Genomic DNA, 57,671 nt, shown 5'->3' on the forward strand with positions numbered 1-57,671 from the left:
GTGCCACTCCGCTACCGCCGGTGAATGCGCCACGCGAGCATGGACTGTCGTCACCAGGCCGCTCATCTCGGTCAAACGCCGCACGATCCACAGCACCCGAGCCGCAATCGGCTCACCCGAAATTGCCTGATACATCGGCCAGACGTCGGCCATGACAGCCGAGACGACCGCGACGAGTACGTCGTCCTTGTCCCCGAAATACCAGTAGATCGTGTTGGCTGCTACCCCGGCTTCCTTCGCCAGCTTGCTCATCGACGTCGCGTCGAACCCGCCCTCGACGAACAACCTGCGCGCCGCCGCGACGATCTCTTCGCGCTTCTCATCGGCAGCTTGCGGTTTCTTGTTCCGCGCCACGGCGACGTTCACCTCCACGACGATGTTTCTGGATTGGTCACTGGCTCTTGAATGGCATTCAAGAGCCTGCTAGCTTGTTGAATACCATTCAAGATACCTCGTGGAGGTTCTCTATGACGTCTCAGCGCAGTTACGTTCGGTCCGATGTCACCTTCGGATCCGGCGACGCGTCGTGCGCAGCCTGGCTCTACCGTCCGGACGGCGTCGCGAACCCGCCGATCGTCGTGCTCGCGCACGGCTTCGCGGCGTTCCGTGAACTCCGGCTCGACGCGTACGCCGCGCGGTTCGCCCAAGCCGGCTATGCCGCATTCGTCTTCGACTATCGCCATTGGGGTGCCAGCGAGGGTATGCCGCGCCGCATTCTCGACATCGGCAAGCAGCAGGCCGATTGGGCTGCTGCACTCGCCTATGTTCGGAGCCTCGACGGCATCGACACACGGCGAGTGGTGGCGTGGGGGTCGTCGTTCGGCGGTGGCCACGTCCTGAAGCTGGCCGCCCGAGACACCGGCCTGGCCGCTGCGATCATCCAAGTTCCTCACGTGAGCGGACCTGCGTCGGCGTTCTCCCAATCTCCGGCGTTGGTGGCGCGACTGATCCTGGGTGGAATCCGTGACCAAGTCCGGGCATGGACGGGGCGAGCGCCCTACCGCATGGCCGCGGTGGGACGGCCTGGCGACATCGCGATGATGACCTCACCCGGCGCCTACGAGCTGGTCGAACGCATGGGCGACATGCGTGAGGAACTCCTGGCGGAGAACGACGTCGCCGCCCGGATCGCTCTACGCGTCCCGCTCTACTCCCCCGGGCGCTACGCACGCGACGTGAGCGCCCCCGTCCTGGTCCAACTCGCTGCGAAAGACGACGTCACACCGATCGAGAAGGCCCAGGCCGTCGCTCGCCGAATTCCGAACGGTGAAGTCCACACCTACGACATCGGCCACTTCGAGCCGTACCTCGATCCCTACTTCGACACCATCGTCGCCGAGCAAATCGATTTCCTCGACCACCACTTGGGAGACCCACGATGACCACCGACACCGTTCGACGTACAGCCCTCGTCACGGGCGCCTCCGCGGGAATCGGAACCGCATTCGCCCGCCATCTCGCGGCAGAGGGTCACGACCTCGTTCTGGTCGCCCGACGCGCAGACCGGTTGGAGACGCTCGCACACGAACTGCGTCGGCAACACGCGGTACGCGCCGAGATCGTCGCGGCAGACTTGAGCGACCCGTCGACTCCAGCCGCGATCGTCGACCGTGCACACGAACTGGGCATGCCGATCGACATCCTCGTCAACAACGCAGGGCTGTCCTCGAGTACCAAATTCTCCGATACACCCTGGGAGTCGGTCGCTGCCGAGATTCAGCTCATGGTGACTGCGGTGACCGAACTGACTCACCGCGTAATACCCGGAATGAAGACGCGACGGTGGGGCCGCGTCGTGAATCTTTCGTCCCTCGCCGCGGTGTCTCCGCCGGGAGAAGGCCTGCTCTACACCGGAATAAAGACCTACGTCCTGAACATGTCCCAATCGCTCGACATGGAGCTGAAGCCCCACGGCATTCACGTCACCGCATTGTGCCCGGGCTTCACTTACAGCGAATTTCACGACGTCATGGGCACCCGCGACGCCGCAGACCGCCTACCGGGATTCATGTGGCAGCACCCCGAAGCCGTGGTCCGCGAGGGATGGGCAGCAGTCACCGCAGGAAAGCCCGTGTGCATACCCGGCGTGGTCAACAAGGTCTCCGCGGCAGCCATGCGGCCCATCCCTGGCCGTATCGGCTACTTCCTCGGACGGACACTCAACCCGTTCAAGTAAAGGTTCTTCGTCAGAAACCAGCCTGAGCCCGCCTCCGCACACGGTTCTCCCCCAGTTTCACAGCGACGACCCCGGCGAGGATCAGCACACCACCGCCGATTTGAACCGCCCGTGGAACTTCACCCAGCAGTAGCCATGCGAACACCAATGCCGACACCACCTCGGTCAGTCCGACGAACGACGCCAGTCGCGAGCCGAGCCGCCGGCCGGCAGCGATTCCACATACGTACGCCACTGCGGCCGTCACGACGCCCAGCACCAGAATCGAGACCCACCACGGCACACTCGCGCTCGCGAGCACCACCGAACGCGTCGTCGCGGTGAACGGCACGATGCCGACCAGCCCCGCGAAAAGGAGAATCGTTCCGCCGCACAGTAACCCGCCGGCCGCGAGCGTCAACGGCGGCAACCCGTTCGACTCGTCTGCTGACACGATCCAGTACACGGCCGCACCGGCCATGGCACCCAAGGCCCACAGAACACCGACCGGATTCAGCGAGGTACCCGAGACGAGGTCGAGCACCAGCACCAAGCCGACAGCTGCGAGTGCAGCGCCGCCGACGGTCTGCAGAGTGGGACGTTGCTTGTGCCGCAACCACATCCACAGAACGACGACGACAGGCGAGGTGAACTCGATCAACAGGGCTACCCCGACCGGCATGTACCCCACCGCGTTGAAGTAGGCCAGCTGACAACCGGCGACGGCGATGGCCCCGTACGCGACGAGTACACCGATGTTGCGTGACAACACGTTCCATCGTCCACGCAGTGCAAGCAGGCCTGGAACGAGCAGAACGGCGGCGGCGATCAGAATTCGCGCTGTCACGGCTGCGCCTGCGCTCCACCCCGCGTCGAGCAGACCCTTGGCCAACGGGCCCGACAATCCGAACGATGCCGACGACACGAGCGCCAGTCCCAGACCGGACGCGAGACGAGATGGGCGTCGGACCGCGATGTCATCAGTCAAGGAGGTCATGAGTCATGACGGTAGAAGGTGAAGATGTAAGGTGTCAATATGGTTTTCGCTCATGACACGGAGAGCGCGTTGGTGTCAGCGGTCGCCCTGGCCAACTCGGCCGAGGATCCCGACACACTCGAGACTCGAGCCGACCTGCGCGAGTTCTACCGGAGCCACGAATACACGGGCCGATTCGACGGCGACGAGCTCGAGCTGGCTGCAGTGCGCAACCTGCGACCACTGCTCAGGCAGTTGCTGACGAGCGACCGTGACTCTGCGGTCGACGTCGTCAATCACATCCTCGCCGACGCGAATGCTCTCCCGCGTCTCGTGCGACATGGCGACACCGACTGGCATCTGCACGCGGTCGGCGACGACCGTCCCTTCGCGGAACGCATCGCCGTCGAGTCCGCTATGGCGATGATCGACGTCATCCGGTCGAACGAGATGTCGAGACTGCAGATCTGCGCCGCCGACTGCGACGGGATCGTCCTCGACCTCTCGCGGAACCGATCGCGCAAGTTCTGCAGCACGGCATGTGGCAACCGCACCGCAGTAGCGGCATATCGGAGTCGACAGAGCGAACGGGAACCGTCGGCCGAGGAATGAAGGAAGCGACGTATCTCGTCCTTCCACTGTCAATCTATAGCGCACCCGGGGCCTTGCGGCAAGACCCCGTCCGTCCCTCATACTCGTGGATCCAACGCTTCGACCAGCGAAAACGAGAACACATGAGTGGGAAACCGCAGACTGCCGACAGTGCCTTCGACCTTCCCGCGCACCTGCGCCACAAGAACGACCCGACTCTGATCGCCCACGACGAGGCCTTCTTCGCATCCGTCGCCGCGAGTCTCGAGCGCTCCATCACGGACTTGCTCGCTCGGCTCGACGCCACAAGGAAAGCGCCCGTCGAGATAGGTCGAGAAGCGCTCGAACGCGACATGGAGGTGCATCGGCTGAACGCTCGTATCCGGACGATGCGTCGGTACGGCCTCGATCTCTGCCTGGGCCACATCGTGAAAGCGGGGAGCGGCCGGACGGTCTACATCGGGCGACTCGGCCTGGTGGACTCGAACGGCGACCAGTTGCTGATCGACTGGCGCTCCCCCGCCGCCGAACCGTTCTTCGGCGCGACGCATGCACAGCCGATGGGCCTCGAACGACGTCGACGCTATCGCTGGACCCGGGGCCGGATCAGCGACTACTGGGACGAGGTCTTCACCGCCGACGGATACGACGGTCCGCGCAAGGCAGCGCTCGACGATCAATCGGCGTTCATCGCGAGTCTCGGCGGTTCGCGGTCGCCGAAGATGCGCGACGTCCTGGGCACGATCCAGGCCGATCAGGACGCGATCGTTCGGGCCGGGTCGTCCGGAGCGCTCGTCGTCGACGGTGGGCCGGGGACGGGCAAGACCGTCGTCGCGCTGCACCGTACGGCTTATCTGCTCTACGCCGATCCACGTCTCGGGCGGGGCCACGGCGGCGTGTTGTTCGTCGGACCGCACAAGCACTATCTCGCATACGTGTCCGATGTCCTACCCAGTCTCGGCGAGGAAGGCGTCACCACCTGTACGCTCGCGGACCTCGTGTCCGAGGGCGAGAGAGCCGTCCCTGAGACGGATGCCGAGGTGGCCAGGCTGAAATCCTCCGTCGAACTCGTCCGTGCGATCGACAAGGCGGTTGCGTTCTACGAACAGTCGCCGAAGACGGGCATGACCGTCGAGACCGAGTGGGCGAACATCCGATTGACCCCGGACGACTGGAAGGAGGCATTCGATGTTCCCGACCCCGGTACCCCGCACAACGAGGCACGCGAGATCATCTGGGACGCACTGATCGCCATTCTGATGGACAAGTACGCAGGCGACGAGCCGATATCGTCGGTGCGGAAGTCGTTGCAGGAGAACGACGATCTGCGTACCGCGCTCGACAACGCGTGGACTCTGATCGAGGCGGCCGACCTGGTCGGCGATCTGTGGTCGGTGCCGGCCTATCTGCGTCACTGCGCGCCCTGGCTGTCGGCGACCGACGTTCGCACGCTGTACCGCGTCGATGCGCACAAGTGGACGACCGCCGATCTTCCGTTGCTCGACGCTGCGCGTGCACGTTTGGGTGACCCGGAAACCGCACGGAGACAACGCCGTCGGTCCGCGGCTGCCGCAGCCGAGCGTTGTCGGATGGACAGGGTGGTCGACGAACTTCTTCAACTCGACGACGAGGACGGTTTGATGGCCCAGCTGCGTCAGGACGGCATTCGCGACGCGCTCGTCGACGGCGCCGCGGTTCCCGACGTCGACCCCGACCGCCTGGCCGGGCCGTTTGCTCACGTCGTCGTCGACGAGGCGCAGGAACTGACCGACGCCGAATGGCAGATGTTGTTGTTGCGCTGCCCTTCTCACAGTTTCACGATCGTCGGAGACCGGGCGCAGGCACGTCACGGGTTCGTCGAGACATGGCAGGAACGATTGGAGAGAACAGGACTGAGGCGCGTCCAGATGGCGTCGTTGAGCATGAACTACCGGACGCCGGAAGAAGTCATGACCGTGGCCGAGCCCGTCATCAAGGCGGCGCTTCCCGACGCCAACGTTCCGAAGTCCATCCGTCGCAGCGGAATTCCCGTCGTCCATGCGCCGGTTGTCCAGCTCGACCAGATCGTCGACGCATGGACCGACAGCAATCCCGACGGAATCGGGTGTGTCATCGGACGCCCAGCTTTTCGCGCCAGGGACAGGATTTCGTCGCTGTCGCCGGAACTGGCGAAAGGACTCGAGTTCGATCTGGTGGTGGTCGTCGATCCGGAGTCGTTCGGATCCGGTATCGAAGGTGCCGTCGATCGGTACGTCGCGATGACCCGTGCGACGCAGAAGCTCGTCGTGCTGACTACGAGTGGTGCCGAACGATGTTGACGACGTTGCCGTCGGGGGCGCGGACGAGGAATCGCCGCATTCCCCACGCTTCGGTCGTCAGCGGGTGGACGATGTCGTAGCCGAGGCGTTCGGCTTCCTCGTACGCGGCATCGACGTCGTCGACCATCACCGACATGACGGAGTCCGCTGGTGAGGTTGCGTCACCGGTGACCACCTGCACGCTCGACTTCCCGTCGGGCGTCGTGAAGCGGGCCACCCAGCCGAGATCGAACTCCTTGTTCTCGGACCGAGGAATTCGCCGTAGAAGCTCTTGGACTGCTCGATGTTCCCGACTGCAAGATTCGGGACGATCTTACGCACTCGCATCGGCTCTCCTCGTGACGACCAGTGACGACCAGGCCAGCGTAGTGACGGCTCGAGGAACATGGGTACGGTTTCGCGTCGCGGAGCCGGTCCTATTCCGGCAGGTGCAGTACGTACACTTCGTCCATGGCACTCGACCACGGTGATCCCGGTGACGCACCCTCGACTCCTCCCCCGCTGACCGAGACCGAAACGGTGCGACGGCCCACCGCGGCCGAAGAAGCCCGAACCGTTGCCGCGTCGACCAACATCGCGACCCTCGCGAGCCTGACGGCAGACGGCGACCCATGGGCGTCGTACATCACCTACGGGCTCGTGGACGGCTCCCCTGTCCTGTGTGTGTCACGGATGGCCGAGCACGGGCGCAACCTTCTGCACGATGCGCGGGCGAGCCTGGCCATCGTTGCTCCCGAGTCCGCGAGCGATCCCCTGTCCGTCTCTCGGGTGACGTTGGCGGGCGTCGTCGAGTCGCCACGTGACGACGAACTGGACGCGGCCCGCGAAGCCCACCTCGCGGCGGTACCCGCAGCGAAGTACTACATCGACTACAGCGACTTCACGCTCTGGATTCTGCGTGTCCACCGGGCGCGGTGGGTCGGCGGGTACGGCCGCATGGATTCGGCGACCGCCGAGGACTACGCGGCCGCAGCCGCGGATCCCGTTTCGCCGCACGCCGCGTCGGCGATCACGCATTTGAACGACGACCACGCGGATTCACTGCTCGCCATGGCGCAACGTCTCGGCGGTTACCCCGACGCGACCGCGGCAACCTGCACGTCGGCCGACCGCTACGGTCTCGATCTCAGCGTGCGGACGCCGCGCGGCAATGCGACGACGCGCGTCGGATATGCACACCCCATCGATGCGATCGACGAGCTTCGTTCGGCGACAGTCGAATTGGCTCGACGCGCGCGAGGATGAACGCATTCACCACTTGTCGATGTGCAGAACGGAGTCGATCGGTTCCCGGGGCGCGGGCTTGAACGTCTCGCCGGTGAAGTACGCCGTCGGCATCAACGCTGCCTGGTGGAAGCCTTGCGGAATGCCGAGAAGGTCGGCCACCTCGGCTTCACGCGACAGATGCAGTGTGGTCCACGCCGTTCCCAGACCTCGCGCACGCGCAGCGAGCGAGTAGCTCCAGACGGCGGGCAGTAGCGATCCCCACAGTCCCGCCTGATTGCCTGCGGGCAACTCGACAGCTCCGCGGATGCACGGAATGACCAGGACCGGAACCTCGCCCATGTGCTCCCCCAGCCACGCGACACTGTCTCCGACCCGCCGCTGGACCGGAGCTCGGTCGGGGTCGTCGGAGAACAGCTTCGCTGCAGAACCGCGGGAGTCGAGGTACTTCTCGACTTCCTCGCGATAGATTTCGCCCAGCTGAGCGCGCAGCGATCTGTCGGTCACCACCATCCATTGCCAGCCTTGACGGTTCGAACCCGACGGAGCCTGCAGGGCGATCTCGAGACATTCGCGAATGAGTTCGACGGGAACCTCTTTGGACAGGTCCAGCCGTTTACGCACGGTCCTCGTGGTAGTCAGCAGCTCGTCGGGTGTCAGGTCGAGAACAGGAAACGACGTCATTCCTCGAGTGTGTCACCGACGGGTCGACGACTCAAAGACGTGGCCTCCGACCCGTGCGCGGATAGTTGTAGTGGGGTGTAACTATCCGCGCACGGGCGCGTCAGCGCACTACCGCCGTAGTTCGTGGGTGAGGGTGTCGAGTTCGTCGCCGCCTGCCATTTCACGGGTCAGATCATCGAGGCTGATCTCGTCGTAGGTGCAGTCGAGTTTCTGGCGTCCTCGGTTGAGCAGGACGAAGTGGTCACCGACCATGTAGGCGTGGTGCGGGTTGTGGGTGATGAACACGACCCCGAACCCTTGTTCCTTCGCCGCGGAAATGTACCGCAACACCATCCCGGACTGCTTCACACCCAACGCGGCGGTCGGCTCGTCCAGAATCAACACCCGCGCACCGAAGAAAATCGCCCGCGCGATCGCCACACACTGACGCTGACCACCCGACAACGATCCGATCGGGGCGTCGACGTCGGGCAGATCGATACCCATCTTGTGCAGCTCTTCGATCGTCGTCGCCCGCATCGCCGCCGCATCCAGGGTTTTGAACGGACCCTTCCGCAATTCCTGGCCGAGGAAGAAGTTCCGCCACACCGGCATCAACGACACCACAGCCAAATCCTGATACACCGTCGCGATGCCCTTCGACAGAGCATCTTTCGGAGAATCGAACTTGGTGTCGACACCATCGACCAACAACTCGCCCTCGGTCTGCTGGTGCAGACCGGCCATGATCTTGATCAACGTGGACTTACCCGCACCGTTGTCACCGAGCACACCGGTGACCTCACCGGCACCCACGCGCAGATTGATGTCCTTCAAAGCAATGATGTTGCCGTAGGACTTACCGACACCCTTGAGTTCGATCAACGGGGTCTTCCCACCCGACGGCGGAGTGCTGGTAGGAGTTTCAGCATGTGTGGTCATGACCGGTCACCTTTTCGCTGCATAATTACGGAAGCTGTTGTTGGCGATGACGGCGAACAGCAGCATCGCACCGAGGAAGAACTTGAACCAGTCCGGATTCCAGCCGGCATAAACGATGCCCTGGTTGGCCATACCGAAGATGAACGCACCGATCATCGCACCGACGGTGGTGCCGAAACCACCGGTCAACAAGCAGCCACCGATGACCGCGGCAATGATGTACAAGAACTCGTTACCCACACCCTGGCCGGACTGGACGGTGTTGAACGCGAACAACAGGTGCATACCGACGAACCAGGCACAGAACCCGACGAACATGAACAACCCGATCTTCACCTTCGTCACCGGCACACCGATCGCGCGGGCGGAATCCTGATTGCCGCCGACGGCGAAGATCCAGTTGCCGATGCGGGTCTTCATCAACACATACGTCGAGATCGCGGTGAACAGCAGCCACCACACCACCGTGATCCGAATCGACACACCGCCGATGGTGAACGAGGACGCGAACACCTTCTTCGCCGAATCGAAGCCGGCCATGTCCGAAATCGACGGGGTCGCGACCTGACCGGTGACCATCTTGGTCACCGCAAGATTGATACCGGTGAGCATCAGAAAACTAGCGAGGGTGATCAGGAACGACGGGATCTTCGTCTTCATCACCAGATAACCGTTGAAGAAACCGACGGCGAGGGCGAGTACCAGCGCGAGGGCCGAGCCGAGCCACACGTTCAGGTGCAGGTTGTAGGCGATCATCGAGGCCATGATCGAGGAGAACGTCACCGCGACACCGGTCGAGAGATCGAACTCGCCACCGATCATCAACAACGACACACCGATCGCCATGATCCCGATCGTCGACGACGCATACAACACCGTCGCCAACGCCTCAGGAGACCGGAACGGCGGCGCAACGATACAGAAGAACACGAAAATAGCGATCGCACCGAACAGGGCACCGATCTCCGGACGAACCAGCAACCGCTGCAACGGCTTCTGCTTCTTCACCCGCTCATCGGTGACCACAGTGTGCTTCGACAGATCCAAATCGGCCTGTGTACTCATAAGATTTCCCTTTCGCGCTGGACGAAAGGTGGCCCGGCCGGCGACAGCCGGGCCACCGACGGTCCTAGCGAGTTCCGTTCTTGGCGTACTCGGCAATTGCGTCGATGTTGGAGGAGTCGATGAACGCAGGACCGGTCAGGACCGGGGTGCCGCCACCGATGGTGTTGCCGTTGTTCAGGTACAGCCACAGCGAGTCGACTGCGAGGTAGCCCTGCAGGTACGGCTGCTGGTCGATCGCCCACTCGACGTCGCCTGCCTTGATGGCGTCGACCAGAGCGGAGTTGGTGTCGAAGGTGACAATCGTCGCGTCGCTGCCGGCGTTGGCCTTGGACTGCACCGCGGTAAGTGCGATCGGTGCGCCCAGAGCCACGATGTGATCGATGCTCGGATCCTGCTGCAGCTTGGCCGTGATGGTCGCCTCGACGGACGGCATGTCCTTGCTGTTCACGTTGAGGATTTCGGTGGTGCCACCGGTGAAGCCCTGCGTCACACCGGCGCAACGGGATTCGAGGGCAACCTGTCCCTGCTCCTGGATGATGCACAGCGTCTTACGTGCACCGTCGGCAGTCAGACGTTCTCCGGCGGCACGGCCTGCGATGGTCTCGTCCTGGCCGAAGTACTGCTGGACGCCCTGGTCCTTCCACGAGTCGTAGCCCGAATTGAATGCGACGACGGGAATGCCTGCGGCGGTTGCGGCTTCGACGGCAGGCGCCATGGCGTCGGGCTTCGCGAGGGTGACAGCGATCCCGTCCACGTCCGAGTCGATCGCGCTCTGAACGAGGTTGGCCTGGTTGGGAGCCTCGGGGTCTGCGGAATAGCGGAGCTCGATGTTGTCCTTCGCCGCTGCAGCCTCGGCGCCCTTCCGGATCAGGTCCCAGAACGTGTCACCGGGAACCTCGTGGGTGATCATGGCAATCGTCGCGCGAGGGGTGTCGGCCGTTCCGGCGTTGGATCCGCCGCCGGAGCTTTCCGGCGCACCGCCGGTGCTCGAGCAACCCGCCACGACGACGGTGGCACACAGCGCCAGCCCGATGGCGGCGCCCGAAGAGCGCAGCCTGCGGAGCGAACCCGGACGGCCAGTGCCGCGACTCGTGTGAAGTGTCATCAATTCTCTTTCTCGACGCCGGACCTAATGGCCCGGTGGTGAATCAATCGATGGTGCGATCAATATGTAAGCCACATCACAGCCGAATGTCAAGCATTTGTCCTGACATTAAAAACTCTCGCGTTCCGACGCCCGTCTCGCCGCGGTGCCGTTCAGCCTCCGAACAGCAAGAACAAACCTCCGAACGTGAAGAAGACCATCAGAACCATCAGCGCAAGTTGGCCGGTCAGACGGTGGTCTTTCGGCAATATCCTGAGCGACGCATCGTGTGCCCCGGAGACCCCGACGATGTGTCCCGCAAGCACGCACAGGACCTTGACCGTCGAGACGACGCCAGGGTGTTCCGACAGGACGTACGACACTTCCCAACCCTGCTGACCGACGAAGTTCCATCCCCGATGGAAGGGGTCCGCAAGGAGCAGTACGGTCGCCTGCCCCTTCTCGACGAGGTAGGTCAAGTAGTGAGCGAGTACGTAGCCGAACACGATCGGAACCAGCGAATGAACCAGCAGCCCCGGCAGTGTCGCGCGCTGCGCGGAGGTCACGCCTCCCGTCGCCCGGCTGCACAGCCAGAACGAGACACCGACGAACGAAACCAGCGCCAGCAATCCCCCGGTCCGCCACAGCATTGCCTCGGTGCTCGTCGACGACATGTCGTCGACGAGGTTGCGCCACGCGGGGAGTTGCGACGCGCTGTCGAACGCCGTCGACCCGAGCAATACTGCGACGACTGCAACCGAACCCGGAAGGACCGGCAGAGACGGCAAGCCGTTCAACGGATTTCGTAGAATCAGTGCCCTGTCCGCCGGGCTACGCGCCAGAATCGCGAGCCTGGAGATCGTATCGCTGTACTTCTCGAAGGGATCTGCGTTCTCGAACCACACACGTCCGAACACGACGCCGCCGACGATCATGACGAACACGTATGCGAGACACCAGGTTCGGATCGCGCCGAGTGATCCGGGGTCCGCGGACGCCAGCTCGAGCCAGACGAACGCGAACAGTCCGGCAGCGGAAGGCCAGGCGCCCCACCGTTTCGGGTAGGGCACCAGCATGCGGTCCGGCGACCGTCCGATCGCTCGGCATGCCAGGGTGTGCACCGTCCGCACCGGCGAGACCATTCGCCACACCGGTCCGAGTAACGCCGACACGACGGGAACGCCCACCCAAAGCAGCACGTAGAAGACTCCCGGCAGCGCGTTGGACGCGTCGTCCGGGCCGGTGATCGCGATCCAGACGACGAAGACCGTGAATGCCAGCGCTACGAGTCGGATCGCCGCCCGAGTAGTGGTCGCGTCGGCGACTCGGGTGACTCCCGCCGGAATCGTCGCCCACCGACGCGACGGATTCAATCGTGGTGTGCGCCAAGCGAAGATCAACACCGCGAACGAGATCGACAACGCCCACGCGCCGCCGATCAGAACGAAAGTGACCGGAAGCGGTAGGTCGGTGGATCCGCCGAGGCCGTGAGCGAGGATCACGGCCTGACGACGAGTGTGGCGATCGTCCGGTCTGCGTCGTGTAGTTCGAGAGCGACCTGTCCCGGAACGTCGACGGTGAACTCGAAGAGCTGTCCCTTCGTCGGCGCTATGTCGAACGAGTGCTCGGGCACCGAGTGGACGTGTAGTTCGTCCTCGGCGTCGCTGTCGACGCGCACCGTGACCTTCTCGCCCACCGACCCGTCGACGCGTTCGTTCGTGGGCGTGACCGAACCGTCCGCGATCACGACGTCGATGGTCAGCGAATCGGGTTCGGCCGTGACCGCAGACGTGGCGGCGGACGCCGACGTCGAGGTGACGGCCCCGTCATCGTCGTTCGACTGGCCGGACGAGCATCCGACCGCCAGACACAGCATCGCGGCGCCCGATATCGCGGCGCAGCGGACGTACTTCATGAACTCTCCTCGTCGTGGTGATCGTGCCCGGCGGGTCCTTCGCCTCGTGGCGTGCCCTCTGCTTGTTCGTTGCGTTCGGCGCGGCGGTCCTTGGCGACGACGTACAGGACCACCGCGACGATGACGAACGCCGGAATCAGGGCTGGTAGAGCGAGCACCACCGAATGGTCGGCCAGGTAGACGACGTTGTCCGGTGGTGTCGTCGCGAAAGCGGTCATGTTCGGCTCGGTGTCTTCGCGGTCCGTGCGTTACGAAGTGAGTTGCGTGGGGTGACCTCGCTGATGCGGACCGTGCCCCACGCCAGCGCCCACACGAGCGCCAGCGTGCAGACAAGAACCACCAGCGATGCCGCGCCGAACAGCCACGACGGGTGATCGAAGTTGCGTTCACGCTGCAGCAGTGTGATCTCCGAGACCAGATCGCGTGTGAACTCGGCGTCCGCGGACACTTCCGGCGCGCCGATGCCCGGGTCCGCGGCCATGAACACCGGTGCGGCGGTGAGCAATCGGCCGTCGTGGACGCGGAGCACCGTCTTCCACGTTCCGTCGACGGGCACAGGCTTGGTCGACCGATACGTCCCAGGGCCGGTCTGCTCGAGCTTGTCGACGACCAGGCCCCGCAACGTGTCACCCGCGCCCTGCCACGCCAGGATCGCCAACCATTCGGGATCGTCGCTGACGAGGTCGGGCGGGTCGATCGTGACGTCCGCGGTGACCATGCGGTAGCCGTCGACCGGCGGCGCGTCGGTGAGGCGGACCGTCGCGGTGGCGTCGGTGGGGACGTCGAACATCAGACCATTCGCAGTCGTGCCGGCGAGCGCCAGAATCATCGCCAGCACGATGCTGCGACGGACCGCCGCGCGGGGTAACCCGTCGCCGCTCAGCGCCTGGGCGAACAGTCCGGCGCAGAGTCCGGTCGTGATGCCCACCGGGACCGTCATCAGCAGCGTGTCCGCCCACATGCTCGACGTCCACGGAAAGATGTAGACGGCGTCGACCCACAGCGACTCGCCCCAGATGCCGATCGTTCCGACGCCGAGGCCTGCGACGGCTCCGAACAGCAGACGACGCCTGACCAACGGAGTCAACGCGATCAGTTCGACGACGATCGCAGCACCCAGATACAACGCGAACACGTTGTGCGGTTGGCCGAACACCGGCCCGACGAGCAGGGCCGTGATCTCGCGAACGACGGCCGCGAACGCCACGGCGAAGAGCGCGGCACCGGGGCCGACCATGAGACGAGCGGCAACCAGCGCGAACGCACCCGCTCCCGCGATCAGCATCGGCTGGAAGATCAACTGGAACTGTTCGACTCCGAAGTCGAACTCGATCTGGAACACCGACAGACCGATCACCAGGCCGCCGAACGCGGAGCTCCGCAGAAGCCAGGTGACGACAGGACTTTTGTGCCAGCGGGGATCCGGGCCGTCGGCGTCGGACCCCATCGCGATACGGCCCTCGTGTTCGAGAAGGATCACGCCGACGAGCGACAGCCCCGCACCGCCGATCAACATCAGGTGCGTCGGACCCCACAACGTGACGTCCTGGCCGAAGATGCGGTGCCAGATGTCGTCGAGCGGGAAGCCGATCAGTGCATACAACCCTGCCCCGGCGATGAGGACACCACCGGTCGGCACGTACCAGGTTCGCGTCAGCTTGATCGCCGCACGGCCGGGCTTCTCGTCGAGCGGGAGGATCATCGCCAGTGCGCCGGCGATGAAGAGGAAGAACAGCCCGACGAGGATGAAGTAGTGCGCTGGGTTCGCGAGGGGTCCCTCGTCGCGCCCTTTCCCGATGTGCAGGCTGACATCCCAGATGAAGCCCAGGAACGCCGTCAGGATCGTCGATACGAACATCACCAACGGCAGCGCGGCCCAGCCCGGCAGGTTGGCCTTGCTGCCGGCGAAATCGGCAAGGCGTCCCAGCCAGGTGATCCGCCGAGTACGGTGCAAGAAGGCGAGATAGAGCAATCCCAACGAGATCACTCCGGCTGCCGCGCTCATGCCGAAGACCTGGTCGAGCGCCGCACCTCCACCTTGCCCGCCGCTACCTTGAGCGACGACGGTCGTCGGCGCCGCGTTGAGGTTACTCGCGGTAACACTTATCTCGAACATGGTCAGAGTATGTACCGCCTCTGCTCGAAAAACCAGAGTTTCGTCGTATTGCTCGACGCCACCCGCCGGTCGTATGTCCGGTGGTCACCGCACGTGTCGTTCTGAAGCGATCCAGTAGCTTCGACGCAACCATCGACGACCGCGCCGAAGACGCCGCCCCAGGTCAGTGGCCCTGCGGCATGTCGTCAGCAGCTAAAATGCCTGCCGCATGGGAACCTTGCCGCGACGACGAATCCGATGGCGACTACCGTTGCGTGAGACATCGCAATCTCTAGGGAGCAGGTAATGAGCATCCAACCGGTCGAATCGAAGCGTCATCATGTCGTCGTCATCGGTTCCGGATTCGGAGGACTATTCGGCGTCAAGGCACTCAAGAAGGCCGACGTCGACATCACGCTGGTCGCCAAGACCACCCACCACCTGTTCCAGCCGCTTCTCTACCAGGTGGCGACGGGCATCCTCTCCGTCGGCGAGATCGCGCCGACCACCCGAGTGATTCTGCGTAACCAGAAGAACGCCGAAGTTCTGATGGGTGAGGTTCTCGACATCGACCTCACGGCGAAGACGGTCACGTCGAAGCTGCTCGAGCGTGAGACGGTGACGCACTTCGACAGCCTTATCGTCGCGGCGGGCGCCCAGCAGTCCTATTTCGGAAACGACCACTTCGCCGAGTTCGCACCCGGCATGAAGACCATCGACGACGCGCTCGAGCTGCGCGGAAGGATCCTCGGCGCGTTCGAACAGGCCGAGCTGTCGAACGACCAGGAAGAGCGCGACCGTTTGATGACCTTCGTGGTCGTCGGCGCAGGCCCCACCGGCGTCGAGCTGGCAGGTCAGATCGCCGAGCTCGCGGACCGCACCCTCGACGGTGCCTTCCGCAACATCGATCCGCGCGACGCACGCGTCATCCTCCTCGATGCCGCTCCTGCCGTGCTGCCCCCGATGGGCGAGAAGCTCGGCAAGAAGGCAGCGGACAAGCTCGAGAAGCTCGGCGTCGAGATCCAGCTGAACGCGATGGTCACCGACGTCGACAACGACGGTCTGACCGTCAAGGAAAAGGACGGCACGACGCGTCGCATCGAGGCGCAGTGCAAGGTGTGGTCCGCGGGAGTTCAGGGCAGCCCCCTCGGCAAGCAGCTCGCAGATCAGTCCGAGTCGGAGACGGACCGTGCCGGTCGCGTCATCGTCGAGCCCGACCTGACTGTCAAGGGTCATCCGAACGTCTTCGTCGTCGGCGACCTCATGTCGGTTCCCGGCGTTCCCGGTATGGCTCAGGGCGCCATCCAGGGTGCGACGTATGCAGCCAAGCAGATCAAGGCATCGTTGAAGGGCGCCGACGCGACGCAGCGCGAGCCGTTCAAGTACTTCGACAAGGGATCCATGGCCACGGTCTCGCGCTTCAACGCGGTCGCCAAGGTCGGCAAGCTCGAATTCGGTGGCTTCATCGCCTGGCTGATGTGGTTGGCTCTGCACCTGTACTACCTGGTGGGATACCGCAGCCGCATCACGACCGTCATCTCGTGGTTCGTGACGTTCCTCGGCCGCGGTCGCGCGCAGATGGCGTCGACCGAGCAGCAGGTGTTCGCGCGACTTGCCATCGAGCAACTCAACTCGCTGGAGCCGTCACCTCCGGCGGTCGACGGTGACGGCAACCGTCGTGAGGAGAAAGCGGCCGGCTAGCCCGCCCGACGCTGCACCGAACTCGGCGTCACTCGTGCCCGTGATGGGCATGGGTGGCGCCGAGTTCGTGCAACATGGAGTGCACGATGTCGTCGTCGAGCCGGTACGACATCTTCTTCCCGTCGCGCTGAACCGCCACCCACCCCTCGTTCCGGAGAAGTCGGAGTGCGTGGGACACCGACGTCGCCGACATGCCGAGCGCCGCAGACAGATCCGACACGCAGATCCCCGGCGCGCGGTGCATGCACAGCAGAATGCGCAGCCTCGTCAGGTCGCCCAGAAGGTCGAAACGCTGAACCCAGTCTCCGATGTCGTCGACGGCATCGAGTGCGGCTCTGGCCTGCGCTACGTGTTCCGGATCGAAGGCTTCGGTCGAGTCGGTCGATGCCGGATCGGCAGTGGACGGGTCGGTCATGGCACCAACGTTAGTGCGTCGAGCGCGGGACCGGTGCTCGTCGTCAAACTCCCTCCCGCGGCCAACGGCATACGGACGGCGGAACTGCCGACGGCCCCGGCCGGTCGATCGTCCGGATACACGAGTATGCTGGACAACGACCGCGGCGCGGACAACACGTCGTGTCCGACCGTGCCGACGCCCAATTCGACGCGGTGACGGAGATGAGCGTGTCCGTCCACATCGGTGTGCATCGTTCCGATCCACCGACCGAGGTTCTCGCCGACACGCCCGATCTGGACGCGCTCGCGATACTCGATTCGCGACGACGCAGCGAACTCGATCCGCGTGCGAGTGTGATGTATCGCGTTGCCCGCGACGACCATCGGCTCGGGATCGAAGACGAGGACGCCTCCCTCGTCCACGCTCACGAGCCATTCCGCATTCGACTCGACGACCGACCGGCCGGGAAGCGCGACCGACGCGGCCACGCTGTGCAGCGACAGCGTGGCACCGGCCCCGACGACGATCCTGATGCACAGAGTGTCGCCGCCGAGAGGCGTTGCGGCAGTACCGATCATGTGGACGGTGTCCGGACCCGTCAGACGCGCGGCCAACCCACCGACTGCGTCGATCCTCGGACTTCGATCGGCGGACGCGACGATGGTGAGCTCAGTGCGCATCGGCCGCGGCCGACTCCCGCAGCTGCGTTCTGATCCATTCGAGCACCAGCGACGCCGACGGATCCTCGGTCAGCGAGACGAGAGCGGTAGGGCGGCCTTCCCGAACGCGGACGGCGTCGTTCTCCATCACGGTCAGGTCGGCGCCGACGAACGGGGCCAGGTCGGTCTTGTTGATCACCAACAGATCCGAGTAGGTGACGCCAGGTCCGCCCTTGCGCGGAACTTTGTCGCCGCCTGCGACGTCGACGACGAAAATCTGCACGTCGATCAGTCCCGAGGAGAACGTGGCGGTCAGATTGTCTCCACCCGACTCGACCAGGATCAGGTCCAGCGGCGGGTTGCCCTCCACCAAGTCGTCGATGGCATCGAGGTTGGCGGTGATGTCGTCGCGGATCGCGGTGTGGGGGCACCCACCGGTCTGCACGGCCGTGATGCGCTCGTCGGGCAGCACGGCATGACGCCGCAGGAAGTCGGCGTCCTCCGTCGTGTAGATGTCGTTGGTCAACACCGCGAGCGACAGCTCGTCACGTAGTTCCCGGCACAGCGCCGCCACCAGAGCGGTCTTGCCGGATCCGACGGGTCCGCCGATTCCGACGCGCAGCGCCTCCCCGGGAATGCGGGTCCGGCGCGGTCGGTCGTGGCTGTGGTCGTGCGGTTCGCCGTCGATCAGATGCGGAGGCATGGGTTTTCCGCCTTTCTTGTGGTGTGCCGATCGGTCAGGACACGAACAGAGGTCGTTCGCGAAGGGCATGGGACTCGGACAGGACGTCGAGCAGTGGATCGGACAGGTCGACCAACTCAGGATGCGTCGACACGACGACATCGGTGACCTCGTCACACGTGCGTGCCAGTCGCAGCGTGCAGGCGGCCACGTCCGATGGATCGAGGGCGAGCAGCCGCTGTGCCGCAATCGCCGACCCGGTCATCGTCGTGTAGATCTGAACCGCCGCGATGTCGCGATACGACAGGCCGGCGACTCGGCCGACGAGTCCGGCCACGACCGGTAGGTGCGGTCGGCGGGCCACGCCGTTCCAATCATGTTCGGGCCACGTCGTTTTCGCGAGCCTGAGCAGACCTCTCCCCTGCGCCCGTGACGCACCACGCGCTGCAGGCGACGGAATGCGCGCGTCCGTCTCGGCGTCCGCGGTCGTCGGGTCGAGCAGCCCGGCGCAGACCGAAGCGGCGATCGACGCACCCACGGCACCGCTTGTACGGAGACGACGGTTCAGGAATGCCTCGACCGTCGGCAGGTCGCGGACCACACCCTGTTCGACGGCTTCCTCGACGCCGCCGGAGTGCACGTGGCCCCCGGTGGGCAGGCGCGAATCGGCCAGGGTGAGAAGCGTCGAAACCTGAGCTGTCACTGCACTCAAAACAGGAAATACCTTTGCGCCATGGGCAACTCGGTGGCCGGCTGCTCGGTCCAGACCTCACCGTCGATACGCACGGTGAACGTGTCGGGATCGACCTCGATCCGCGGTTGCGCGTCGTTGTGCGGCATGTCGGCCTTTCCGACAGCGCGCACGTTACCGACCGGGACGAGCCTGCGGTCGCAGTTCAACCGGTCCGCCAAACCGTCCTCGATGGCCTGCGGGGCGACGAAGTGCACCGACGTCGCGGCCGCTGCCTTCGCGGAGGCACCGAACATCGGACGCGGCAGTTCGGGCTGAGGGGTCGGGATGGATGCGTTGGCGTCACCCATCTGGGCCCACGCGATCATGCCGCCCTTGATCACCAGGTGGGGCCGGACACCGAAGAACGCCGGATCCCACAACACGAGGTCGGCCAGCTTGCCCGGTTCGACCGAGCCGACCTCGTGATCCAGCCCATGAGCCACCGCAGGACAGATGGTGTACTTCGCGATGTAGCGCATGACGCGGGCGTTGTCGGCGCGGACATCGCCCGACAGGTAGCCGCGACGCTTCTTCATGACGTGCGCCGTCTGCCACGTCCGCAGTACGACCTCACCGATACGACCCATCGCCTGCGCGTCGCTGCCGATCATCGAGATGGCGCCCATGTCGTGCAACAGATCCTCGGCAGCAATCGTCGACGGCCGAATCCGGCTCTCCGCGAACGCGAGATCCTCCGGAATGGACGGGCTGAGGTGATGGCACACCATCAGCATGTCGAGATGCTCGTCGAGGGTGTTGACGGTGTGCGGCCGCGTCGGATTCGTGGAACTGGGCAGCACGTACCCCTCGGACGCGACGGTGATGATGTCCGGCGCGTGCCCTCCGCCTGCGCCCTCGGTGTGATAGGCGTGGATGCCGCGACCCTTGATCGCGGCGAGCGTCGTCTCGACGAACCCTGCTTCGTTCAGAGTGTCCGAGTGCAGCGCCGCCTGGACCCCTGCCTCCTCGCACACCGACAGGCACGCATCGATCGCCGCGGGCGTCGATCCCCAGTCCTCGTGCAGTTTGAACCCCGAAGCGCCTGCGCGCAGTTGCTCCCACATCGCATCGCGGCTGACCGTGTTGCCCTTGCCGAGCAACACGATGTTCATCGGCCAGTCGTCGAGCGACTCGAGCATGCGCGACAGGTGCCACGCGCCCGGCGTCACGGTCGTCGCCTTGCTGCCCTCCGCAGGCCCCGTGCCACCCCCGATGACCGTGGTGATGCCGCCTGCGAGTGCCTCGTCCATGATCTGCGGGCAGATGAAGTGGACATGGCAGTCGATTCCGCCTGCGGTGAGAATCTTGCCGTTGCCCGCGATGATCTCCGTCGACGGCCCGATCACGAGATCGGGATGCACCCCGGACATCGTGTCCGGGTTACCCGCCTTGCCGAGCGCCACGATTCGGCCGTCGCGAATTCCGACATCGGCCTTGACGATGCCCCAATGGTCGACGACGACCACTCCGGTGATGACGGTGTCGGGTGCGCCGTCGGCACGCGACGCGCGGGACTGTCCCATCGATTCGCGAATGACCTTGCCGCCACCGAACACGGCCTCTTCTCCGGCCAGACCGGGTCCGCCACTGCGATCCTCGGTGATCTCGATCAGAAGATCCGTGTCCGCCAACCGGATTCGGTCACCCGTCGTCGGTCCGAACAGTTGCGCATAGCGGGCTCGACTCAGGTGCGCCATCAGGCATCCAACTTTCCGGGAGGGTTCATGCTCAGCCCGTGCACTTCTCGTCCGCCGGCGAGGGGGACCAACTGCACCGTCATCGCGATGCCGGGTTCGAACCGCACTGCCGTGCCTGCGGGAATGTCGAGTCGCCGCCCGTACGCGGCGGCGCGGTCGTAGTCCAGTGCCTCGTTCGATTGCGGGAAGTGCACGTGGCTTCCGACCTGGACGGGTCTGTCCCCGGTGTTGACGACGTCGATCGTCACCACGTCGGCGCCTTCGTTGATCTCGATCGTTCCGTCCTCGGTGATGATCTCCCCCGGAACGACATGGCCGTCACCACGCTTCGGCGAGATCGGCTCGTGCACGGTGATGAGCTTCGTTCCGTCCGGGAACGTCGCTTCCACCTGCACTTCCGGAAGCAGTTCCGGTACACCGCCGATGACGTCGTCTGCCGTGAGAACCTCACGACCCGACACCATCAGTTCGGCCACCGAGCGACCGTCACGCGCCCCCTCGAGCAGATGATCGGTGATCAGAGCGATCGCCTCGGGATGGTTGAGCTTGCGCCCGCGAGCCTGGCGTTTTCGAGCCAGCTCGGCTGCATAGCTGAGCAGTAGGCGATCCTGCTCGTGCGGAGTCAGCCGCATCGAATCTCCATCCCTCTCACGCGAACACCGTCGGGCGTCCACGCTAGTACCGACGCAGACCCACTCGGCGCGCGGGCGATGCTGAACGCCAGGGTGTTTCGCGGTGGAAACCCAGGTTTTACACGCTCGAAACAGGACCGGCCGGAGCGCCGGCGGTACCGTCGGACCGATCGAGAAGGCTGCGGAGCGACGCCCGCGTGATCGACGACGACACGTCCGACAACTCCCGTTCGGTCACCGCCCCGGAATCGAGGCCGCGAACGAGCACTCCCGCGAGTGCCTGTGCGGTCGCGGGCTCGTCCATGATGCCGCTGTCCTGTCGACTCAGATAGGCCGCCACCCGTGACGCAGCGGTCGGCATCGCGTCACGGAAGAATCCGAGCGTCGCCGCCCACCGCGTCACGAGGTGCCCCGGGTGCATGTCCCACCCCTGGTAGAACCCACGCTCGAGCGAACGGGTGACCAGACCGAAGTGCCTGCGCAACGCCGCCTCGATGTCGGCCTGCGAGCCGGTCGGGACCACCTGAGTGGATCCGTCGCACACCCAGACGCCGGTCTGCGCCGCCGCCGCGAGCATCACGTTCTTGGCGTGATCGGCCACCGGATGCGCCAGCGACTGCTGAGCGGACGTGATTCCGCACGCGGCGCTGTAGTCGTAGGTTCCGTAGTGCAGAGACGTGCATCTGCCGTCTGTCAGGCGCAGTGCCCGCGCGACGGTCGCCGTACCGTCGGGACCCACGACGGCCTGGGGACTCTCGATCTGCAACTCGAAGCGCAGCGCGTGATCCGTCAGCCCGTGCGCACGTTCGAGCTCCTCGCACAGTGCGACCACCGCGGTGACTTGTTCGGCCACACGCAGTTTCGGAACCGTGAAGACGAAGCCGTTCGGGACACCGCCCGCACCATCGAGAACCAGTTCGAGTGTGCGAACGGCACGTCGCCGTTCGTGGGCGGCAAGTCCTTTGGGCCGGATGCCCACCCACGAAGGACCCGTCGGATCCGCCGCCAGCGCGGAAAGAACCTGCCCTGCGTGACGTGCATCGCGGTCCTCGTCCTCGTCCGAACGCCAGCCGTAACCGTCCTCGAAATCGAGCCGAAGATCCTGGATCGGCGACGTGTGCAGGACATCGCGGACCGTCGTCAGAACCCCTGCGGCGTCGAGGGATTCGACGACGTCGGCGTGCGCGTCGACGAGACGGGCTGCCTGACTACCCCACTGCTGCGGGATGCCGACGTCGGCGACCGACGCGGGTACGTACACGGTGTGGATCGGCTGACCGCCGATACGGTCACCGGGATAGTCACGGGCGAGTTGCTCGTCGACGGGGCGGAGAATCGACTCGATGCGGCCGAGGGCTGCACCGTCCAGCCTGGTGTCGAAATATTCGGCGTCTCTCGTCACGCGCCCTAGTGTCCCAGAACTGCCGTGTCCACGATGTTCGCGAGACGGACCTTCCCCTGCGCGACGGCCTTTCCTGCCTCGTCGACGATGTCGACCCGCCACAGTTGTTGCGTACGACCGCGATGCACCGGTACTGCCTCGGCGGACAGCGTGCCCGAACGTGACGCACGCAGGAAGTCGGTGTTGTTGTTCACGCCGACGACGTGGCCACGATCCCCCAGCCATACGCTCGCGCCGATGCTGGCCAGCGACTCGACCACGGAACAGAGAACTCCACCGTGCATGATTCCTGCAGGCTGATGCAGGCTCGGCGTGACGTCCCAGCGCGCACGCACGCGGTCGGCGGTGACCTCGGTGTACTCCAACCCGATCGCACCGTCGAAGCCACGCGAACTCACTTCGGTGATCGCAGCTACATCGCCGCTCGCCATCACGGCCGCGTCGACGGTGGGTCCTGGCTCGCTCATCGAATCTCCTCAAGCTGGTCCTGGTGTCACGACGGTTCGAACACCGACGAATCCAGAACTACACGAGGACATCTGCACATGGATCGGCGGGCCTCACATCGAGAGATGTAAGGCCCGCCGTGGCAAGGACCGGGAGTCACTGCAGCCCTCAGGACTCCGGCGCGGTCCGTTCGTCTGAGATCTAGAATAGGCAAGCCTTACCTGATTGGCAAGGGCTTCCGGCGTCCTTCTTCAGGAGGCTCGCGAGCGCAGTCGCGCCGCTGTCGACAGGCGTGACCGAACCGGCGCGCCGGCCGCTACGAACGCGTCGAGCAATGCTTGACCACGACGCGCCCCGTCGGACACCCGGGCGCCGGCCAGAACCGGAACGTAGGTCGACGCACCCAGCACGGCGTCGCCGACAAGACTCCAGAATGTCCGCGCATCCAACGGCGCACGTGCTCCGATCGAGCGCAGTACTGCATGCAGCGAGGTGATGCATCGGTGGGCCGTCCAGACGAGAAGGGCTTCCTCGCACGGAAGGGTCACCGCACCCGGCTGGCCTTCGAGGTGGTCTCCGGGCAGGACGCGGAGCATCGGCGACGACACTCCCGCCCAATCGATTCCGCCGTCGCTGTCCATGTGAATCCACAGGTTGTCGATGCCGGGGTCCCAGGCACGACCCTCGAGCACGATCAGCGCCGCCACGCGCCCGACGACCGCATGAATGAGCGCGGTCGCGACCTGCGCGGCCGCAGCTTCGGGTAGCCGAAGGTCTTCCAACGACCTCGCGAGCATCTGATCGGTTCGGCCGTCCTCGAGCCCCACGCCTAGCTGCCACCAGCGCCGCTTGGCCTCCTGCGCCATGGATGCGATCGCGTACATGCGGGGGTAATCGGGGTTCAGCGCTCGAAGTTCGATACACGAGCGTGACAGCGCACCACCGTCGTCGATGCGGGTGATCGATCGATGCACCTCGGCCCATGCGGCGGACGTCGTAGTCGCAACTGACACCGAAACACTCCCTCTGTTGTTCCCTCGGCCCACGGCCGCTGTGCATAGGCTAGCCTAACCAATGCCACACGGTAGCGGTCCATCAGGCCATGTCTCCTGCATCACTGGAATGCGTTGGCTAGCCTTACCTGGACGCACGCTGAAGCAGAGGGTTCCGTAACCTAACTGCGTGGACCTTCGAACACAGTGAGGAATCAGGAACGACAGTGACTACGGCCCCCCTGCTCGGTCCGGGAGCACCTCACCCGACGCCCGACGACGACTTCGCCACCGAGGACATCCCCCGCGGACCTGCGCCGTGGGGTCCCAGAATCGCTGCGACCGTCGTCGATCTCGCGATCGTGCTGCTTCCACTGGGCATCGGGTGGTCCATCGTCGACTCGCTTCGGGACGACAACGGCGGCGGTGAAGCCGACAGGTTCGTGTTCGGCGCGATTTCGGTTGCCGTCGCCATCGGACTTCTGGTGTGGAATCAGGGGTTTCGTGAGGGTCGCGAAGGCCAGAGCACAGGAATGCGGTGGACCGACCTCGTCGTGCGCGACGCCGACACCCTGGATCCGATCGGTCCGAAGCGGTCACTGCTGCGCGCGGCAGGAGTCGGCCGGGGACGCACCGAGGTAGTACGCCAGAAGACCGCGCTGGACGAACAATTCGAGCCCATCCCCCGTGACAACTCGGTGGCGGGAATACGCAAGCGACGAATTCTCGGACTGATCGTGCTCGTCGTGGCGCTGGCCGCCGCCATACTCGCCAGCATCGCGATCGGGGCAAGGCCACTCACATTCGCCGAGATCGGCCACGCGCTGCTGAATTCCACCGGCACGGACACCGACATCATCGTTCGTACGCTACGAGTTCCACGTACGGTGCTCGCTCTCGTCGTGGGAATCGCGCTCGGTATCGCAGGTGCCTTGATTCAGGGGCACACCCGAAACCCATTGGCGGACGCGGGACTTCTCGGACTGAACGCCGGAGCCGCGTTCCTCGTCGTCCTCGCGATCTACCTGTTCCGCTTCAACTCTCCGAGTCAGTACCTGTGGTTCGCCTTCGCGGGCTCCGCCATCGCAAGTGTCGTGGTGTTCGGGCTGTCGTCGATAGGAAACGGAAAAGCCAGCCCGTTGAACTTGGCGCTCGCAGGCGCGGGGGTTGCGTTCTTCCTGTCGGCCATGACGAACGCCATCGTGCTGCTCGACCAGACAAGTCTCGACGGCTATCGCTTCTGGTCCGTCGGGTCCGTTGCAGGCCGCGGGCTCGACATCTTCTGGACGGTCCTCCCCTTCCTCGTCATCGGCGTCCTCATCGCGTTGGCCAGCACTCCTGGACTGAACGTGATGAGCCTCGGTGACGACGTCGCTCGGTCGCTCGGCACGAACATCGCCCTGACGCGCACCGTCGGAATCGTCGCGATCACTCTGCTCACCGGTGCCGCCACAGCCGCGTGCGGCCCCATCGCGTTCATCGGTCTCGTCGTACCGCACGTCGCGCGTGTGGTCACCGGCCCCGACTATCGATGGCTCGTGCCCTACGCGGGATTGATGGGCGGGGTGATGCTCATGATCGCCGACGTCATCGGCCGCGTCGTCGTCAGGCCCGGCGAGCTGCAGGTCGGCATCGTGCTCGCACTGTTCGGCGCGCCGTTCTTCATCGCTCTCGTCCGTCGTCGGAAGTTGGCAAGCCTGTGACCGCTCACCTCGAAACGCCGCTGTCCGAGTCGGATACGCCCGCGTCCACGGTTCCGTCCAGGCCTGCGTTCCGCTTCGGGCCTCTGTCTCTGGTCCGTCGTACGTTCATGGTCGTCGTGACCCTGATGTTGGTCGTTGCACTGTTCTTCGTCGTCTGCATCAACATCGGGCGCGGCGACTTCCCTCTGTCGATCGCGCAGGTCGTCGACGTGCTGTTGGGCGGCGGCTCCCGCATCGATCGATTCATCGTGATGGACCTGCGACTCCCGAGGTCTCTCACCGGCCTTCTCGTCGGTATGGCGCTCGGTATGTCCGGCGCTGTCACGCAGTCGATCTCGCGGAACGCTCTCGCCAGCCCGGACATCCTCGGCATCACGTCGGGCGCAAGTGCCGCTGCCGTCGCATTGATCGTGCTCGGCGGCGGCGGGTCGTTCGTCGGTGTGCTCGCGACGCTGGGCCTGCCCCTCGCTGCCCTGGTGGGTGGCCTCGTCACCGCCGTGTTGATCTACGCGCTTGCGTGGAAGCGGGGCGTCGAGGGCTTCCGGTTGATTCTCGTGGGCATCGCGATCAACGCGATGCTCGTCGCCGCGATCGGCTGGTTGCTGATCAGCGCCGACATCAACGACGTCTCGCGAGCGCAGCTGTGGCTCAACGGCTCGCTCAACGGCGCGGACTGGAGCAAGGTGTGGCCCGTGGCCGTGGCCGTCCTGGTCGTCGGCACGCTGACGATCATCTCGACGTTCACACTCGGCGCGCTTCGACTGGGCGACGACAACGCCAAGTCACTCGGTGTCCGCTTGCAATCGGGTCAGGCGACGCTCCTGCTCGCTTCGGTCGCACTCGCGGCGATCGCCACCGCCGCGGCAGGACCGATCGGGTTCGTCGCCCTCGCGGCACCGCAGATAGCACTCCGGCTGCTGCGGACTCCGGGGCCGCCGATCATCGCGTCGGCCATCCTCGGTGGTCTGCTCGTCGTCGGGAGCGATCTCATCGCGCGCACCATCCTTCCCGTCGAACTTCCCGTGGGCATCGTGACGTCCGCGCTGGGTGGCCCCTTCCTGCTCTACCTCCTGGTCCGCAGCAATCGAAAGGTCTCCGCATGACAACCATCGACCCGTTGCGCCTCGTCGCGGAAGACCTCACCCTCGGCTACGGCGACCGAACCATCGTCGAGAATCTCGACCTCGAAGTGCACACCGGTGTCATCACCACCGTCATCGGGCCGAACGGGTGCGGCAAGTCGACGCTGCTGCGATCCCTCGGCCGCCTGCTCAAGCCGAAGGCCGGTCGCGTCGTCCTCGACGGCAAGGCGATCTCGTCGATGCGCACCAAGGACGTCGCGCGGGTGCTCGGAATGCTCCCCCAGGCGCCGACCGCTCCCGAGGGACTCACCGTCGCCGACCTCGTGTCGCGCGGCCGCCACCCGCATCAGTCGTGGATCAGGCAGTGGAGTTCCGACGACGAATCCGAGGTCGCCAACGCACTCGAACTGACCGGCGTCGGCGACCTCGCCGACCGACCGGTCGACGAACTGTCCGGCGGCCAGCGGCAACGCGCCTGGATTTCGATGGCTCTGGCGCAGGGCACCGACATCCTGCTCCTCGACGAGCCGACGACGTACCTCGACCTCGCGCACTCCGTCGAGGTCCTCGACCTCGTCGACCGCATGCACGAGGACATGGGTCGCACGGTCGTGATGGTGTTGCACGACCTCAATCTGGCCGTGCGCTACAGCGATCAGCTGATCGTCATGTCCAAGGGCAAGATCGTCGAGAGCGGTCGACCGCAGGACGTCATCTCCGAAGAATTGCTGCTCGACGTCTTCGGTCTCGAGGCGACGGTCATCGAGGATCCCGTGTCGGACAGGCCGCTCATCGTCCCGATCGGCACGCGGCACGTGTACGGCGCGACCGGCGGGCCTCGCAAGACCGTGACACGCGGGAACGCCTAGCGCTCGATCATCGTGCGCACGAGTCGATAACCCTGACCGAGAGACACCTCGGGCAGATACGCACGACCGACGGCGTTGCCGATGCTCGGTAGCGCGGCAGGGTCGGCGTACGTCATGTGCATCGATTCGTACCGCGGCTGGAACTTCGACTTGAACGCCAGCAACGACCGGAAGCCGTAGACCGGTTCGAGCGTCCTGCCCAGCACGTCGAGCAAACGGTCGAGCAGACGCGAGAACGTCAGCTCTTCCGGTGTGCCGTTCTCGGAACTCTCGTCGTCGACCTTGGCCAGTGGCGCTCCGGACAGACTCAGGAAACGGACCCCTTCCTCCTTCAGCAGGATTGCCGCCGACGCGATCAGGAATTCCATCGTCGGCCGGAATCCCTCCGACCGCCTCCGCATGAAATCCAGTGTCCACCCGACTATCTCGCCGTTCTCGTATACCGGCATCCACGACGTGACGCCGTGCACGGTCCGGTGCTCGTCGACCGCGATAAGACACCGCACCTGCGCGTCGTCCACCTCTTCGAGGCCACCGAGAGTGAAGCCCATCTCGGGCATCCCCTTGTCGGCGACCCACTCCTCCGAGATCGCCTCGATCTGATCCGTGATCGCGAGGGGAGCATCAGGAAAACGAATCCATTCCGCATCGACGCCGGCTTTCTTGGCACGGTTCAGCGCGGTCCGCACATCCTGGAATCGCTTGCCGGTGAACGCCAATTCCTCCAGGTCGAGGATGGTCTCCTCCCCGACCTGGATTCCGCCCCAGCCGAGACCGTCGGTGATCTCTCGGACAGCAGGCGTCACCGAGTAGAAACACGGGATCCACCCGTTCTCCGACGCATACTCCGCGAATCCGACGACGTACTCGCGCAGCCGTTCTCGGGGACCGACCGGATCGCCCGTCGTCAGTGCCACGCCGGAGATGACCCGGTACGCGACGTAGCCGCTGCCGTCCGGCGAGAACCAGTACGTGTTCCCTCGCCAGGTCGTCATCCACGAGAGCGCGCTGCCGGAGCTCGACGTCAATACCTCACGTGCCCGCTCGGCCGCGTCGGACTCGGCTCCGAAGGCGGGCGTCAGAAAGGTTCCGAAGGTCAGGACGCATACCGCGACCCAGAAAACCACCCCGGTCCATTCGAACAGCAGCGTGGTCGGAATGTCCTCGGGCAGGAACCGAGGTTCGAGCCACTGGAGGTACACGGGTGGGATGAGTCGCTGGGGGAAGTCCGCGAGCAATCGAAGCGCAGTCGGGGTGTTGTCGAATCCACCTCGCGCCGCGAGCCCGCCCAGGACGTACAGGACCGCCAGGACCGCACCGGTGCCGATCACCGACAGGGTCCATCGCCGATAGGTTCCCTTCGGGGCCGACACGTCGAAGAACTTTCTGGTCGCCACCAGGATCGTGAGCACCACGAGTGGAAGGAGGAACGGAATCACGGTGCGGTACACCGTCGGCGATTCGAGACCGTAGAACAGGGACTCGTCGTCGCCGGACTCGAGGTATCGGATGGCGAAGTTGGCGACCGACACCACGAGGAGCACGACCTGAGCGACGACCGTTGCCCCCCATGCGAAGCGACGACCCCGGCGAAGGCCGTCGGCGAGAAACAGCAAGAAGATCGACGGCATCAACGACAGGATCGTCGGACCGACACCGCCGAGACGCAATTCGAGAAGACCCGTTCGACATTCGGGATCGGTCGCGGAATCGGCGCAGATCTCGCGTACCTCGGCGGCGGTGTACGGCACGCCGCGTACGACCTCACGCAGAACTGCGAAGGGGCCGACCGCATCGGGGCTCAGCGCGGCGAGCACAGGGCCGAGTGCACTCGCCGCGACCACGAGCGCCACCAACACGCGGCCTTCGCGCTGAGTGCCTGCAAGCCGCGAACCGCGTGCAGATCGGCCCACGAACGCCGGCCCGAGCATCAGCCCGACGATCGCCGCAGCCAGCCGAATGACGTCCTGAAGGTGGCCACTGAAGAGCGCCGACGTGATGAGAAGCGCAAGAAGCCCGACGCGAATGCGTCGGCGCCACAACGTGTCCATGCGGGCGCTCGCCACCATGACGACACCGACGATCCAGGTGGTGGGCCCGATGGCGGTTCCCACGTGCAGACGAAAACCCCAGTCCGCGTCGAACATCTTGGCCAGCGCCGCGAGCCCGAGTCCGAGCAACGCACCGAGCACCTGGGTCACGACGGCCGCAAGCGCGAACTTGCCCGACCCCATGCGTCGCTCGATCGGTGCCGCCGCGACGACGACGGCCACCACGACGACGATGTAGCCGAGAACGTTCGGCGCGAAGAGTCCGGCCGTCAGGACAGTCCACACGCGGAAATCCTGGAACGCCATGATGCCGGTCGCGAAGTCTCGGTGCAGAGTGTTTCCGCCGACCGCCACACCGATGATGCCGAGCGCGAGGATGACGGCGAGAGCACCGAAACTGACCGGAGCCCCTTTGGCGCCGTACACGATCAGCGAGCGCAGCCGTACGAGCTGACGGCCGGTGTTTCTCAGACCGGCGGCCACACGAATGCGGCGTAGTTCCAGCCAACTCGGCTCGGAGACCACGTCGTCCGTGGTGTCCTCGACGGCTTCGTTCACGAGATCAACCCCACTCTCTTCATCAGCCAGGGCAGCTCGAGTTCCAGTCCCTGCGACCACACGGCGAAACTGTGGCCCCCGGGAACCTCGTCGTAGCGCACGTCCATTCCAGCAGCCTTCGCCGCTTGATACATCGTTTGCTGGCCAGGCTTGTAGTCGTTGTCGTCGGCGCCGACGACGAATGCTCCACCCGAGTTCGGGAACTGCTCGGACTTCAGCAGATCGAGCGGGTTGACCGCGACGAACGCCGCATCGTTCCCGCCGAAAGCTTCGTCGACCGTGCGGGTCCGGTCACCCAGAGTCGGCTCGACCTGGCCCGACAGATCGAGGAACGTCGGATAGACGTCGGGATGATTCGTCGCCATCTGTATCGAGCAGGTACCGCCGTACGACAGGCCACCGATGATCCAGCTCCGGGGATCGGTCGACACCTGCAAGTTCTGCTTGATCCACGCCGGCACGTCCTGAGAGAGGTACGTCGCGACGTTGCCGAGAGGCGAGTCGACGCACAACGGATTGGCGAGTGTCGACCCTGTCGCGTCGGCCACGACCACGACCGGCGCGAGACCGCCGTGGTCCCGCGCGAAGGCGTCCATGGTCTCGGCCAGCTTGCCGCCCTTGAGCCAGTCGTCCGGCTCACCCGGCTGTCCGGCGAGGAGAACGAGGACCGGCAGTAGCGGACGTGGATTCGCGAAGTACGACGGCGGCAGATAGATCTCGGCCTGCCTGGCCGAGAAAGACGACGCCGTCGGAGGAATGGTGACCGACGTCAACTTGCCGGCCGACGGCATCGACGACGGCGGCTGCCATGCGTCGGACGTCGGATTGCCGCTGACGACCTGCTCCTGCGGCCCCGGTATGTCGGCGATCGAGATCCTGTCGACGTCCTCGACCCCGAACAGCGTCCCGACCGTCGGATACGCGGAGAACACGAGGTTGACGTGTGCGGACGCCGCCAGCACGACGAGAACGGCCGCGATCACCGATGCCGCCTTCGCCAGCACTCCCCGGGCAGCGATGGTGCGCGGTACGACGAGCAGCACCGCGGCGAGCCCGATGCCGATCCAGACGTAGATCTCCGTTTCGATGGGGTCGGGGAACGGACGCCACACCTTCTCGACGACGTAATAGAGCACCACACCGATCACGAACGCCGCGGTCGCGCCGATCGGCAGTGCCCGCAGCACATACCAACGCCGCTTCGACACGACCAGCCACACGCCTCCGAGGGCACCGAGAACGGACAGGACCGTCGTCGTGGCGCTACTGACGAGCGACAGAGAGACGAACCAGTTCACGCGGTGCCTCCAGTTGTCTCGTCGTCGAGATGCTTCTGCAGAATAGGCGCATTCACCACCGGGCCCCGAAGCCGACACAGGCGCGTGTGCAATGGACTATGACACATCACACAAGCAGTGGCGACGCTTACTACCACCAGTAGTACGCATTCCTGTCGGACTACCCGTAAACTCGGACGAATGGCAGGTCTAGGGGAACTCGAACGCGCAGTGATGGATCATCTGTGGGACTCCGCGGAGCCACAGACTGTTCGGCAGGTGCACGAAGCGCTCGCCGCACACCGTGAGTTGGCCTACACGACCGTCATGACGGTTCTGCAGCGTCTCGCGAAGAAGCAGTTGGTGAAGCAGCAACGCGACGACCGCGCACACCGCTACGCCCCGTTGCACGGGCGAGACGAGCTGGTGGCGAGTCTCATGGTGGATGCGCTCGCGCAGGCTCCAGAGTCCGGAGGCCGTGCAGCAGCACTCGTTCACTTCGTCGGACAGGTGGGTGCCGACGAAGCGGCAGCTCTCCGTGACGCTCTCGCCGCGCTCGAGGTGGCACAATCGGGTGGACGTGCCGGCGCGGCCGAAGCCGGACGACAATCGGACTGACCCCAGCCCTCGGTTAGTGAGGAAATGAACTCCACCACAGCTCTGGTCTTCGCACTACTTGCTCTGCTGCTTGCCGGGCCGGTTCCTGCCGTCCTGAGCAGGGCTACGTGGCCGTATCGAGCTCCCCGTGCAGCTCTCGTGCTGTGGCAGGCGATCGCCATCGCCGCAGTGTTCTCTGCGTTCTCCTCCGGCCTCGCCATCGGCGGACTGCTGCTGGTCCCTGGCCCCGACGGCCGCCCGACGACGGCGCCGACCGACGAAATCGATGCCCTCGGCCTGCCGCTGTGGCTTCTGTACGTCGTCGTTCTCGCGATCACCTTGGGTATCGGCGCGAAATTGATCTTCTCCGTGGTCCAGGTCGCCGTGCGTACGCGTCGCCGTCGCGCGCGGCACCGCGTTCTGGTCGACCTGCTCGACCGCAGCAGCGACGACGGTCGGCCGTTCCCCGGAGTCCGAGACGCGGATGTCCGAGTGCTCGACGCGGTCGAACCCATCGCGTACTGCCTGCCGGGACTGAGACAGCGAGTCGTACTGAGCGAAGGCGTTCTGACCAATCTTTCTCGTTCCGAGGTCAAGGCCATCCTCTCTCACGAACGCTCCCACCTGAGGTCGCGTCATGACCTGGTCCTCGAAGCGTTCACCGCGGTCAACGAAGCGTTTCCCCGCATCGTCCGTAGCAAGTCGGCTCTAGGCAGCGTCCAACTGCTGGTCGAACTGCTCGCCGACGATTCGGCAGTCAAGGTGACCGGTCCGACTCCACTCGCCCGCGCGTTGGTGACGTGTGCAGGTTCGACGGCTCCCCGAGGCGCGCTGGCCGCGGGTGGACCGAGCACCTTGATTCGAGTGCAGAGGCTGGCGGGTCCCCGCAGCGACATGCCGCTCAGCGTCGCCGCGTACGCAGCGGCGGCGGTGATTCTCGTCGTGCCGACCATCTTCGTCGCCATGCCGTGGCTCGAGGAGCTCAGCCGACTGCTCGGCCACCGCTAGCAGTCGGCCAGCTCACAACTGTTCGAATCGAGGAATCGAACAGTTGTCGCGTACACTCGATCGAGGTCGCCATCGCGGCCGAGAAATTCGAAAAGGCACAAGCAGCTCCATTCTGCGCGACTTCAGTTCGCTCATCGATGGCCAGGTGACAGTGCCCTGGCTCGTCTCACTGTTTTGGCTGTGCCCACGTCTTCGATCGGCGTTTTCTACGGCTGTGGCTTCGTGGCGTGCCCGTAATCCGGAGAGGTTCAACTGCGTGACCCACGCTGTTCCATCTAGTACATCCGTTTCTCCTACCGCGGACGCCGACGACGCGACCGTCACATTCGCTGAGCTCGGCCTCCCCGAGCCCGTCGTCGCCGCACTCGCGCGCAACTCCATCACGGTGCCGTCGCCGATTCAGGCCAAGGCGCTTCCCGACGCCATCGCCGGCAAGAACGTTCTCGGTCGCGCTCAGACCGGCTCGGGTAAGACCCTCGCCTTCGGCCTGCCGATTCTGGCGCGCCTCGCACAGCACACGGATCGTCCCGCTGCGAAGCGACCCCGTGCGCTGGTCCTCGTTCCTACCCGTGAGCTGGCATTCCAGGTCGTCGACTCGCTGTCTCCGTATGCCGGAGCAGTCGGACTGAACGTGCGCGCCGCTGTCGGTGGCACGCCGTTCAACAAGCAGGTCGAGCAGCTGCGACGCGGCATCGACGTCTTCGTCGCCACTCCCGGTCGGCTTGCCGACCACCTCCGCCAGGGCACGTGCGTCCTGGACGCCATCGAGATCACGGCCCTGGACGAGGCCGATCAGATGGCCGACATGGGCTTCCTGCCCGAGGTTCGCGCCGTGCTGGCCGAGACCCCGTCCGACGGACAGCGGATGCTGTTCTCGGCGACACTCGACCGCGAGGTGCAGTCCCTCGTTCGCCAGTTCCTGCCCGACCACGTCGAGCACTCGACGCAGGACGGCAAGGCGAGCGTCCGCACCATGGACCACTACATGCTGATGGTCGACCGTGGCCAGAAAGACCTCGTGCTGTCCGAGATCGGCGCTCGCGAGGGTGGCCGCACCATCATGTTCGCGCGTACCAAGCTCGGGTGCGACGGCATCACCGATCGCCTGCGCGCAGTGGGCGTCGCTGCGGAGTCCCTGCACGGCGGTAAGGCACAGAACCAGCGCACCCGTGTCCTCGAGCGTTTCAAGAGTGGGCGCACACCGGTTCTGGTCGCCACCGACGTCGCTGCCCGCGGTATTCACGTCGACGGCATCGATCTCGTCGTGCACGTCGATCCCCCGGCCGACCACAAGGATTACCTGCACCGCGCAGGCCGTACAGCTCGTGCCGGCGAGAAGGGAACGGTCGTCGCGATCGTTCTGCCGAACCAGCGTCGACAGATTCAGCGTCTGACCGGAATGGCCGGGGTCAAGGCCACCTCCGTGAACGTCGCACCGGGGTCCGCCGAATTGACCGACATCACCGGCGCACAGAAGCCGTCGGGCGAGCCGCTGCGCGCGGTCAGCAGCGGTGTGCGCGATCGACGTGACGACCGGCCTCGTTCCGGCAGCTACCAGGGCGACCGGCCTCGTTCCGGCGGCTACCAAGGCGACCGCCCCCGCACCGGCGGCTACCAAGGCGACCGCCCCCGCACCGGCGGCTACCAAGGCGACCGCCCCCGCACCGGCGGCTACCAAGGCGACCGGCCTCGCACCGGCGGCTACCAGGGTGACCGCCCTCGCACCGGCGGCTACCAAGGCGACCGGCCTCGCACCGGCGGCTACCAAGGCGACCGCCCCCGCACCGGCGGCTACCAGGGCGACCGCCCCCGCACCGGCGGCTACCAAGGCGACCGGCCCCGCACCGGCGGCTACCAAGGCGACCGCCCTCGCACGGGCGGCTACCAGGGCGACAACTCTCGTACCCGGCCCAGCTACGCCCAGGACGACGCGAAGGCCGGCGGTTTCCGCAGCCGCACCGAGCGCCGCTCCTACGACGGATTCGACGGGCCTGCACGCGCCCGGTAATTCCGTTCGGAATTCCTGATCGTCCGATGGCTGCCACCTCTTCCGAGGTGGCAGCCATCGTGCTTTCCGTGCGTCGGACAACCGGCGAAACGATGGGATCCTCGGCCTGAAACGGGGACCGCTTCGCTTGTCGTACGTTCGCGCGCCCGGCATGAAAAGCTGTACCTATGACCTCAGCAGTGAACTCGTCAGAACTCGCCCAGATCGGCGTCACCGGACTCGCCGTGATGGGCTCGAACATCGCCCGTAATTTCGCGCGCCACGGACACACCGTCGCGCTGCACAACCGCAGCATCGCCAAGACCGACGCATTGCTCGAGGAGCACGGAAGCGAAGGAAAGTTCGTCCGTACGGAGACGATCGAGGAATTCGTCGCCGCATTGCAGAAGCCACGCCGAGTCCTGATCATGGTCAAGGCAGGCGACCCCACCGATGCCGTCATCGAGGAGCTCGCGTCCGCGATGGAAGAGGGCGACATCATCATCGACGGCGGTAACGCGCTGTACACCGACACCATCCGCCGTGAGGCGTCCCTCAAGGAGCGTGGACTGCACTTCGTCGGTGCAGGCATCTCCGGCGGCGAGGAGGGCGCGCTGAACGGCCCCTCGATCATGCCCGGCGGTCCGGCCGAGTCGTACAAGGCTCTGGGCCCCCTCCTCGAGTCGATCGCCGCTCAGGTCGACGGCACTCCGTGCTGCACCCACATCGGTCCCGACGGTTCGGGCCACTTCGTGAAGATGGTCCACAACGGCATCGAATACGCCGACATGCAGCTGATCGGCGAGGCGTACAACCTGTTCCGCGACGCACTCGACCTCACCCCGGCCCAGATCGCCGACGTCTTCACCGAATGGAACAACGGTGACCTCGAGAGCTACCTCGTCGAAATCACCGCGGAGGTGCTGAAGCAGGTCGACGCGAAGACGGGCCAGCCGCTCGTCGACGTCATCGTCGACGCTGCAGAGCAGAAGGGCACCGGGCGGTGGACCGTCAAGGCCGCACTCGACCTCGGCGTACCGGTCACCGGCATCGCCGAGGCTGTCTTCGCTCGTGCACTGTCCGGTTCGCGCACTCAGCGGAAAGCCGCCGTCGGCCTTGCGTCCGGCACGTTGTCGGAGAAGCCGTCCGATGCCGAGCAGTTCACGCACGACATCAGCCGCGCGCTGTACGCATCGAAAATCGTCGCGTACGCGCAGGGTTTCGACCAGATCGCCGCAGGCAGTGCCGAATACGACTGGAACCTCCACCCCGGTGACCTTGCGACGATCTGGCGCGGTGGCTGCATCATCCGTGCACGTTTCCTCGACCGCATCAAGGACGCGTACGACGACAATGCCGAGCTTCCCAGCCTGATCCTGGCGCCGTACTTCCGCGAGGCGATCGAGAACGCGATCGACAGCTGGCGCCGCGTCGTCATCACGGCTGCGTCGCTCGGCATTCCGGTGCCTGCGTTCGCGTCGTCGCTCGCGTACTACGACGCGCTTCGCGCCGAGCGTCTACCGGCGGCGCTGACCCAGGGACAACGGGACTTCTTCGGGGCGCACACCTACGAGCGCACCGATTCCGAGGGCAAGTTCCACACACTGTGGAGCGGCGACCGCTCCGAGGTGCAGGCCTAGTAAGCCACCGCCGCGACGAGACGCCGGTCACGACACTCGCAGAGATGTCGTGACCGGCGGCTCGCTGTCACCATTCGCCGGCGTCGTACCACCCCGGCGGTGGACCGAGGACCGGTTGGACGATGGTCGACGGGGCGTCACCCTCCCACGGCAGGACGCCCTCGCAGTCTCTCCAGACGGCCTGGACGGCCCGTACCGAAGCTGGAGAATAGATGCCGTTCGCCATTGCCAACCACTCGTCGGTACGGTCGACGTCGACGACATAGAAGTCGAAACCCGCTGCCGAGACGTGCATTCCGGCGCCCAGACGATCTCCACCGACGACCACGCGTCGCGCCAGGGCGTTCAATATCGCGGCGGAATCCGACGGGTCCCGGCCGGTCACCACGATCTCGGGGTGACCGTGGGCGGTCAAACCGATCGTGTAACAGAACGCGGGATCGATCCTGCCGTGCGGCAGGTCGGCGAGCGATCCTCGGGTGTCGGACTCCACGTACTGCAACGCCCACCCGTGTTTGTCGATCAGTTCTTCAATACTGCGTAGGTACTCCGGAAACGATCGACCCTCACACATAGCGCACATGGCTCCCCCAAGTTCTCGACGTGGTGCTCGACAATCGATCGAACACATGTTCTCGCCGCGCATGTTGACTCGAGGCACCGACAGAAACCCGCCACAGCGGTACTGTTCCGCTATGACGCACCCTCGTACGTTCGACGACGTGAGGTGACGGGCGAGATGCCCGTGCTGGCGATCGTCCTCGCTCTCGTCGCAGCATTTCTGTTCGCGTGCGCGTCGGTGGCGCAACAAAGTGCCGCAGCTGCGGTACCCGAGGGCGAATCCTTGGTCGCTTCGCTCGTTCGCAGTCCGCGGTGGTGGGCCGGTGTCCTCGGCGACGTGGGCGGGTACGCCGTTCAGGTCGCGGCGCTCTGGGCTGGATCCGTGCTGCTGGTTCAACCACTGCTGGTGTCGATGCTGTTGTTCGCGCTTCCGCTGTCGGCCAAGTTCTCCGGCTACCGAATGACGCGGACGACATGGGTTCTCGCGATCTCGCTCGCTCTCGCGCTTGCGGTGTTCATCGTCGTCGGCGATCCCACCGAGGGACATGCGAATGCACCGCTGTCGCAATGGATCGTGCCTCTGGTGATCGCGTTCGGCGTCGTGCTGGCGTGTATTGCTGCGGGCTCGATGTCGAGAAGACCCGGGTCCCGTGCGCTGCTTCTGGGCGCCGCGGGTGGACTGTTGTTCGGCATGGCCGTCGCGTTCACGAAGTTCGTGACCGACCTGGTCGAGCATGATGCGACGACCGCAGTGACTGCGTGGCAGACCTACGCACTGGTCTTCTGCGGCATAGCAGGCTTCTACCTGCAGCAACGCGCATTCCAGTCCGGGCCGCTGTCTGCTTCGCTCCCCGCCGTCACGATCGGCGAACCCTTCGGAGCGGCCTTCCTCGGCATCACGGTTCTGGACGAGCGCGTGCGCCACGATGCTTTCGAGCTGACCGTCATCGCCGCGGCCGTCGCCGTCATGATCTACGCGACGATCACCTTGTCACGCTCGCAGGCGGAGGTCGCCGCACACGCGGACGCCGTCTGACCGGTACGCTGGCGCACCGTGCAGTTCCTCGATGGCCAGCAGCCCCCGTACGACTTGACCTACGACGACGTCTTCCTGGTGCCCAACAGGACCGACGTGACGAGCCGGTTCGACGTCGACCTCTCGACCGTCGACGGATCCGGAACCACCATCCCGATCGTCGTCTCCAACATGACCGCTGTCGCCGGTCGTCGTATGGCGGAAACCGTCGCGCGACGCGGTGGAATCACGGTCATTCCCCAGGATCTTCCGGTCGCAGCCGTGGCGGACACCGTCGCATTCGTCAAGAGCCGCGATCTGGTGGCCGACACCCCCGTCGTCCTCGGTCCCGACGCGTCGGTGTCGGATGCACTCGCGTTGATGCACAAGCGTTCACACGGCGCCGTCGTGGTCGTCGAGGCAGGCAAGCCTGTCGGAGTCGTCACCGAGAGCGCCTGCACCGATGTCGACCGCTTCGCACGGCTCAGTTCGGTGGCCGTCACCGATTTCGTGACGGTGTCCTCGGACGCCACTCCTCGCGCGGTGTTCGAGTCGCTCGAGGCGTCACACGAGGGCCTGGCCGTTCTCGTGGCTCCGGACGGAAGCCTCGCCGGCGTCCTCACTCGCACGGGCGCGATCCGGACCGGTATCTACACACCGGCCGTCGACGCCGCAGGCAAGCTTCGGATCGCAGCAGCGGTGGGCATCAACGGCGACGTCGCCGCGAAGGCGAAGGCACTCGTCGAGGCGGGCGCCGATCTGCTCGTCGTCGACACCGCGCACGGCCATCAGGAGAAGATGATCGAAGCGCTGTCCGCCATCAAGGCGTTGGACCTGCCGGTCCCCCTCGCCGCCGGAAACGTGGTCTCGGCAGCGGGTACACGCGATCTCGTGCAGGCAGGCGCGGACATCGTGAAGGTCGGCGTCGGCCCAGGCGCGATGTGCACGACTCGCATGATGACCGGTGTGGGGCGGCCTCAGTTCTCCGCCGTCGCTGAATGTTCCGCCGCCGCGGCGGAACTCGGCGCGTCGGTCTGGGCCGACGGCGGTGTGCGGCACCCGCGCGACGTCGCCCTGGCGCTCGCTGCAGGCGCGGCGAACGTGATGATCGGCTCGTGGTTCGCCGGGACGTACGAGTCACCGGGTGATCTGCGATTCGATCCCGCGGGCAACGCCTACAAGGAGAGCTTCGGCATGGCGTCCAAGCGTGCCGTGGCGGCGAGGACTGCAACCGACAGCGCCTTCGACCGCGCACGGAAGGGTCTCTTCGAAGAAGGCATTTCGAGCTCGCGGATGCGACTGGACCCCGATCGTCCCGGCGTCGAAGATCTGATCGACCACATCTGCTCGGGGGTCCGAAGCACGTGCACCTACGCGGGCGCGCGAACGCTACCGGAACTTCACGAACGCGCCGTCCTGGGCGTTCAGTCCGCGGCCGGCTTCGCCGAGGGACGCCCGCTGCCCAGCGGATGGTGACGTCCACCGCGGCACACGGGCGCGTCGTCGGCCCCAGACGTTAGACTGATGGCTTCGCGATTCATCGAACATCCTTCGGCCCGGTTCACGGACGTCACGTGCGTGGACAGGGTTCGGTGGAACAACGGAAAGGAACAAGGTGCCTGAGGCACCCGTCATCACCAGCGCCGCCGTCGCGTCCAGCGACCAGGGCGACGAGGGCTCCACTTCGGAGGGCTCCTCTATCGAGCCGGGTGACGAACCCGGCGATCTCACTTCCTCTCGATCACCCTCACCATCTCGATCGACACTGCCTCGCCGTTCGCGGCAGCCGGAACCTCATGGCGCCATGCGCCTGTCTCAACTACGGCGGCGATGAGCCATGGACTTGATCCTGAGCATCCTCAGCCTCGTCGGATTCGTGGCACTGACCGCAGGCACTGCCCTCTTCGTCGCAGCCGAGTTCTCGCTGACGGCGCTCGAGAAGAGCGCGGTCGACTCGGCTGCTGCCGCAACGGGTGACATCCGTTCTCGGCAGGTGCAGCGCGCGCACCGAACGCTGTCGTTCCAGCTGTCCGGCGCGCAACTCGGCATCACCATCACGACCCTCATCACCGGCTATCTCGCAGAACCGGTCCTGGCCGGCTTCTTCGTGCCCGTCGCCACGGCGCTCGGAGCGTCGGAGTCGCTGGCGTCGGGTCTGTCCCTCGCGGTCGCTCTGATCGTCGCGACGTCGTTCTCCATGATCTTCGGCGAGCTCGTGCCCAAGAACATCGCCATCGCCGAACCCATGGCAACCGCGCGTGCCACGGCCGGATTGATGTCCGGGTTCTCGGCGGTCTTCCGGTGGGCCATCAACGGCCTGAACGGTTCGGCCAACTGGCTGGTTCGCAGACTCGGCGTCGAGCCGGCCGAGGAACTTCGGTCCGCCCGCTCACCACGTGAGTTGAGCTCGCTGGTGCGGACGTCGGCCCAGCACGGTTCGCTCGACGAGAGCACTGCCCGTCTCGTCGGCAGATCTCTGCAGTTCGGCGAGCGCACCGCAGAGGAACTGATGACGCCCCGGGTGAAAGTCGAATCGCTGTCGGTGTCCGACACCGCGTCCGACTTGATCGAGACGGCGTCGCGCACGGGCTTCTCCCGATTTCCCGTCGTCGACGGCGATCTGGACGACACCGTGGGTGTCGTCCACCTGAAACATGCGTTCGCCGTGCCCGCGGGTCGGCGACGCGAGACCCTCCTCGACACGCTCGCCCAGGATGTGCCCGTCGTTCCGTCCAGCCTGGACGGCGACTCGGTCATGGAACGGGTGCGGGCGGACGGAATGCAGGTCGCACTCGTCGTCGACGAGTACGGCGGCACCGCAGGAATGGTGACCATGGAAGACCTCATCGAGGAGATCCTCGGAGACGTGCACGACGAGCACGACGAACCGGAAATCGACGTGCAGAGATTCGGCGACGGCTGGCTCTGCTCCGGCCTGCTTCGGATCGACGAGGTCGCCGCCGCGACCGGGTATCAGGCGCCCGAAGGCGAGTACGAGACCATCGGCGGCCTGGTTCTGTCCGAACTGGGCAGAATTCCGACCGCAGGCGACAAGGTGGTGCTCCCCCGCTTGGCGTCCGACGATCCGGCGGACTCCAACGGCGGTTGGGTCGCTCGAGTCACCCGCATGGACGGTCGACGAATCGACAGAATCATGCTCCAGCCCGTAGCCGCCGAAACGGTGGCACAGATCAGCGCGGAGGAGAACGCCCGTGGGTGACGTACTCGCCGTTCTGCTGGCGGTTCTACTGCTCGGCGGCAACGCATTCTTCGTGGGCGCCGAGTTCTCGTTGATCTCGGCACGACGCGACCGGCTGGAATCACAGCTCGCACAGGGCAAGAAACGTGCGAAGTCGGTGATCGAGGCCGGCCAGAATCTGTCCCTCATGCTCGCGGCAGCGCAGCTGGGCATCACGATCTGTTCCATTCTGCTCGGGCGCGTCGGTGAACCTGCCGTCGCGCACCTGTTCGAGAAGCCGATGGATCTGCTCGGCGTCCCGGAAGCACTGCTACACCCGATCGCGTTCACGATCTCGCTGGCTCTCGTCGTCGTGCTGCACATCCTGATCGGCGAGATGGTTCCGAAGAACATCGCCATCGCGGGCCCGGAGCGCACGGCGATGCTGCTCGTTCCGGTGCATCTGATGTTCATCAAGGTCGCCAAGCCGCTGATCTCGTTCTACAACCTGTGCGCCAACCTCACCCTGCGTGCTGTGCGTATCGAACCGAAGGACGAACTGGAGTCGTCGGTGTCGGCCGACGAGTTGTCTCAGATGATCGGCGAGTCACGATCCGAGGGCCTGATCGACGAGGAGGAACACCGTCGCCTCACGCAAGCCCTCGACATCTCCGGACGCACGGTGGCCGAAGTTCTGATTCCGTTCGCGGAGGTGAGGACCGTTCGCTCGGCGAGTGCGACGTCGGGACCCACACTGGGTTCGGTGGAGGACGCCGTCGTCGCCACCGGCTTCTCGCGGTACCCGGTGCAAACAGCGGACGGTTCGCTCGTCGGTTATCTGCACCTGAAGGACGTCCTCGAGTACATGCTCGACGACACCGCAGGACCGGACACCGAGATACCCCGTGCGCAGGTCCGACGTCTGCCCGTCATCGCGTCCGAGACGACGATCGACGACGCATTGACGCGGCTGCGTCGGATGAGCAGTCACCTCGGGGCAGTTCGTGACGCCACGGGAGCCACGGTCGGGATCGTCGCTCTCGAAGACCTCGTCGAGGAGTTCGTCGGCACGGTGCGCGACGGTACCCACCGGGTCGCCGACCCGACGCCCGGGCATCCGGCGCGCGGGAGTGGTTCGTCCTGATCGCCACACGTTCGGTTCTGCCGGAACAGGAATGGACGGCGATGCGGGCCGCTCACCTGGACCGCGTGGATCGGCTGGTGGGCGATTATCTCGCGGAGCGTGCTCGGGGCGCGACGCACCCGGTCCTGGACTTCCTGTTCACCTACTACAGCTTCAAGCCTGGGCATCTCCGTCGTTGGAACCCCGGCTACGGTGTCGTGCTCGCGGGCGACGCCGCGCGTGATTACGCCGGCTTCGCGTCGTACGAGCGACACGTCGGTCCGGACGGCGGCATGCGAGTCCGTGAGTCGGTGCTGGACTCTCGTCGGTCCGCCGTCGAATTCACCCTGGGTCTTCTCCGCGCGACCGCAGCGCGACCGCCCCACCACGGCTGCTTCGGACTGCACGAGTGGGCGATGGTCTACCGCGGCGGGCACGAGGCGCTTCGACACGGTTCGGTGCCGCTTCGGCTGGGCCACGACGGCACCGATGCCGTAGTCGAGTCGATGACGATTCGGTGCACGCACTACGACGCTTTCCGCTTCTTCACCGACGACGCCGTTCCCCGTAATCTGTTGCAGCTCGCGCCGTCGAGCCGGGTCGAGACGGAGCAACCGGGGTGCGTCCACGCGAGCATGGACCTGTACAAGTGGAGCTACAAACTCGCACCCTTGATCGATTCCGATCTCGTCACCGACTGCTTCGAATTGGCCCTTGCCGCACGCACTGTCGACATGCGGGCGAGTCCGTACGACCTGTCGGATTACGGCCTGGCTCCGATCGCCATCGAGACACCCGGTGGTCGGTCCGAATATGTGCGCGCGCAAGCCGCCCTGACGGCCAGGGCAACACCTCTCCGACACGCCTTGATCACACGGTGTGAGAACCTACTCGTGAGCGGCGGCGATCCCGCCCGACCTACTGCCGAGTAACATCGTCCACGATGTCGTTGGGGCGGCCATGGAGTCGCCCGTGACCGGAAAGAGCGAGGGATTCATGACCGATCGCAAAACTGTTGGCGGACTTCAGGTTGCCGAGGTGCTGTACGACTTTGTCCAGAACGAGGCACTTCCGGGTACCGGCGTCGACGCAGACAAGTTCTGGGCGGGCGCGGAAGCCGTCATCACCGACCTGGCCCCGAAGAACAAGGCGCTGCTCGCCGTCCGTGACGAAATCCAGGGCAAGGTCGACGCCTGGCACGGTGAACATGCGGGACCGAACTACGACCGCGCCGCCTACAAGACGTTCCTGAAGGACATCGGCTACCTGACCGACGAGCCGGCCGACTTCCACATCACCACCGCGGGCGTCGACACCGAGATCACCTCGACCGCGGGCCCGCAGCTCGTTGTTCCGGTCCTGAACGCGCGCTTCGCGATCAACGCATCGAACGCCCGCTGGGGATCGTTGTACGACGCGCTGTACGGCACCGACGCCATCTCCGAAGAGGGCGGCGCCGAGAAGGGCACCGGTTACAACAAGGTTCGCGGCGACAAGGTCATCGCGTTCGCCCGCGAGTTCCTCGACGAGGCAGCGCCCCTGTCGTCCGGTAGCCATGTCGGCACGACCAAGTACGTCGTGGATGCCGCGTCTCTGTCGGTCACGCTCGCCGACGGCTCGACCGTCGGTCTGGCGGATCCCTCGCAGCTCCTCGGCTACCAGGGCGCCCCGGATGCGCCGTCGGCAATCCTGCTGCGCCACAACGGTTTGCACCTCGAGATCCAGATCGACGCCGACAGCCCGATCGGCAAGACCGATGCCGCGGGTGTCAAGGACGTGCTGCTCGAGTCCGCGGTCACCACGATCATGGACTTCGAGGACTCCGTCGCCGCGGTCGACGCCGACGACAAGGTGCTCGGCTACCGCAACTGGCTCGGACTGATGCGCGGCGACCTCGCCGAGGAAGTCACCAAGGGCGGTAAGACCTTCACCCGCACCCTGAACGCGGACCGCGTCTACACCGCGATCGACGGCAGCGAACTGACGCTGCACGGACGTTCGCTGCTGTTCGTGCGCAACGTCGGTCACTTGATGACCTCCGATGCCATTCTGGACGCCGACGGCAACGAGGTCCCCGAAGGCATCCTCGACGCTCTCTTCACCTCGCTTACCGGTCTGCACTCGCTGACCGAGGACAACGTGCTGAAGAACTCGCGCACGGGCTCGCTGTACATCGTGAAGCCGAAGATGCACGGCCCCGACGAGGTCGCGTTCACCGTCGAGCTGTTCGGGCGCGTCGAGCAGGTCCTCGGCCTGCCGGAGAACACGCTCAAGGTCGGCATCATGGACGAAGAGCGTCGTACGACGGTCAACCTCAAGGCCGCGATCGAGGCCGCGAAGGAACGCGTGGTGTTCATCAACACCGGTTTCCTCGACCGCACCGGCGACGAGATCCACACCTCGATGGAGGCCGGGCCGGTCGTCCCCAAGGGCGAGATGAAGGCACAGACCTGGATCAAGGCCTACGAGGACTTCAATGTCGACACCGGACTCGCCGCAGGCCTCGAAGGTAAGGCGCAGATCGGAAAAGGCATGTGGGCCATGCCCGATCTGATGCACGACATGCTCGAGCAGAAGATCGGCCACCCCAAGGCCGGAGCGAACACCGCCTGGGTGCCGTCGCCGACCGCCGCGACGCTGCACGCCCTGCACTACCACAAGGTCGACGTCTTCGCCCGGCAGGAAGAGATCGCGAAAGCCAAGCGGGCCACCGTCGACGAGATCCTCGAGATCCCGTTGGCACCGGCCACCGACTGGTCGGACGAGCAGAAGCAGCGCGAACTCGACAACAACGCGCAGTCCATCCTCGGCTACGTGGTGCGGTGGATCGACCACGGAGTCGGCTGCTCGAAGGTGCCCGACATCAACGACATCGCGTTGATGGAAGACCGTGCAACGCTGCGTATTTCGAGCCAGTTCCTCGCGAACTGGATTCGGCACGGCATCGTCACCGAGGGCCAGGTCCGTGAATCGCTGCAGCGCATGGCACCGGTCGTCGATCGCCAGAACGCGGGAGACCCGGCGTACAAGAACCTGGCACCGGACTTCGACTCGAACATCGCCTTCCAAGCAGCCAGCGACCTGATCTTCCAGGGCGCCGGCCAGCCCAACGGCTACACCGAGCCGATCCTGCACCGCCGCCGTCGCGAGTACAAGGCGGCCGCCAAGTAGGAGCGGACGCGATATCCCGGACCCCATGGGTCGGTCCGCAAGCTCTGCTGTCGCACAGCGCTTGTAGTCTTTCCACGTGGGTGAACATCGCACGTCGGGGGGCTCCCGGGGTATCAGCAAGGGACCGGTGATCGCGGCGGGCATCATCATCGTGGTGGTGCTCGCCGTGTTCGGATGGTTTCAATTGCGAGATCGAATCGCGGACCAGGGCGTGCAGGCGGCGACTACGTGCGTCGAGGGTCCGTTGACGTTGCCGGTGACCGTCGATCCGGACATCTCGCCCATGGTCACCGAATTGGCCGCGCGTTTCGACGCCACCAAACCGATCGTGCGCGACCATTGCGTCACAGTCGACGTCGCGACGACGCCCACGGCTGCGATGGCCAGTGCCGTCGCAGCCGGCCCGGACAACTGGGACCCCGCCGCTCTCGGCGCTGTTCCCGCACTGTGGATTCCGCGCTCGTCCGACGCTCTGCAGGGGGTTCCCCCCGGAACGATCGACGGCACGCCCCGATCGGTCGCCAGTTCTCCGATCGTGCTCGCAGGCCCGGACGCTGTCACGTCCGCGTTGTCTGCCGGCAGCGTCGGATGGGCGGATCTGCCTCGCCTGCAACGCGCGTCGGACGGGCTCGACGCACTGGGGCTACCCGGCTGGGGTGGACTCCGCCTGCAGTTGCCCACCGGGCCCGATGCGGCGTCGACCTCCCCTGCATTGGCCGCGGTGGCAGCCACGACGGTCGAATCACCGACTGGATCGCTGTCGTTGGAACAGGCACGCAGCGGGGCCGTCGTGTCGGCCATGTCGGCGCTTGCGACCACCGATCGAGGACAGAGCGCCGTCTCCGTCGACTCGACCGATGCGGTCCTCGCACGGATCAGTGCCGATCCCTCCCCGAACTCGGATGTGCACACGGTCCCCGTCACCGCGCAGCAGCTGCGCGCGTCCGCCCAGACAGGACTGTCCACGTACGCGCCCGTCGGCGCGACGCCCGTCGCGGACCATCCCGCTGCGATTCTGGGAAGCGGCTTCTCGACCGACACACTCGACCGGGCAGCCGCTCAGTTCGTCGAGTTCGTACGGCAGCCCGCCAACGCCACGGTCTTCTCCGACGCCGGTTTCGACGTCGGAGACATCGAAACCGATGCTGCTGCGACCGCGTCGGACACGCGGCAAGCGTTGATCGACGCGGTTCGAGACCCTGCGACGCCGCGTCGAGCGACGGTGTTGCTCGACGTGTCCGGTTCGATGGACACGGCCGAAGGTGCCAGGACGCGCTTGCAGAACACGGTCGACGCGCTGAACCAGCAGTTCGAGTCCGTCGTCGGCGCGTCCGATCTCGGATTGTGGGTCTACAGCGCGAATCTCGACGGTCAGCGGGCGTTCCGGACAGCGGTGCCCACCGGCCCCCTCGACGAGCAGATCGCATCGGGAACGCGACGCGATGCTCTTGTTTCGGCGGCGAGCGCGCTGCGCCCCGAGACGTCGACGTCGACCTACGAATCCGTCGTGGCCGCCTATGTCGACGCCGTGGACAACTACGTGCCGGGCCGGCCGAACAGCGTCGTTCTCGTCACCGACGGACCGAACGACGACGCGTCGATATCGTCGGATCGATTCCTGCGCATGCTGTCCGACCTCGCCGTGCCCGACAAGCCGGTGGCCATCGATGTAGTGTCCATCGGAACCAATTCCGACATTCGCACGTTGCAGTCCATGTCCGACACGACCGGGGGTTCGACAACCACCGTCGGTTCGTCGGACGGGCCCGAACTCCTCAACCTTCTCCGAAAGTTGCTGTACTGAAACATGACACGCCTGCTCGTGTTCGGCACGTTCCTCGCGCTCGTCGCACTTGTGCTGCATCTGCGTTACGTCAGAGCAACTCGACTGCCTCGCCCCTACTCCCTCGTCGTCGACGTCGTACTGGTCGTCATGTGGGCCCTTGCCCTGATCGGAATCGGTTCCGGTGAACTGTTCGACCCCGCATGGGCACGCATTCCGGCGTTCGTCGGTCTCAGCTGGCTCGCCGTGGTGCTCTACCTCGTACTGGGTACCCTGCTCGTCGGTCTGGCGACCTTCGCGATCCGCATCGCGGCGGCCGCACGCGGCCGCGACTCCGTTGCCACCCGTCGGCGGGTGACACGCGTGGGTTCCGCAGTGGTCGCGGCGGCGTCCGTCGCTGCCGTCGGGTACGGTCTCGTCGAGGCCGCGCATCCCCGCATCACCGACACCACGATCGCGCTGGACCGCCTACCCGACGAGTTCGCCGGTCTCCGAATTGCATTGGTTTCCGACGTCCACGCAGGCCCGTCGCGCGGCCGGGACTTCGTGCAGAAGATCGTCGACGACGTCAACGCGCAAGCGCCGGACGTCGTCGTGCTCGACGGTGACCTCATCGACGGCACCGTCGAACTCGTCGGTTCGGATCTGGAGCCGCTGCGCCAACTGTCGGCGCCTCTGGGCGTGTTCGGAGTGAGCGGGAACCACGAGTTCTACGCGGACGACGGCGGAAAGTGGCTCGATCTGTGGTCGTCGCTCGGGGTGACGGTGCTGCGCAACGAGCGGGCCACCGTCAGCCGCGGAGGCCAGGACATCGACATCGTCGGAATCAACGACGCGACCGCACCTGCACCGTACGAGCCCGACCTCGCAGCCGCTCTCGAAGGTCGTGACCCCGAACGATTTTCGCTGCTGCTCGCGCATCAGCCGCTGCAGGCGGAGGAAGCGTCGGAGATGGGAGTCGACATGCAGGTGTCGGGCCACACGCATGCCGGGCAGATCTGGCCGTTGCGGTACCTCGTGCCGCTGCAGCAGCCGAGCGTCGAGGGCCTCGATCGGGTCGGAAACACGACGCTGTACACCACCAGGGGTGCGGGCGCATGGGGTCCTCCGGTGCGAGTCGCAGCACCGCCGGAGATCGCGATGCTGCGACTCGTGTCGTCCTGACCGTTCAGGCGAACGATTCGATCGGCGGGCACGAGCAGACCAGGTTGCGGTCTCCGTGCGCTCCGTCGATTCGCCGCACGGCAGGCCACACCTTGGCTCGCCCGGCGCCCGTGTCGGGGAATGCGGCCTCCTCGCGCGTGTACGGATGAGACCACTCTCGCGCGAGGCTGCGCGCGGTGTGCGGGGCGCCCCGCAACGGGTTGTCGTCGACGGGCCATTCGCCCGAGCCGACGCGATCGATCTCGACGCGGATGGCGATCATCGCGTCGCAGAATGCATCGATCTCCTCGAGACTTTCGCTCTCGGTAGGCTCGACCATGAGCGTTCCGGCGACCGGGAAGCTCATCGTCGGTGCATGGAAACCGTAGTCCGCCAACCTCTTTGCCACATCGTCGACGGTCACACCGGTACGCTTGGTCAGCTCACGAAGATCGAGGATGCATTCGTGAGCGACCATGCCGTTGTCGCCCGTATAGAGCACGGGGAAGTGCTCGTCGAGGCGACGGGCGATGTAGTTCGCCGACGCGATGGCCGTCAGCGTCGCACGTCGCAGTCCCACCGCACCCATCATCCGAATGTAAGCCCACGTGATCGTCAGGATCGACGCGCTTCCGTACGGCGCAGCGGCGACCGGTGCGCCGCCTCCGAGTCCCTCGCGCAGCGGATGTCCCGGTAGGTACGGCTGCAGGTGGGCACGGACGCCGATGGGTCCGATACCCGGGCCGCCACCGCCGTGCGGGATGCAGAACGTCTTGTGCAGATTGAGGTGGCTGACGTCTCCGCCGAACTTTCCCGGACGGGCCAGTCCGACAAGTGCATTGAGGTTCGCGCCGTCGACGTACACCTGGCCGCCCGCGTCGTGGACCGCGGCACAGATGTCGTCGATCTGATGCTCGTACACACCGTGGGTGGACGGATACGTGATCATGATCGCGGCCAACGAGTCGGCATGCTGATCGATCTTCGCGCGCAGATCGTCCACGTCCACGTCGCCGTTGGTGCGACATGCGACGACCACGACCTTCATACCGACCATGACCGCGGACGCCGCGTTGGTGCCGTGCGCACTCGACGGAATGAGACAGATGTTCCGATGACCGTCGCCGCGACCGATGTGATAGTCCCGAATGGCAAGCAGCCCAGCGTATTCGCCTTGACTGCCGGCGTTCGGCTGCAGGCTCACCGCGTCGTAGCCGGTGATGTCGACGAGCCACTTCTCGACGTCGGCGATGATGGACCTGATGCCTGCTGTGTCATCGTCGGGCGCGAACGGGTGCAGCCTCGCGAACTGCGGCCACGTGATCGATTCCATCTCCGCGGTCGCGTTGAGCTTCATCGTGCACGAACCGAGCGGAATCATGCTGCGATCGAGCGCGATGTCCTTGTCGGACAACATGCGTAGATATCGCAGCATGGAGGTCTCGGTGCGGTGCCGGGTAAAGGCAGGATGCGTCAGGAACTCGGACGTGCGTCGGGCAGATGCAGGAAGCGAGTCGACGCGTTCCGCATCGGACCGCTCGGCACCGAACGCCGCGAGCACCGCGTCGACGTGCTCGTCCGTCGTCGCTTCGTCGCAGGACACACTCACGGTGTCGTCGTCGACGAGGCGCAGGTTGATACCCGCCTCCTTGGCGGCGGCCACGACGGCGCCGGCACGCCCCGGAACTGTCGCCGTCACGGTGTCGAAGAACGCGTCACCGGCCAGCGAGACACCCGCACCGCGTAACCCCGCCGCGAGAGCAGTTGCACGCGCATTGACCCGCAACGCAATCGAACGCAAGCCGTCGCTGCCGTGGTAACTCGCGTACATCGCCGCGACGATCGCCAGCAACACCTGCGCGGTGCAGATGTTCGACGTCGCCTTCTCACGACGGATGTGCTGCTCTCTGGTCTGCAGCGCCAGACGGTAGGCCACGTCGCCGTCGGCGTCGACGGACACCCCGACGAGCCGTCCGGGCAGCTGCCGCGAATGCGCCGATCGAACGGCCAGGTAGCCGGCGTGCGGGCCGCCGTAGCCCATCGGCACACCGAAGCGCTGAGAAGTTCCGAAGCAGGCGTCCGCTCCCACCTCCCCGGGCGGAGTCACGAGTGTCAGCGCGAGAAGATCGGCGCCGACGGCCACGAGCGCACCCCGCTCGTGCGCGCGGGCAACGATGTCCGACAGATCGCGTACCACGCCGCTCGCACCGGGTGTCTGCGTCAGCAACCCGAAGAACTCACCGTCCGGAAGACCGTGCGACAGGTCGCACCGCACCAGTTCGATCCCGAGCGGGGCCGCGCGCGTCTCGAGCACCGCAAGCGTTTGTGGGAAGACGTCGGTGTCGACGACGAATCTCGGTGACGTCGACGCCCGGTTCGCTCGTCGGAGCAATGTCATCGCTTCGGCTGCAGCGGTCGCCTCGTCGAGCATGGACGCGTTCGCGACCTCCATGCCCGTCAGATCCGCCACCATCGTCTGGAAGTTCAGCAACGCCTCGAGCCGACCTTGGCTGATCTCCGGCTGATACGGCGTGTACGCGGTGTACCAGGCCGGGTTCTCCAGGATGCCGCGGGTGATGACCGGGGGCGTCAGTGTGTCGTAGTAGCCGAGTCCGATCATCGAGACCGCGACCGTGTTCTGTTCCGCGCGCTGCGCGAGTTCGGCAAGCGCGTCGTGCTCGCCGACCGGGAGCGGCAACGCGTCGAGGCCGGCGCCGACTCCTGACGGTGCGTCGTCGAGGATCGCCTGCGGCACGGACTTGGTCGCGAGGTCGTCGAGCGTCGGCACCCCGACCACGTGCAGAATTCGTTCGAGTTCGTCGGCGCTGGGTCCGATATGCCGATCGGCGAACACGCGCTCGCTCGGCGTCGACGAAGAGTCGGTGGGGACGGTCGGATCGATCACGAGCCACTCCAGGTGCGTGCGACAGGGCCCTCCCCCTCTGTCGCATGCCCACCGACGCGGGCGCCTGAGAGATTCAGCCGGGGCGACGACGACGTCGTCCGGCCTTTCCCCTTGGGCGGATGGGTGCTCCCATCACTTTCCAGAGACGTCGAGGCTCACACGGTCCGTGTGCCTGAGAGATTGACGGGGAGGTGTTGCTCCTTCGGCGCCCGAGACTGGCTGTCCCGGAACTCTCCCGCGTAAGCGCGACGTGCGAAAAGTCTAACCGGTCTTTCGGCTGGCGCGATTCTTGCGTCGCGACGCGAGTTCGTCCTCGGGCGTCGTCTCGAAATCGCCGCCGTCGGCGCGTTCGGCCGGGAAATCCGCGATCAAGCCGGTCAGTTCACGCATGGCGCCGTTCACCGCGATTCCGAAGACACCCTGTCCGCCCTGCAGCAGGTCGACGACCTCCTCGGCCGACGTGCACTCGTACACCGTCGTGCCGTCGGAGAACAGCGTGATGTTGGCCAGGTCGCCGACACCGCGCTGACGCAGATGATCGACGGCGACACGGATGTTCTGCAGCGAGATTCCGGTGTCCAGGAGACGCTTGACGATCTTCAGGACGAGCATGTCCTTGAAGGAGTAGAGACGCTGACTACCCGAACCCGCCGCGCTCCGGATGGACGGGACGACAAGCCCGGTGCGAGCCCAGTAGTCGAGCTGCCGATACGTGATGCCCGCGATCTGGCACGCGCTGGGAACGCGGTAGCCGACAAGTTCGTCCGGGACCGAATCGTCCGGAAACAAGCCTGGCTGGAAGTCCGGGACGGAAGTCGCCGGGGTCGCCTCGGCCGCGGAGGTGTCGGACGATGCGGCGGTGTCGGACGACGCCGTGTCCACCGCGTCCTGTTCAGCGGTGTCCGGCGTGTCGGACGCTGAACCGTGGCGGCGTTCCTGCGGCTGATCTCCCACTGACTGCTCCCTCTTCGGATGTCTCGACACTGCGCACGGATCGCCAACTTCGTTCGATCCGGCCGGGCTCAATTCCCGGCTTCCTGCCGCGTGAGGTCCATTCCGCGTACGAGGCCAGAGTACTCCCCGGCACGCAGCGACGACATGGGATCGCCGAGCGGAACTCACAGGCGGAACGTTAGGACCCGAGTGAGGGCGAATCAACGCAACGCGCCGTAACACTGAACCTAAAGTTGAGGTTGAGACTCTTCCGTTATCGAATCGGGCGCTCTACCCGCCGGTGGCCTTGAAATCATCCGGGGATACCGACTCGAGAAACTCCTTGAACTTCTCGACTTCGTCTTCGCGTTCGTCGGGCATCAGCAAGCCCGCTTCGGCGAGGACCGGCTCCTCCGCGTAGATGGGAACTCCTGCGCGCAGCGCGATGGCGACCGAATCGGACGGTCGAGCCGAGACGCGCACCTCTTTGTCGAACACGAGATCGGCGTAGAACGTGCCCTCCTGGAGGTCGACGATTCGAACCTCTTTCAGGGTGTGCCCGAGGGCGCCGATCAGGTCTTTGATCAGGTCGTGGGTCAGCGGTCGGGCCGGCTGGACGCCTTGCTGCTCCAGCGCGATGGCTGCCGCCTCCGTCTGCCCGATCCAAATGGGCAGATACCGTTCTCCATCGGACTCCCGCAGCAGGAGAACCGGCTGGTTCTGCGGCTGCTCGACCCTGATACCGACGACTCGCATCTCACTCATGGTGACTGCCTCCCACACGCGTTGAAATCGGGCCGCAGGTCTGGGTCCGTCCACTGCATTCGAGTCTATGGGAAGTCGGCGGTCGTAGTGGTGTCCGCCGACTTTCCTCCGTACATCAACGATCGAGTGCCCCGCGCACCGCTGCCTTCACGAGACACGTGTGCAGAGTCAGCGACAACGCCGCGAGTTCGCGGATCATCTCCTCCGCGCGGTCTCGCGCACCGGCGTCTCGGCTCTTCGCAACGGGCCCGGCGATCTGCGCGACCAGACCCGCCTCGCGGTCGGCGGCCAATTTGAACGCGCGAAGGTGCCGAACTTCGAGTCCGAATTGCAACATCGCATGTGCGGTCTTGGCCAGAACGACCGAGCCTTCGTCGTAGAACCCGGCCTGGCCGGGCGTGATCAGGCCGGCGCGGATCAGCTCGGTGAGGAACGAATCCTCGATTCCCGCGCGCTCCAAGAGATCGCTCTTGCTCAGACGCACCTCACGGTCGGCGAGGAACTCTTCCGGCGACACCTCCCCCGGCGCGACGCTCAGCGAGCGCGGCCGGCGGGAGGTCGGCTCGGCACGCTCGACACGCGCCGCGCCACTGTCGATGGCCTCCAGTTGCTCCTTGATGACCTTCAGCGGCAGGTACTGATCTCGCTGCGCCGTCAAGACGTACTTCAGGCGTTCGCAATCGGCGATGGAAAACCGCCGATAGCCGGACGGCGTACGTTCCGGCGAGATCAATCCCTCTGCTTCGAGAAATCGGATCTTGGAGATGGTGACGTCGGGGAAGTCGGGCCGTAGTCGATCGAGGACGGAGCCAATCGACATCCCCCCGGGAGACCGCTGCCCGACGGCGGTCACTGGCTGCCCGCACCCGCAGACGACTCGCCGACCTGAGTACCGGCACCGCCGCGAGGCCCGGTCAGGAAGACCAGGCGGAACTTTCCGATCTGTACCTCGTCACCGTTGGCCAGAACGGCAGAGTCGACCGGTTCACGGTTGACGTACGTGCCGTTCAGGCTGCCCACGTCGACGACCTGGAACTCGTCCTCGTCCTGGCGGAATTCTGCGTGGCGACGGCTCACGGTCACGTCGTCCAGGAAGATGTCGCTGTCGGGGTGGCGGCCGGCCGACGTCGTCGGCTGGTCGAGCAGGAAACGGGAGCCGGCGTTCGGGCCTCTCTTCACCACGAGAAGCGCGGACCCGACCGGAAGGCCCTCCACACCCGACACCGGAGCCTCGGACGTCTGACTCGTCGCCGAGTTGTCCAGCTCCTGCAGGAAGTCTGCACGGAAGACCGAAGTGGTCTCCGCCGGCGACTCTCCGTAGATGCCGTCGTTGTCGTTCTCGCTCACCGTTTCTCCTTCTCAGTCCGATCACCCGGGCGACGTACACCTCGGGTCTCGCAGTAGACAGCTTTCACGTTCAGTTCTTTGTGCGGACCTGTGCCCCCGACACGGCATCTACATACCCACGACCGTACCCTGCACACGAGCATGGGTGTAGACCGTTTCTCCGGTCCGCTCCCGCGAAGTTACCCGGCCGTAATGGCAGCATATCCGTCCGCGTCGAGCATCTGTGACACCGCCGCGTCCAGTGTCGCTTCGGTGTCGACTTCCAACTCCACCAACCACCCGTCGGTGTACGGACCCGAGTTGACCTTCTCGGGCGCAGCATCCAGATCTTCGTTGACAGCAACGACTTTGGCCGTCAACGGCGCGAAGACGTCGGACACGCTCTTCGTCGACTCGACCTCGCCCAACGAAGTTCCTGCTGTGACCTCGTCGCCGACGGACGGAAGTTGAACGAAGACGACGTCGCCGAGTTGTCCTTGGGCGAAGTCGGTGATGCCGATCCTGACCGTCGTCGGTCCCGTCCGCAGAACCCATTCGTGCTCGGGCGTGTACGACAATTCGGCGGATGGCGCGTTGTCACTCAACTCGGCGGTCCTTTCGGGTGGTAGTCGAGCGGGCTCGACCTAGTTTCCGGGCTGAGCGTATTGACGTGATCGCGGGTCTCGCAAGGCAGACACGGTGACCTGCTGAGATTGAGACACTGCGCACTCCCCACTGCTTTTCGCAACCGTGTCGACGACGCCACCGGGGATGTCCAGCGCGGCCGACAGCGTCGGCGGGTCGCCGATCGCGGTGATGACGAAGGGCGCCTTCAATTCCCGGCCGTCGACCACCGTGTTACCCGCCGGACCGGCGATCCAGGAATCGATGCCTATGCGAACCGTTTCGTCTGTGGCACCGGCGATCTGCATCGCTTCGGCACCGGCTGCTCGAAGTTCCTGTACTGCATCGACGAGAACCTCGGACCCGACGCCGTTTCGTGGATCGGTCACCGTGACGACGACGCCAGGCCCGGTCGCTGCGACCGACCCGACCTGGATCGACAGTGCGTCGAGCTCGGCGCGAGCCTCGTCCAGCGCCGCGCCGGATCCCCCGCTCTCGTTCTGCAGCGTCGTCAACGTGTTCTGCAGGGTGGCGATGTCCTCCCGGATGGCTGCCTCTCGGCGGCCGAGGTTGTCCAACACGACGAGCAGATCGGCCGGCCTCGCGGAGTCGAGATAGTCCTCGTTGTCGTTGACTCGCACCTGCGCGGCCAGGCCGATTCCGAGGACCGTCATCAGCAGAACAGCCAGGCATCCGAACACGACCGACCGACGACGGTTCTCACCGCGGCGTTGATGGCGACCTTCCTGCGACACCGTGTCTCACGCTCCGAACAGGCGGCGCCGGAGTGCCGCAGCGTTTCCGAAGATCCTGATACCGAGGACGACGACGATCGCGGTCGACAGTTGGGTTCCGACACCGAGCTGATCGCCGAGCCACACGATCGACGCGGCAACGAGCACGTTGAAGACGAACGAGACGACGAACACCTTCGCGTCGAAGATCTCGTCGAGGTAGGCACGAAGACCGCCGAACACGGCGTCCAACGCGGCCACGACGGCGATGGGCAGATACGGGGCCACGGGGTCGGGCACCTCGGGACTCGCGACGCTCCCGATGACGACACCGATCGCGAGTGCCACGAAGGCCAACAGAATCAGGCTGCCACCGCGTCGCCGGTGCTCCGGCGGTTCGTGCGGAGAATCGTCGACGTCCTTGTGCGTGCGCTCGTCGGTCATCGTGGGCCGTCCTGGTGTGCGAGGGCGATCGGGCGGCTGGCCGCTGCGGGTAGATCGATCTCGGACTCGGCTCGCACGTCGAATCCGACGCGGTAGAGCTGCGACAGCGCCGACATCCGGAGGTACGCGTCGCTGACCGAGAATCGAGCTTGCAGCTGTGTCGGCGACCCTATCGCCGACACGGTGTAGGGCGACGGCACCGGCCGATTGTCGACGAGCATCGCCCCTCCCGCCTGCCTGATGGTGACACCAGGACCGATCCTGATGCCGCCGACCGCAACCGCTTCGGCGCCGCTGGCCCAGAGGGAGTTGACGACGACTTGCAGGTCTCGATCCAACACGGTCGCGGCGGATGATCCGCGGGGCCGGGTGGACGCGTCGGACAGGGTTGCCGCGGCCGGCGGCTCGGACACGACGACGCTGATGCCGGGGCCCGTCACGGGCGTCGTTCCTGCCGCGTCCGCGACGGACTGCAGCGAGCCGAGTACGTCGTTGCCCGCATCGTCGCTCTGCAAGGCTTCTCGTCGTGCCTCGTCGACCGCGACGACCAGTTCGGCGCGCTGCGCATCGAGCTCGTCGGCGCGATGCGACGCCTCGCGAGCTGCACCGAGCGCATCTCGTCCCACCCCCGGAGCATCGGACGGGTCGAGCGCTGTGCGGCCGACGGCGACGCCGAACACTGCCCCGACCGCGAGCGTTCCTGCGATCGTCCAGGTGGCGGCCGACCGTCGCGAGCGGTTGTTCTTCGCGTGGCGAGATTCCGACGCGGCCGCGTAACCCGGGTCCAGATGCTCCGACGTCAGCGACCGAAGGAGCGAGGACTG

At 65.5% G+C, this 57,671-nt stretch carries 52 protein-coding genes, 1 pseudogene and 1 riboswitch (2 of these 54 cut by a window edge); of the genes and pseudogenes, 21 read left to right on the forward strand and 32 right to left on the reverse strand.

Annotation, left to right across the window (positions count from 1 at the left end; genetic code table 11):
- Positions 1-354, reverse strand: the 5' portion of a protein-coding gene (locus HQ354_RS03340) for a TetR/AcrR family transcriptional regulator (RefSeq protein ID WP_167676025.1). It extends 192 nt beyond the left edge of the window; only the first 354 of its 546 coding nucleotides appear in the window; it begins with the start codon at positions 352-354; the stop codon falls past the left edge of the window.
- Positions 355-467: 113 nt separating this feature from the next.
- Between HQ354_RS03340 and HQ354_RS03345 the strand changes: the two genes are divergently transcribed.
- On the forward strand, positions 468-1,382 hold the full coding sequence (locus tag HQ354_RS03345) for an alpha/beta hydrolase (RefSeq protein WP_167675891.1): 915 nt from the start codon (positions 468-470) through the stop codon (positions 1,380-1,382).
- Positions 1,379-2,176, forward strand: coding sequence for an SDR family oxidoreductase (locus HQ354_RS03350; RefSeq protein WP_167675893.1), 798 nt, complete (start codon positions 1,379-1,381; stop codon positions 2,174-2,176). The genes HQ354_RS03345 and HQ354_RS03350 overlap by 4 nt, the downstream gene beginning before the upstream one ends.
- 10 nt (positions 2,177-2,186) lie before the next feature.
- Here HQ354_RS03350 and HQ354_RS03355 read toward each other — a convergent pair whose 3' ends face one another.
- A complete protein-coding gene (locus tag HQ354_RS03355) occupies positions 2,187-3,152 on the reverse strand; it encodes a DMT family transporter (protein WP_167675895.1) in 966 nt (321 codons plus the stop codon).
- Positions 3,153-3,191: 39 nt separating this feature from the next.
- On the opposite strand from HQ354_RS03355, the gene HQ354_RS03360 reads away from it, so the two are divergent.
- On the forward strand, positions 3,192-3,743 hold the full coding sequence (locus HQ354_RS03360; RefSeq protein WP_167675896.1) for an ABATE domain-containing protein: 552 nt from the start codon (positions 3,192-3,194) through the stop codon (positions 3,741-3,743).
- A gap of 122 nt (positions 3,744-3,865) precedes the next feature.
- On the forward strand, positions 3,866-6,040 hold the full coding sequence (gene helR / locus HQ354_RS03365) for an RNA polymerase recycling motor ATPase HelR (RefSeq protein ID WP_167675898.1): 2,175 nt from the start codon (positions 3,866-3,868) through the stop codon (positions 6,038-6,040).
- Here helR and HQ354_RS03370 read toward each other — a convergent pair.
- Positions 6,015-6,367: pseudogene (locus HQ354_RS03370) on the reverse strand (VOC family protein). The gene helR and the pseudogene HQ354_RS03370 sit on opposite strands and share 26 nt — an antisense overlap.
- A 123-nt stretch (positions 6,368-6,490) precedes the next feature.
- On the opposite strand from HQ354_RS03370, the gene HQ354_RS03375 reads away from it, so the two are divergent.
- Entirely contained in the window at positions 6,491-7,285 is a 795-nt protein-coding gene (locus HQ354_RS03375) for a HugZ family protein (RefSeq protein ID WP_068431119.1), read from the forward strand.
- Between the two features lie 6 nt (positions 7,286-7,291).
- Here HQ354_RS03375 and HQ354_RS03380 read toward each other — a convergent pair whose 3' ends face one another.
- The 8 genes from HQ354_RS03380 to HQ354_RS03415 form a co-directional block, all read right to left on the reverse strand.
- Positions 7,292-7,948, reverse strand: coding sequence for a nitroreductase family protein (locus HQ354_RS03380; RefSeq protein WP_068431122.1), 657 nt, complete (start codon positions 7,946-7,948; stop codon positions 7,292-7,294).
- A gap of 108 nt (positions 7,949-8,056) precedes the next feature.
- Positions 8,057-8,869 carry an ATP-binding cassette domain-containing protein gene (locus HQ354_RS03385; protein ID WP_068431125.1) on the reverse strand — a complete coding sequence of 271 codons (813 nt, stop codon included), beginning with the start codon at positions 8,867-8,869 and terminating at the stop codon, positions 8,057-8,059.
- 6 nt (positions 8,870-8,875) lie between these two features.
- Positions 8,876-9,934, reverse strand: coding sequence for an ABC transporter permease (locus tag HQ354_RS03390; RefSeq protein ID WP_068431127.1), 1,059 nt, complete (start codon positions 9,932-9,934; stop codon positions 8,876-8,878).
- 64 nt (positions 9,935-9,998) lie between these two features.
- Complete coding sequence (locus HQ354_RS03395) at positions 9,999-11,039, reverse strand: substrate-binding domain-containing protein (RefSeq protein WP_068431130.1); 1,041 nt, start codon at positions 11,037-11,039, stop codon at positions 9,999-10,001.
- A 152-nt stretch (positions 11,040-11,191) separates the two neighbouring features.
- Positions 11,192-12,520 carry a hypothetical protein gene (locus HQ354_RS03400; protein WP_068431133.1) on the reverse strand — a complete coding sequence of 443 codons (1,329 nt, stop codon included), beginning with the start codon at positions 12,518-12,520 and terminating at the stop codon, positions 11,192-11,194.
- Positions 12,517-12,933 (reverse strand): hypothetical protein, encoded by a 417-nt coding sequence (locus HQ354_RS03405; protein ID WP_068431136.1) that lies wholly within the window; start codon positions 12,931-12,933, stop codon positions 12,517-12,519. Before HQ354_RS03405 ends, HQ354_RS03400 begins: the two co-directional genes overlap by 4 nt.
- Entirely contained in the window at positions 12,930-13,151 is a 222-nt protein-coding gene (locus HQ354_RS03410) for a hypothetical protein (protein WP_068431138.1), read from the reverse strand. Before HQ354_RS03410 ends, HQ354_RS03405 begins: the two co-directional genes overlap by 4 nt.
- The gene (locus HQ354_RS03415; RefSeq protein WP_068431141.1) at positions 13,148-15,049 is read right to left on the reverse strand and encodes a hypothetical protein; all 1,902 of its coding nucleotides are present in this window, start codon (positions 15,047-15,049) and stop codon (positions 13,148-13,150) included. The genes HQ354_RS03410 and HQ354_RS03415 overlap by 4 nt, the downstream gene beginning before the upstream one ends.
- Before the next feature lie 285 nt (positions 15,050-15,334).
- Between HQ354_RS03415 and HQ354_RS03420 the strand changes: the two genes are divergently transcribed.
- Positions 15,335-16,729: an NAD(P)/FAD-dependent oxidoreductase gene (locus tag HQ354_RS03420; protein WP_068431144.1), complete on the forward strand. Its 1,395-nt coding sequence runs from the start codon at positions 15,335-15,337 to the stop codon at positions 16,727-16,729.
- Positions 16,730-16,757: 28 nt separating this feature from the next.
- On the opposite strand, the gene HQ354_RS03425 is transcribed toward HQ354_RS03420, so the two are convergent.
- From HQ354_RS03425 to HQ354_RS03465, 9 genes are all read right to left on the reverse strand, one after another.
- Positions 16,758-17,144, reverse strand: a complete 387-nt coding sequence (locus tag HQ354_RS03425; RefSeq protein ID WP_068431147.1) for a helix-turn-helix transcriptional regulator — start codon at positions 17,142-17,144, stop codon at positions 16,758-16,760.
- Positions 17,141-17,806 (reverse strand): urease accessory protein UreD, encoded by a 666-nt coding sequence (locus HQ354_RS03430; protein WP_167675900.1) that lies wholly within the window; start codon positions 17,804-17,806, stop codon positions 17,141-17,143. Before HQ354_RS03430 ends, HQ354_RS03425 begins: the two co-directional genes overlap by 4 nt.
- Positions 17,796-18,488, reverse strand: coding sequence for an urease accessory protein UreG (gene ureG, locus HQ354_RS03435; protein WP_167675902.1), 693 nt, complete (start codon positions 18,486-18,488; stop codon positions 17,796-17,798). Before ureG ends, HQ354_RS03430 begins: the two co-directional genes overlap by 11 nt.
- Before the next feature lie 34 nt (positions 18,489-18,522).
- Positions 18,523-19,179, reverse strand: coding sequence for an urease accessory protein UreF (locus tag HQ354_RS03440; protein WP_068431155.1), 657 nt, complete (start codon positions 19,177-19,179; stop codon positions 18,523-18,525).
- Complete coding sequence (locus tag HQ354_RS03445) at positions 19,176-20,897, reverse strand: urease subunit alpha (RefSeq protein ID WP_068431158.1); 1,722 nt, start codon at positions 20,895-20,897, stop codon at positions 19,176-19,178. The genes HQ354_RS03440 and HQ354_RS03445 overlap by 4 nt, the downstream gene beginning before the upstream one ends.
- Positions 20,897-21,529 (reverse strand): urease subunit gamma, encoded by a 633-nt coding sequence (locus HQ354_RS03450; protein ID WP_114330977.1) that lies wholly within the window; start codon positions 21,527-21,529, stop codon positions 20,897-20,899. The genes HQ354_RS03445 and HQ354_RS03450 overlap by 1 nt, the downstream gene beginning before the upstream one ends.
- Positions 21,530-21,647: 118 nt before the next feature.
- The gene (locus HQ354_RS03455) at positions 21,648-22,931 is read right to left on the reverse strand and encodes an aldolase/citrate lyase family protein (protein ID WP_167675904.1); all 1,284 of its coding nucleotides are present in this window, start codon (positions 22,929-22,931) and stop codon (positions 21,648-21,650) included.
- 5 nt (positions 22,932-22,936) lie between these two features.
- Entirely contained in the window at positions 22,937-23,362 is a 426-nt protein-coding gene (locus tag HQ354_RS03460) for a PaaI family thioesterase (RefSeq protein WP_114330975.1), read from the reverse strand.
- 267 nt (positions 23,363-23,629) lie between these two features.
- The gene (locus HQ354_RS03465; RefSeq protein WP_254303651.1) at positions 23,630-24,352 is read right to left on the reverse strand and encodes a hypothetical protein; all 723 of its coding nucleotides are present in this window, start codon (positions 24,350-24,352) and stop codon (positions 23,630-23,632) included.
- 245 nt (positions 24,353-24,597) lie between these two features.
- Here HQ354_RS03465 and HQ354_RS03470 point away from each other — a divergent pair, with 245 nt between their 5' ends.
- From HQ354_RS03470 to HQ354_RS03480, 3 genes are read left to right on the forward strand one after another with little or no spacing between them, the layout of a single operon-like run.
- Positions 24,598-26,073, forward strand: a complete 1,476-nt coding sequence (locus HQ354_RS03470) for an iron chelate uptake ABC transporter family permease subunit (protein WP_167675906.1) — start codon at positions 24,598-24,600, stop codon at positions 26,071-26,073.
- Positions 26,070-27,176: an iron chelate uptake ABC transporter family permease subunit gene (locus HQ354_RS03475; protein ID WP_084424014.1), complete on the forward strand. Its 1,107-nt coding sequence runs from the start codon at positions 26,070-26,072 to the stop codon at positions 27,174-27,176. Before HQ354_RS03470 ends, HQ354_RS03475 begins: the two co-directional genes overlap by 4 nt.
- On the forward strand, positions 27,173-28,024 hold the full coding sequence (locus tag HQ354_RS03480) for an ABC transporter ATP-binding protein (RefSeq protein ID WP_167675907.1): 852 nt from the start codon (positions 27,173-27,175) through the stop codon (positions 28,022-28,024). Before HQ354_RS03475 ends, HQ354_RS03480 begins: the two co-directional genes overlap by 4 nt.
- Here the strand turns inward: HQ354_RS03480 and HQ354_RS03485 are convergent.
- Together HQ354_RS03485 and HQ354_RS03490 are read right to left on the reverse strand one after the other, a co-directional pair.
- Positions 28,021-30,546 (reverse strand): bifunctional lysylphosphatidylglycerol flippase/synthetase MprF, encoded by a 2,526-nt coding sequence (locus HQ354_RS03485; RefSeq protein ID WP_240930972.1) that lies wholly within the window; start codon positions 30,544-30,546, stop codon positions 28,021-28,023. The genes HQ354_RS03480 and HQ354_RS03485 overlap by 4 nt on opposite strands.
- 83 nt (positions 30,547-30,629) lie before the next feature.
- A complete protein-coding gene (locus HQ354_RS03490) occupies positions 30,630-31,931 on the reverse strand; it encodes an esterase family protein (RefSeq protein WP_167675909.1) in 1,302 nt (433 codons plus the stop codon).
- 180 nt (positions 31,932-32,111) lie between these two features.
- On the opposite strand from HQ354_RS03490, the gene HQ354_RS03495 reads away from it, so the two are divergent.
- The 4 genes from HQ354_RS03495 to gndA all read left to right on the forward strand — a co-directional run bounded on the left by HQ354_RS03495 (position 32,112) and on the right by gndA (position 37,142).
- The gene (locus tag HQ354_RS03495; protein ID WP_167675911.1) at positions 32,112-32,528 is read left to right on the forward strand and encodes a BlaI/MecI/CopY family transcriptional regulator; all 417 of its coding nucleotides are present in this window, start codon (positions 32,112-32,114) and stop codon (positions 32,526-32,528) included.
- Positions 32,529-32,552: 24 nt separating this feature from the next.
- Positions 32,553-33,515, forward strand: coding sequence for a M56 family metallopeptidase (locus tag HQ354_RS03500; protein WP_068431184.1), 963 nt, complete (start codon positions 32,553-32,555; stop codon positions 33,513-33,515).
- A gap of 256 nt (positions 33,516-33,771) precedes the next feature.
- Entirely contained in the window at positions 33,772-35,523 is a 1,752-nt protein-coding gene (locus tag HQ354_RS03505) for a DEAD/DEAH box helicase (protein ID WP_167675913.1), read from the forward strand.
- Between the two features lie 167 nt (positions 35,524-35,690).
- Positions 35,691-37,142 (forward strand): NADP-dependent phosphogluconate dehydrogenase, encoded by a 1,452-nt coding sequence (gene gndA / locus HQ354_RS03510; protein WP_167675915.1) that lies wholly within the window; start codon positions 35,691-35,693, stop codon positions 37,140-37,142.
- 67 nt (positions 37,143-37,209) lie between these two features.
- Here gndA and HQ354_RS03515 read toward each other — a convergent pair whose 3' ends face one another.
- Positions 37,210-37,716, reverse strand: coding sequence for a DUF4262 domain-containing protein (locus HQ354_RS03515; protein ID WP_240930965.1), 507 nt, complete (start codon positions 37,714-37,716; stop codon positions 37,210-37,212).
- Positions 37,717-37,881: 165 nt separating this feature from the next.
- Between HQ354_RS03515 and HQ354_RS03520 the strand changes: the two genes are divergently transcribed.
- From HQ354_RS03520 to HQ354_RS03555, 8 genes are all read left to right on the forward strand, one after another.
- Positions 37,882-38,739 carry a DMT family transporter gene (locus HQ354_RS03520; RefSeq protein WP_167676029.1) on the forward strand — a complete coding sequence of 286 codons (858 nt, stop codon included), beginning with the start codon at positions 37,882-37,884 and terminating at the stop codon, positions 38,737-38,739.
- Positions 38,740-38,757: 18 nt separating this feature from the next.
- The gene (locus tag HQ354_RS03525; RefSeq protein ID WP_167675919.1) at positions 38,758-40,194 is read left to right on the forward strand and encodes a GuaB1 family IMP dehydrogenase-related protein; all 1,437 of its coding nucleotides are present in this window, start codon (positions 38,758-38,760) and stop codon (positions 40,192-40,194) included.
- A 361-nt stretch (positions 40,195-40,555) separates the two neighbouring features.
- Positions 40,556-41,938, forward strand: coding sequence for a hemolysin family protein (locus HQ354_RS03530; RefSeq protein ID WP_167675921.1), 1,383 nt, complete (start codon positions 40,556-40,558; stop codon positions 41,936-41,938).
- A complete protein-coding gene (locus HQ354_RS03535; protein ID WP_167675923.1) occupies positions 41,931-43,040 on the forward strand; it encodes a hemolysin family protein in 1,110 nt (369 codons plus the stop codon). Before HQ354_RS03530 ends, HQ354_RS03535 begins: the two co-directional genes overlap by 8 nt.
- 41 nt (positions 43,041-43,081) lie before the next feature.
- On the forward strand, positions 43,082-43,951 hold the full coding sequence (locus HQ354_RS03540) for a 3-methyladenine DNA glycosylase (RefSeq protein ID WP_222634168.1): 870 nt from the start codon (positions 43,082-43,084) through the stop codon (positions 43,949-43,951).
- A gap of 64 nt (positions 43,952-44,015) precedes the next feature.
- Entirely contained in the window at positions 44,016-46,190 is a 2,175-nt protein-coding gene (locus HQ354_RS03545; RefSeq protein ID WP_167676033.1) for a malate synthase G, read from the forward strand.
- Positions 46,191-46,266: 76 nt separating this feature from the next.
- The gene (locus HQ354_RS03550) at positions 46,267-47,994 is read left to right on the forward strand and encodes a substrate-binding domain-containing protein (protein WP_206030661.1); all 1,728 of its coding nucleotides are present in this window, start codon (positions 46,267-46,269) and stop codon (positions 47,992-47,994) included.
- Positions 47,995-47,997: 3 nt separating this feature from the next.
- Positions 47,998-49,137 (forward strand): metallophosphoesterase, encoded by a 1,140-nt coding sequence (locus HQ354_RS03555; RefSeq protein ID WP_222634169.1) that lies wholly within the window; start codon positions 47,998-48,000, stop codon positions 49,135-49,137.
- A 4-nt stretch (positions 49,138-49,141) separates the two neighbouring features.
- Here the strand turns inward: HQ354_RS03555 and gcvP are convergent, their stop codons facing one another.
- From gcvP to HQ354_RS03600, 9 genes are all read right to left on the reverse strand, one after another.
- Positions 49,142-52,021, reverse strand: coding sequence for an aminomethyl-transferring glycine dehydrogenase (gene gcvP / locus HQ354_RS03560; RefSeq protein ID WP_308115109.1), 2,880 nt, complete (start codon positions 52,019-52,021; stop codon positions 49,142-49,144).
- Between the two features lie 150 nt (positions 52,022-52,171).
- A riboswitch (glycine riboswitch) is annotated at positions 52,172-52,269 on the reverse strand.
- A 13-nt stretch (positions 52,270-52,282) separates the two neighbouring features.
- Entirely contained in the window at positions 52,283-52,975 is a 693-nt protein-coding gene (locus HQ354_RS03565) for a MerR family transcriptional regulator (protein WP_371828822.1), read from the reverse strand.
- Between the two features lie 270 nt (positions 52,976-53,245).
- Positions 53,246-53,719, reverse strand: coding sequence for a bifunctional nuclease family protein (locus HQ354_RS03570; protein ID WP_068431205.1), 474 nt, complete (start codon positions 53,717-53,719; stop codon positions 53,246-53,248).
- Positions 53,720-53,834: 115 nt separating this feature from the next.
- Positions 53,835-54,572 (reverse strand): MerR family transcriptional regulator, encoded by a 738-nt coding sequence (locus HQ354_RS03575; protein WP_068431208.1) that lies wholly within the window; start codon positions 54,570-54,572, stop codon positions 53,835-53,837.
- Positions 54,569-55,066, reverse strand: a complete 498-nt coding sequence (locus HQ354_RS03580) for an FHA domain-containing protein (RefSeq protein WP_068431211.1) — start codon at positions 55,064-55,066, stop codon at positions 54,569-54,571. The genes HQ354_RS03575 and HQ354_RS03580 overlap by 4 nt, the downstream gene beginning before the upstream one ends.
- Positions 55,067-55,245: 179 nt before the next feature.
- Positions 55,246-55,650, reverse strand: coding sequence for a glycine cleavage system protein GcvH (gene gcvH / locus HQ354_RS03585; RefSeq protein ID WP_068431214.1), 405 nt, complete (start codon positions 55,648-55,650; stop codon positions 55,246-55,248).
- A 39-nt stretch (positions 55,651-55,689) separates the two neighbouring features.
- Positions 55,690-56,424, reverse strand: coding sequence for a DUF881 domain-containing protein (locus HQ354_RS03590; protein WP_068431216.1), 735 nt, complete (start codon positions 56,422-56,424; stop codon positions 55,690-55,692).
- A gap of 6 nt (positions 56,425-56,430) precedes the next feature.
- A complete protein-coding gene (locus tag HQ354_RS03595; protein ID WP_084424016.1) occupies positions 56,431-56,847 on the reverse strand; it encodes a small basic family protein in 417 nt (138 codons plus the stop codon).
- Positions 56,844-57,671, reverse strand: the 3' portion of a protein-coding gene (locus HQ354_RS03600) for a DUF881 domain-containing protein (protein ID WP_222634170.1). It continues 27 nt past the right edge of the window; the window shows 828 of its 855 coding nt (coding positions 28-855); its start codon lies beyond the right edge, outside the window; its stop codon occupies positions 56,844-56,846. Before HQ354_RS03600 ends, HQ354_RS03595 begins: the two co-directional genes overlap by 4 nt.

Origin of the sequence: Rhodococcus sp. BP-261, assembly GCF_019835205.1 — a bacterium.
Taxonomy (GTDB): domain Bacteria; phylum Actinomycetota; class Actinomycetes; order Mycobacteriales; family Mycobacteriaceae; genus Rhodococcoides; species Rhodococcoides kyotonensis_B.

What these genes read in the sequence shown, in the direction of transcription:
- HQ354_RS03355 (WP_167675895.1), bottom strand. Translation starts at nt 3,152, where the DNA reads ATGACCTCCTTGACTGATGACATCGCGGTCCGACGCCCATCTCGTCTC.
- helR (WP_167675898.1), top strand. Translation starts at nt 3,866, where the DNA reads ATGAGTGGGAAACCGCAGACTGCCGACAGTGCCTTCGACCTTCCCGCG.
- HQ354_RS03530 (WP_167675921.1), top strand. Translation starts at nt 40,556, where the DNA reads ATGGACTTGATCCTGAGCATCCTCAGCCTCGTCGGATTCGTGGCACTG.
- HQ354_RS03495 (WP_167675911.1), top strand. Translation starts at nt 32,112, where the DNA reads ATGGCAGGTCTAGGGGAACTCGAACGCGCAGTGATGGATCATCTGTGG.
- HQ354_RS03450 (WP_114330977.1), bottom strand. Translation starts at nt 21,529, where the DNA reads ATGCGGCTGACTCCGCACGAGCAGGATCGCCTACTGCTCAGCTATGCA.
- gndA (WP_167675915.1), top strand. Translation starts at nt 35,691, where the DNA reads ATGACCTCAGCAGTGAACTCGTCAGAACTCGCCCAGATCGGCGTCACC.
- HQ354_RS03390 (WP_068431127.1), bottom strand. Translation starts at nt 9,934, where the DNA reads ATGAGTACACAGGCCGATTTGGATCTGTCGAAGCACACTGTGGTCACC.
- HQ354_RS03360 (WP_167675896.1), top strand. Translation starts at nt 3,192, where the DNA reads ATGGTTTTCGCTCATGACACGGAGAGCGCGTTGGTGTCAGCGGTCGCC.
- HQ354_RS03405 (WP_068431136.1), bottom strand. Translation starts at nt 12,933, where the DNA reads ATGAAGTACGTCCGCTGCGCCGCGATATCGGGCGCCGCGATGCTGTGT.
- HQ354_RS03515 (WP_240930965.1), bottom strand. Translation starts at nt 37,716, where the DNA reads ATGTGTGAGGGTCGATCGTTTCCGGAGTACCTACGCAGTATTGAAGAA.
- HQ354_RS03540 (WP_222634168.1), top strand. Translation starts at nt 43,082, where the DNA reads ATGCGGGCCGCTCACCTGGACCGCGTGGATCGGCTGGTGGGCGATTAT.
- HQ354_RS03385 (WP_068431125.1), bottom strand. Translation starts at nt 8,869, where the DNA reads ATGACCACACATGCTGAAACTCCTACCAGCACTCCGCCGTCGGGTGGG.
- HQ354_RS03410 (WP_068431138.1), bottom strand. Translation starts at nt 13,151, where the DNA reads ATGACCGCTTTCGCGACGACACCACCGGACAACGTCGTCTACCTGGCC.
- HQ354_RS03415 (WP_068431141.1), bottom strand. Translation starts at nt 15,049, where the DNA reads ATGTTCGAGATAAGTGTTACCGCGAGTAACCTCAACGCGGCGCCGACG.
- HQ354_RS03480 (WP_167675907.1), top strand. Translation starts at nt 27,173, where the DNA reads ATGACAACCATCGACCCGTTGCGCCTCGTCGCGGAAGACCTCACCCTC.
- HQ354_RS03350 (WP_167675893.1), top strand. Translation starts at nt 1,379, where the DNA reads ATGACCACCGACACCGTTCGACGTACAGCCCTCGTCACGGGCGCCTCC.
- HQ354_RS03570 (WP_068431205.1), bottom strand. Translation starts at nt 53,719, where the DNA reads ATGAGTGAGATGCGAGTCGTCGGTATCAGGGTCGAGCAGCCGCAGAAC.
- HQ354_RS03595 (WP_084424016.1), bottom strand. Translation starts at nt 56,847, where the DNA reads ATGACCGACGAGCGCACGCACAAGGACGTCGACGATTCTCCGCACGAA.
- HQ354_RS03380 (WP_068431122.1), bottom strand. Translation starts at nt 7,948, where the DNA reads ATGACGTCGTTTCCTGTTCTCGACCTGACACCCGACGAGCTGCTGACT.
- HQ354_RS03500 (WP_068431184.1), top strand. Translation starts at nt 32,553, where the DNA reads ATGAACTCCACCACAGCTCTGGTCTTCGCACTACTTGCTCTGCTGCTT.
- HQ354_RS03375 (WP_068431119.1), top strand. Translation starts at nt 6,491, where the DNA reads ATGGCACTCGACCACGGTGATCCCGGTGACGCACCCTCGACTCCTCCC.
- HQ354_RS03520 (WP_167676029.1), top strand. Translation starts at nt 37,882, where the DNA reads ATGCCCGTGCTGGCGATCGTCCTCGCTCTCGTCGCAGCATTTCTGTTC.
- HQ354_RS03545 (WP_167676033.1), top strand. Translation starts at nt 44,016, where the DNA reads ATGACCGATCGCAAAACTGTTGGCGGACTTCAGGTTGCCGAGGTGCTG.
- HQ354_RS03395 (WP_068431130.1), bottom strand. Translation starts at nt 11,039, where the DNA reads ATGACACTTCACACGAGTCGCGGCACTGGCCGTCCGGGTTCGCTCCGC.
- HQ354_RS03460 (WP_114330975.1), bottom strand. Translation starts at nt 23,362, where the DNA reads ATGGCGAGCGGCGATGTAGCTGCGATCACCGAAGTGAGTTCGCGTGGC.
- ureG (WP_167675902.1), bottom strand. Translation starts at nt 18,488, where the DNA reads ATGCCTCCGCATCTGATCGACGGCGAACCGCACGACCACAGCCACGAC.
- HQ354_RS03555 (WP_222634169.1), top strand. Translation starts at nt 47,998, where the DNA reads ATGACACGCCTGCTCGTGTTCGGCACGTTCCTCGCGCTCGTCGCACTT.
- HQ354_RS03425 (WP_068431147.1), bottom strand. Translation starts at nt 17,144, where the DNA reads ATGACCGACCCGTCCACTGCCGATCCGGCATCGACCGACTCGACCGAA.
- HQ354_RS03345 (WP_167675891.1), top strand. Translation starts at nt 468, where the DNA reads ATGACGTCTCAGCGCAGTTACGTTCGGTCCGATGTCACCTTCGGATCC.
- HQ354_RS03430 (WP_167675900.1), bottom strand. Translation starts at nt 17,806, where the DNA reads ATGCGCACTGAGCTCACCATCGTCGCGTCCGCCGATCGAAGTCCGAGG.
- HQ354_RS03445 (WP_068431158.1), bottom strand. Translation starts at nt 20,897, where the DNA reads ATGGCGCACCTGAGTCGAGCCCGCTATGCGCAACTGTTCGGACCGACG.
- HQ354_RS03420 (WP_068431144.1), top strand. Translation starts at nt 15,335, where the DNA reads ATGAGCATCCAACCGGTCGAATCGAAGCGTCATCATGTCGTCGTCATC.